Below are 57,671 nucleotides of genomic sequence, written 5' to 3'. Positions count from 1 at the left end.
AGCAATACCGGGATAAAAAGTGCCCATGCCATCTACTAAGTCGGAGGCTGGGATTCCCGAGTACAAATCACTACTATTGCCTGTGCGTTGGTGATTGTCGTGTGATGCAGGAAAACACGGAGCTCACTGCATACCGATGCGACTCTATAGACCAAAGGCGGTTTGGCAAGAAATATGCACGAAAACGGCATCTTAACGGTAGACCAAAATGAAGATGGGAGCCGCCTGGATCGCGTGCTGATCCGCCATCTTGGGACTTCACGGCGCTCGCTAATTCTGCGTCTTATTCGCAAAGGCAATGTGCGGGTAAACAAAAAACGCATGAAGCCGCAGTCCCATGTTGCATGCGGTGATAGCATTTATTTGCCAGCCAGTTTGCGTGAACCTGAACAACAGTTGGACAAAACATCAGTACCGACATCACTGCTCAGGAAAGCTGAAGCGGTTCATATTCTCTTTGAAGACGAGTGGCTATTGGCAGTCAATAAACCAGCAGGATTAGTGGTGCACGGTGGTTCCGGGCATGATGCCGGGTTGATTGAAGCCTTAAAAGAGCAGCGTGGTCTTTCTGATCTCAGGCTTGCTCACAGGCTGGACAGGGATACCTCAGGTGTATTGCTGATGGCCAAGAATCTCGAAGCATTGAGAAAACTCACTGAATCATTTCGTCAGCGCGATATGCAAAAAACCTATTTTGCTCTGATTGCAGGACATCCGTTTGCACATGCTGGGCAAATGCGTTCCAAACTAGCTAAGGGGATAGTGCGTGGCGGTGAGCGCATGGTGATTGACAGTGAGGAGGGCAAGGAGTCGGTCACTGATTACCAGATGATGATCGAGTATGAACGAAATGGCTTCGATTACGCAATGGTCGCACTGAAACCTCACAGTGGTCGTACACATCAGCTGCGCGTACAACTGCAAAATGAAGGTCATCCAATTCTTGGCGATGGAAAGTATGCGGAAAAAATCCAACTGTCCGCCTATAAATCTATCGGAGGTAAAGGTCTGATGCTGCATGCATGGCGGTTGCGTTTTCTACACCCGATTTCTGGAAAGTCGCTTGAACTCAAAGCCTCATGGCCGGATAGCTGGAACCGTCTTCTTTGCCATAATTAATGAATATTCCGGGTTAAATTTTCGATGCAATAATTATTTGCGATGGGATAGCAAAAGCACTGCTGATGTGTTGGTAATCTATTCGCCATTGTTTGTCAGAAAGATAATTCAACAGATTTATAGGCCTGCACCCTCCGACCAGGCTCGGCCGAAGCCTGTGAATGTAGCCCCAAGTCCGTGTTAGCATTTTTGAGAATATAGTTTGGCCATGTGTCAGGCTCAAAAGACATAAGTGTCCGTCCTGTTTAAGTAGTCGATGGGCCTCGTTCAAGAGTGTTTTAATATCCTCAGGCGAGAGTAAATCCAGCACATAGTTTGAAACAAAGTGATCGATCGATTGTGTTTCGAGATCGAAATGAAATGAACCAGTCGTTTGTTCGATGTTGGCCCGGTTTTTAAAAGGTGAAAGCTTCTGTCGGGCAAGGTTTACCATGGTGGAGCTGATATCAATGCCCAGATACGAGGCCGTCTCAGGCAGGTATTGTATTAGTAGCTCTTCAGCAAAAGATCCCGTACCACAGCCAAATTCAAGTATGGCATCTGATGTGTCGAATGCACCTTCTCCAAGTAATGTTCTTATTGCAGGGCCTTCATAAAACTTCTGCCAATCCTGTTTGCTGCCGAATTGATCGTAGAATGCCTTGATTTCTTCTCCGGACAGGAAATGTCGGTTCATCTTATTCTTGCTGTCCTTTCAGCCACAATGCATATTAACATATAACCGCCTGTTCAGTGAAACTGATTGCAATGCTTAAAATGAACACTTAACTATTGTAGACCAGCCGTAGCTGATTTTCATGTAGCATCTATCAAACGCATGTGGTCACTCGAAGCAGTGAAAGTATGGATTACCAGACAGATTCAGGTGGAGCAGTAGTAGATAGAAAAGTGAGACTGAACAAATTCAGGTAAGTTCAGACTTATCAAAACGATATAATATCGGGACGACCGAGGTAAAAATTGGCAGAGTGCGCTTGTTCGGTTTGAAGGCATCAGCAGCGGGGAGGCCGCTTGCATTGATCGAACATCATGATGATTGGAGGTGCCCCATTGGCCAGAACAAACTTTAGGTTTGAGAAGCGACAGAAAGAGATTGCGAAACAGAAGAAGGCTGAAGAAAAACGTCTGCGTAAGCTGGGCTTGCTGGATGAGAAAGCGGAAGATAAACCTGAGGCTGAGAAGCCTGTGTCTGAAGCCGATAAGCTGTCGAAATGGTTGTCTGAATAAAGTTTCCGACTCTTGAATTAGAAATAAAAAAGGCTGGCAGATAATTCTGCCAGCCTTTTTTTGAGACTCGACAATCGAATCAGTGAGCTTGCTGGATGCCTGCCAGATACCAGGTCGGATCTTCCGACTTGGGTGCATGCTGAAAAATCCAGACTTCATTTACTTCAGCCGTCTGATCTTCAACCGTAGCCCCGGTATGATCCAGTGTATGTTCGCGCAGCATAGCCGTGTAGTTAACAGCGACCCATTCCAGATCGGATTCTATCCAGCTGTCTGCTATATCAGCATTGAGCGTAGCCACTTCAGTGCGATTCTCACTGTTTGGATTCATGTCGCGGGCAATACGATCAGCAATTTCAGGTGTGCAGAATTGACGGATATCTTCGATATCACCTGAATCCCATGCTTTCTGCATGCGCACATAAATATCTTTGGCAGCAGAAATAAAATGTTTCTCATCGATTTCCGGACGCAGGGCGGTACCGACAGGTTCACGGGGCGCTTCGTCAAACACTTCTTCCTCTGTCGAATCAAAATTCTGCGCATAGTCCTGCATTGAGGATGATGGTTGGCCACCGGCATAAGAGGTTTGCTGAGCCGGTGCTCGTCTGCGCAGAAACATAAACAGCAGTGCAAGCGCGCCACCGATCAGGACGATGTCGAACAGGTTGATACCTTCAAATGCGCCACCGAAGAACATGGCGCCTAACAGGCCACCAAGTGCAAGACCACCAAGCATTCCCATCATACCGCCGCGTGCACTGCCACGTTGTCCAGCTGCTGCTGGCTTCTGTGGAGTCGCTTTTTGTTGAGAAAGGCTGTTTGATTTTGGCTGGCTCATGCGCTGTTTACCGAAACTTGAACCCATGCCGAAGCGTTTGGCTTCTGCCAGATCCACACCTGAAATCATGATGCCGAACATGGCAATCATTGCCACTGTAATCAGTTTTTTCATTTGTTCTCCTCTTCATTATATGCGATCTGCGCCAAATGAGCTTTAAAGATTGCCTTGCGCAGGCCACGATCCTTGATATTCATGACATCCTTGGCAAGTGCCCGTTTTTGCCTGAATGAAACGCGTTTAGGTTTTGCTTTCGGGGCTTTAGCTTTAATGCCTGCTCCGGGTTGAACTCGCGAGCGGATTTTGTGCAGATTTCTGATACCTGCATGTTTAAAGCAGGCTTCACGAATCTGATCGCGCAGAAAACGGATCTGTTGCGACATGATTGAATGATCGACAGCAACCCACAGGCAGATTCCATTGCCATCCAGATGTTCGAGTTGAACGGGCTCAGTGCGTGTTGCCATCATGGGTCCGACAATATCTGGCCAGGCACGACGCAGACGTGAAATGCCGATCAGCTCACCGAGCGCTTCTTCCCCGAGAATTTCTGATAGATTGTTGTGTACGCTCGACAGTTGGGAACGGGATCGTTTGTTTTTAAAATTCAAAATGGAAGTTTTTTGCCACCGAGGATATGCGTGTGAATGTGGAATACTTCCTGTCCACCACCTTCGCGCACATTGATGACGACGCGGTAGCCTGCATCCAGATGCAGTTCTTTATCGGCGATATGGCGGACACGGTCCATCATCAGACCGAGCAGGGCAACGTCTTGTTCAGTCGCATCTGCAAGGGTCGGCAGGTGGAACTTGGGGATCACCAGCACATGGGTGGGTGCTTTGGGGTGGATGTCGTGAAAGGCGAGGAAGTCTTCGTCTTCGTAGACCTTGTTGCAGGGGGTATCCCCGTTGGCAATTTTACAAAACAGGCAGTCACTCATGATTCTATCCTTGGTTTGAGAGTATTCACTGAAATGCTAACAATGGTCGCCTGATAATCAATCTGTCGGCTTCTTTCACGAATTTGGCCAGACTAACCATCATCTGAGCGCACACACCGCTCAATCTGCTCCGCATTGTTCGGTACAAGGCGGATGCTATCTGTGTTGTATTAATGACTTGCTATCCTGATTCAAAATAATTTATCGGCAGGTTTATTGACCGCACTTAATACATGTCTCTGCTCTTTTTTGCCTAATTCGATGGCCTCAAGCAGTGCCTCTTTCAGACCGGAAAGCGTAGTCATATCTTCAATTCCCATGCATCTGGAAGCGATTTCCTGAATAGCGCAATGCAGGCTTTCAGTGCGCCAGCGGCTTTCAAACCCATCACAGTCGAATTGACCATCATGCAGGAATTCTGTTGCCAGGCCTTCAGCCGATTCGAATTCGATGTCACTCATCATCAAAACATCGTGTTCATACGAATAGGCATCTATATTATTGGATCTGGCAAGGTGTTCATACAAGAGGGGGATAGATATCTCTCCACGGATCATAAAATGATCCAGATCGAGAACGCATTGTGGTTTGTGAACAATCCCCTTGAATGAGAAAGAGATAGAGTATGTCAGCGTATTCTTCATGAGGCAGAAGATTGCCGTGTACTTGTGAAAAAGAACACAGTTTTACAACTAACGCCGGTAACGTAATACCTGACCACGGGGCATCGGTTTGTCCAGATATTCGATGTTTTCCGGTCTGCTCTGATGATGCGAGAAGCCACGCTTCAACATCAACTTACTAAAATGTGCATGTTTGCCTCGGCCGGGGTCGACAATGATGACTTCACAATGCTGTTTGGCATGCTGGTTAATAAACTCGGACAGCTGTTCGGCATGCTCCTGCTCATATAAGATATCCGATCCAATGATCAGGTCGAATTGCCCCAAGTCTGTAACTTCATCTGCCCACCCTGTGCGTACGAATGGAATATCGGAAGCTTTGTTAAGCTCTGAATTCTCTTGCAGGAAAGCCCCTGCTTCCGGGTGGTAATCCGTGGCTGTGATGTCGGCATCACGTTGGTTCAGCACATGGCTGGAAAGGGCAATGCCGCAGCCCACTTCAAGAACACGTTTACCTTTGATATCAAAGTCAGCCATTAAATGCGCAAGCACTTCACCCGAAGGCCAGACAATGCCGAATAGCGGCCATGTTGCAGATGAAATGCCAAGCGCTTCAGCTTTGCCTTCATCATCAGAAAATTCCTGGTTGTCGCGCAGGGTGCGCAGGTGGATATCCACATCACCGAATTCAATGGTTTGATAGCGTACGCGTAGAGAAGACATGATACCTGCCTGGTCGATAGTTTCGACGATTGTTTCAACCATGCGCAGCATGCGTGACTCAACTGATTCACTACGTGGGACGGCCATTGTACAGATAAACACTGTTTTAGACTAATGCGTTGCGAGTTTATCCATCAGTTTGCTATTTAAAGAGCATTCAATTGAAGTGTTGAAGATTTATGATTCCCAGCAACATGAGGCCGTCAAAAAAAAGAGCGAATGCTAGTGCAGTCAGTATCAGAGCAAGCAGGCGCATGATGTAGATATAAATGGTCCCGTTCAAAAATGATTTGGACTTGCCAACCAGCATCGCCAATACGACTTTGGATCCAACCAGCAGAGTGTAAAAGCTGGCTATAAATGCTACCGCTGAGTCTATATTTTGCTCCATCGCCTTGCTCATGATTGAAGCTCCCACTGTAAACCAGAACAGATAGGGATAAGGGCTTAGTGCATTGACCAGTATGCCTTTAAGCAATGATTTCGGTGGTGTTTTTTGAATCGTTTGAGGCACATCTTTTGCGCGAACACTCTCGTAGCTCATTAATAAAACAAAGATACCACCTGAGATGGAAATTAGACCTAACAGATTTTTAAAGTCGGATAACTGTGCTGAAATAAACAGAGTCAGAATGATGATTGGCAGGTCTGATATGACAGGTGCCAGCGCAACTCTAATACCTGACTTAACATCATGTTGGAGGGTTTCAGAGATCACCAGGGTCAGCAGTGGTCCGGGAGCAAAGCCAGCAGTTAAACCCAATGTGCAACCGATGATCAGAAAATCAATCATTTACTGTGTTTGTTTATCGCCAGAGAGGGAAGTATTCTCTATTGGCATGTAATGCTGTTGTTTCTAAACCTTTTCTCGAGAAAGAAAAAACCAAAGGGGAGTACAGATGTAATAAAGGCAAAGTTCCAGATGGATTTAGACCACTCTTGCTGACGGCTAACAATCTCCAACATTGGCAGATAGGCCATCCAGAGAACACCATGAAATGGCCCTGCAATGGCCACGAGATCGTTGTCGAAGAAATATTTTGCCGGCATGGCGATAAAGAGCAGGCCGATGAATGATAGCCCTTCGATGAAACTCAGAATTCTGAATGTTTGTAACATGGCACAGAACTGTAATGCCCGCACTGGAATTGTCTAACGACCTCTGCCGCGCAGGAGGAAAAACTGATCAGCGGCACATGCAGCGACATCAGCACTCAGTGATACTGACAGCGAGTCCGCCTAACGATGTTTCCTTGTATTTATGGGACATCTCCAGTCCGGTTTGACGCATGGCCTCGATGCAACTGTCCAGAGGCATAAAATGTTCACCGCTGCCCCGAAGCGCCAGAGAAGCGGCGGTAAATGCTTTAATGGCACCAAAACCATTGCGTTCAATACAAGGCACCTGTACCAGTCCATGTACCGGGTCACAGGTCATGCCCAGATGGTGTTCAAGCGCGATTTCTGCGGCATGTTCCACCTGTTCGGGAGTGCCTCCGCGAACAGCACATAAACCTGCTGCGGCCATAGCTGCTGCAGAACCCACTTCACCCTGACAACCCACTTCGGCACCGGAAATTGAGCTTCTGTGCTTGATTAATCCGCCAATTGCACTGGCAGTGAGCAGAAACTCCTGAACCTGATCGAGCCTGCCATGTTCATGTTTAACAACATAATAGAGCACAGCAGGGATCACACCGGCAGCGCCATTGGTTGGTGCGGTCACGACCATATGACCGGCTGCATTTTCTTCGTTCACGGCCATGGCATAGGCACACAGCCAATCATGAATATTTGCATGTTCCGGTTGCCGTGTTAAATCTTCATAAAGCGCTTTCGCCCGTCGCATTATGCCCAGCTTGCCGGGCAGGCTGCCCTCGGCCCGCAGTCCTTTCTCAATACAGCTTTTCATGGCATGCCAGATCTGTTCCATACCCTCCAGAAGAGCTTTTTCATGCCTGTGTTCCAGTTCGTTCATGCGCTTCATTTGTGAGATGGAAAGGCCACTTTCGTTTGCCATCTGCAGCATGGATTCAGCTGAATCAAACGGGTAATGGCACGATGTGTAGGCCTCCATTTTGAGTGGCGCCTGCAGTTGATTGATGTCTGCCCGCGTGGATATAAAACCACCACCGATTGAAAAATAGGTTTCAGCATAAATCTGTCTGTGATGCTGACCGATCAGCTCAAAGATCAGCCCATTAGGATGCTCGGGCAGGGGTTCGCCTTTATCAAAAATAATATGCTTATCCGGATCAAAAGAGACAGTGGAAAGCTTGTCTATTGGAACGCAATGCATGTTCCAAATCCGTTGAATCAGATTCGCAACGTCTACTCCAGCGAGATCGGGGGGCAGATAGCCATGCAATCCCAGAGTCACTGCATGATCTGTGGCGTGGCCCTTGCCGGTATAAGCCAGGGAACCTTTCAGCGTGCAGCGGATTGATGCCGCGTTTAAATCCGCTTGCGATATATTCAGGCCTTTTATCCGTGTTATGAAGTCCCGGGCTGCAACCATCGGGCCGAGCGTATGTGAACTCGATGGACCTATGCCGACCTTGAACAGGTCCAGTACGCTGATAAACATCAGGCGCTTTTACCGGTTCCGTGAACATGCCGTATCATCTGATGATCTACCGGGGGCGGCTGATTGCTGTGCATCCGGTGAGGCATGAGCAGAGATTTATGCAGTTGTCAGGGTTTCGCATGTTTCATCCTCTGAATCCGTTTTCTTATCTTTTGTATCTGCAGGCTAACCTGTCAAAGCGACAGATTAAACGTAGTGGTTCTGTTGGTATGGTATCGGAATTGTTCCGGATAAGTGCAGCCTTGAACCGCAACCGGGTAAGATTCGATTGATCTTGCTCACGACGGATGCTGCGTGAATTTTGTTTATTTACCCACGAAAGTCTGTAGCTCCTTTGCGAATCCCAGACCGGCTTCTGTATAGATATTAAAGGTATGGTCGACACCCACAGCCTTCAAGGCATCTTCTTCATCCCTGAATGTTGTCGTGGCAGCGATACTACCCTGATATCCCATCTCTTTAAGTCGCAATGCAGCATCCATATTGGCTTTATGGGACGGTAAAGTAAGCAATACCCACTCCAGATCATCGAGCAATCCGGGTGCGCGGGCCCAGAAATCGGGATTGGTCGCATCACCCCTGACGACATTTCTCCCCTCTGTGGCCTGTTTAAGTGCCTTATCCTGCTCAATCTCTACGCCGATCAGACTGGCGGCGTAATTAGGAGTTAATACATTGTAGGCAGCAGTACCCATCCGCCCCATGCCGAACACCACCACCTTGATATGCGTCAGGTTCAGGTTCTCTTCACCGGCAAGGCGCTCAGAGCGTTCGAAGCGTTTAAGGGAGGGACGCCACACCTGATACAGCTTATCCCGGACATTCACCAACGGTGCTGAAACAATGAATGAGATTGACATCATGACAGCAAAAACAGCCAGCCACTCTTTAGGTAGCCATCCCGATGAGACAGCAATCGCGCCGACAATCAGGCCGAACTCACTATAGTTTGCGAGATTGAGTGAAATGCGCAATGAGGTGCTGGATCTGAGGCGGAACAGATTGAACAGTCCGAAATAGGTCGCTGTTTTCAGTGGCAGGATCAGAATGAACAACAACGCAATGAGCACTTCGTTCCAGCCCGGCAGGCTGGTCATGCCTACACTGAGGAAGAAGCCGACCAGAAACAGCTCCTTGAGGCCCAGCAGGGCCTCCGACAGCTCACCAGCCTTGGCGTGATTGGCAAGCAGCATGCCGAATACCAGTGCTCCGACATCGGCCTTGATGCCGACCAGTTCAAAGATATCCGCGCCGACCAGCGCCAGTGCAATTCCGAACAGAATAAGCAGCTCACCATGTCCGACTCTGTCGAGTATCCTGTAGATCAGGAATCGCAGTGGGATCAGCCCAACCAGTGCCAGTGCCCATGGCGTAGGTAACTTGCCCATTGAGGCAGCAATAAACACCACTGCTGCAATGTCCTGTACCACCAACAGGCCAATCGCAATCTGCCCGTGCCTGGCGTTTGCTGCCCCCATTTCATCGAGTATTTTAACCGCAAATACGGTACTGGAGAAAGTGACGGCAAAACCGATGAGCAGGGCTGTTGCCAAATCGACACCGGAAATAAGCGGCAAGGCGGTATAGGAGAGCAGCACGATAATCGTGGCGACCAGAAGCGTGGTGATGCCCATATGCAGGCTTGCAACACCCCATACCTCGGGCTTGATTAATGACTTTATCTTGAGTTTGAGGCCAATAGAGAAGAGAAGCAGGGTGATGCCGAGATCAGCCATGATATTGAGGAAATCACCACCCTCCACCCCCAGAGCATTGAGCAGAAATCCTGCTGCCAGGAAGCCAACCATCGGCGGCAGACCTACACGGCTGATCACCAGTCCGCACAGGAAAGCGGTAGCTATCCAGAGCGGGTCACTGTAATGAATGGAGAGAAGTTGCGGTTCCATAATCTACCTTGGGCTCTTTGGTTTCAGCTGCAAGCTTTAGGCTGGAACAAACTTACCATAAGTGTCCCGATCCATATCGATGATTTCGACCGTCACGACTGAGACCTGAAGGTTCAGCGGGGCAAGTCCTGCGAGAACCACCTCGGAAAGCTGCTTTTTGTTGTCATCATCCCGGCCCGATTTGATGCGCGCCTGAATATGGATATAGGGATCGCTTCCGCCTGCATTGGTGAAGTGTTTGAAAGGGTAGGCGCGTGCTTTAATCTGATTGGCCTTGAACAGGCCACTGTCTGCAATGGACCTATGAATCGTCTGCAAAACAGCGTCCACTGACTGGTCATCAACGTTCGCTTCCGGGTATTCAACAATAATATGTGGCATTTATTCTTCCCCAATTCAGGTTCTTATAAAGTATACGATTTCCTTATTTCTCTTTTCTTGCATTAAATGTTTCTAAAAGGAATAAGGCCATAGTGCCAGATAAATTTACTGCTAATTCAGCGTGTCTTGGCGCAGGTTTAATGTTTCCTTTACCTTTTCCATGTGCATCACCAAGCTTATTTCTTAAAGAGCCCAGACCATTAACAATGCCGGAGCAACCTCCCAATATTTGTTTGAAAATATCCTCAGTATGTTGGGAAGGCGATAGATTTAGTTCACGTGCTGTTTTCTTGTACAGATCGGGCAGTTCTATTTTATTTGAATCGTACTCAATACCTGTTTCATCAAGTATGTGCTTGCATACACTCTCAAGGATTGTTCTTGATATAGTAATAGCTCCCTCTGGGTCAGAGGGCTTTCGTTCCAGCGCTTTTTGCCAAGCATGATGAATTCCTGCCTGATCAAACTTCCCAAGAACTTCACTAATAGTTTTTTCAGCAGGGAAAATCTGGTTTGATTCACAGAAATCGAGCAATGGATTCATTTCATCCCAAATGAACGCTCTTCTCTCTGCATATGTTCCAAATTTATGCTTTATGAACTGCCAGAACTGTCCGGTATTTCTATTTGTTCTTATACAATTTGGTAATAAACCCTTTGTTACAGGATTATCTAAAAAGTATTTTCGTAATTGAATATAGTCTTGTTCCGTTCCACCACAGCCATCTTGAGTGGCATGGCCTATCAGGGTGTTCGTTAAGAAATCAGCTCTTTCATAGTCACTTTTCAAATACTCTAAATTATTCATTGGGTTCCGAGATTATGCCTTGCTAAACCCATTTGAAAATAGCCGTAGCCTACTTGCGCGAAGCTTTTTCTTCGTGGCCGGAAACACCGAAACGGCGAGCCAGCTCATTGAGAACATCGTCAGGCGAGAGGTCTTTCTGGGCTAACATCACCATGGAGTGGAACCAGAGATCAGCGGTTTCGTAGATGATCTGGTCGCGGTCGCCATTCTTGGCGGCGATGATGGTTTCCACCGCTTCCTCACCGATTTTTTCGAGCATCTTGTCCGGTTTGGCATACAGGGAAGCCACATAGGATGAATCGGCCGACTCGGATTTTCTCGCTTCCAGCACCGCCGCCAGTTCTTTAAGTACATCACTCATGTCATTGGCTCCTCAATGGTGGTCCATTCTCCATCCATGTGCTGTTTATAAAAGCAGGACTCACGGTTGGTGTGGCAAGCTGGTCCGGTCTGCTCGATTTTCAGCAGTAGCGTATCGCCGTCACAGTCCAGGTACATCTCTATCACTTTCTGCACATGGCCGGATGATTCGCCTTTTTTCCACTGCTTCTGGCGTGAGCGGGAATAGTAGTGGGCGAAGCCTGTAGACAAGGTATGCTCAAAAGCTTCCTGATTCATCCATGCCATCATCAGTACACGACCAGTGGCTGCATCCTGTGCGATAGCAGGAACCAGTCCGGCATCGTTGAAGGTGATGGCGTCTAATAGACTCATGCAGTCAGTTTCGCGAGCGCACGCCCGGCAGCAGCGATGGTGTTTTCCACATCTTCATCTGTATGGGCGGCAGACATAAATGCTGCTTCGTACTGGGAAGGGGCCAGATACACACCTTCATCCAGCATAGCATTGAAAAACTTACCGAAAAAAGCCAGATCACAATGATTGCTCACATCAGAGCAGCAGGTGACTGCATCCAGTTCTGTGAAGAAGACCGTAAACATGGCACCTACCTGATTGGCGACAGCAGGCACACCGGCAGCTTTGCAGCCCTCAAGCAGTCCTTCGACCAGACGTGTAGTTTTGCGCTCCAGTTCTTCATAGAAACCGTCTGCACGCAGGCGGCTCAATGTCTCAAGGCCAGCACGCATGGCCAGCGGATTGCCGGACAGGGTGCCAGCCTGATAGACAGGACCATCGGGTGAAATCTTGCGCATAATCTCTTCACGACCGCCGTAGGCACCGACAGGCAGACCACCACCGATGATTTTACCCAGACAGGTCAGATCAGGTTTGATTCCAAAACGCTCCTGCGCGCCACCGGCCCCAACACGGAAGCCACACATCACTTCATCAAACACGAGCAGAGCACCTTCGGCATCACAAATGTCACGCAGTGCCTGAAGGAAACCACCCGACATCAGATCCATCACACCTGTATTGCCGGGTACAGGTTCAACGATGATGCAGGCGATTTCACCTTTATTTTCAGCAAACAGGGTTTTGATTGCTTCGATGTCGTTAAACGGGGCAGTAAGCGTCAATTTTGCGTAATCAGCTGGCACGCCGGCGGAATCGGGTTCACCGAATGTAGCGGCACCGGATCCGGCTTTGACGAGGAAACCATCTGCATGACCATGATAGCCGCCATCAAATTTGATGAACTTGTCTCGACCGGTAAAACCGCGTGCCAGACGCAGCGCACTCATGGTGGCTTCCGAACCGGAATTTACAAAGCGGACTACATCAATGGATGGCACCATATCGATCACGAGCTGAGCCAGATCAATTTCCAGTTCGCATGGTGCGCCGAAGCTCATGCCGAGAGCAGCAGTTTCCTGAACGCCTTTCACCACATCAGGGTGGGTGTGGCCTAGAATCATCGGACCCCATGAACCGACATAATCAATATACTGGTTGTTGTCGACATCCCAAACATAGGCACCGGAGGCTTTTGCAAAAAAACGTGGTGTGCCGCCTACCGATTTAAATGCCCGAACAGGTGAATTTACACCACCGGGGATCAGTTTTTTGGCTTTTTCAAAATCATTCTGGGACTGGGTAATTTCTGACATGCTATATCCTTGCATAAAAAAGTGTCGCGACGTTAGGAATCAGGCGCCTTAATGTCAACGGAACAACTATTGACGGATTCTCTTACGGGTGGCGCTTCTGCATGAGAATAGCGCAATCATCGTACTTGCCAAGCCTCATCTGTTTTATAAGACCCATTAGCAATAGACGGCACTGTTCTTGCTGACATTATTTCTTATGACTGCAGTACATAAGAATCCCGACAGCAATGATCTGAAAAAACGTTTGGCTGCGATGGTCGAGACAATGCCTGCATTTCCGGAAAGTGTGCATCAGGTGATGACGATGTCGGCTGATATTAATTGCAGTCCCAAAGATCTGGTTCGCGTCATTGAACGTGACCCGGTCATGACGATGAAAATTCTCAAGTTGGTAAATTCAGCATTTTTCGCATTGTCACGTCATGTTGCATCTGTTCAGCACGCATTGGTTTATCTGGGCATGAATACGGTGAAGAATCTAGCTGTGAGTATCGCAACTGTGGATACCCTGCCGCGACAGAGTATCCCTGAATTGCGCATGTCAGCTTTTTTGACCCATTCTCTGGCCACTGCGTCAGTGGCTCAGTATCTGGCGAAAGAAGTGCTCAAAATCAGGGATGCCTCAGATTTCTTTGTAGGAGGCTTGCTACATGATTTTGGTAAAGCGGTACTGGTACAGTTTGAACCGGCGACCTATGCCAGAGTCATCCAGCATGCCAGAGAGAAACAACTGGCTTTACCTGAGGTGGAGATTGAATTCCTGGGGCTGACCAGTGCAGAAGCAGGGGCGATGTTGGCAGAAAGCTGGCAGTTACCCGAAGAACTTGTGGATTGTATCCGTGGCCATGTTCACTGTAGCGATGATTCATCTGACCTGACTCTGGCTGTGGCTGCAGCCAATGTCGTGGTCAAAACCATGAAGCTGGGTGATAACGGAGATCCGTTTGCCGGCGATTTCAGTCCGCCGGTAAGAAACAGATTGAACTGTGAGGTTTCAGATGTGATCAGTAACCTGGAAAGCCTGGAAGATGAAGTGAGCAGTCTGTTGAATATGGTGAGAGCATAATGAAAGTACGTTTCTGGGGTGTGCGGGGCTCAATTGCTTCACCGGGGCCGACAACTGTCAGGTATGGCGGAAACACCACCTGTATTGAGATCCGTACTGATGATGGAGAGTTGATTATACTTGATGCAGGGACAGGTATTTTCCCTCTGTCACAGACGCTGCTTGCCGATGGTCCGGTGCGCGCCCATATATTTAATACGCATTCACACTGGGATCATATTCAGGGTTTACCATTTTTTATTCCGCTATTTATTCCCGGTAATCATGTCACGATCTATGGTGCATATGATCCGATCGGGCAGAATAGTATTGAAGAGATTTTATCAGCCCAGTTACAGTATCGCTTTTTTCCCATTCGGGAGTCAGAACTCAACGCTACGATCAATTACATCACGCTTCGAGAAGGTGAGACCGTGAACATTGGCGAAACGACTGTAACCCCTGTCATGATGAACCATCCGGTAGTGAATTTCGGCTACCGGATTGATAGCAATGGGAAATCGATGTTTTTCACCGGTGATCATGAGCCATTATATAATATTTATGACCCGGAAGATGATGAATTTGAAATGTATCAGTCACTGGCAGATCAGAAGAATGATTATATTATCGAGCAGATTCGCAACATTGACCTGTTAATTACCGATTCATCTTACACCGAAGAGGAATACCCGGCCAAGAAGGGGTGGGGGCATGGAACCTTTAACTCTTGCATGGCTCTGGCAGAGCAGGCGAAAGCAGGGCATGTGTTGCTTACCCATCATGAACCTACGCGTAGCGACGATGCGCTGGAGGCAGCATTTAAAGCCTCGATGCAAAAACGAAAATACAATGTTCCTGAAATTGATCTGGCCCGTGAGGGTTTGACCATCGAGTGGTAGTCCGGCAATGAATAAGAGTTTCTTATTGTTGTTAGATGAAGGCTGATATTTTTTTATCCTTTCGTTGGGCGTACCATCTCTGACAATGCTTGTATCGGTGAAACAGCATTGATTCCAATGGCAAAGCCTTCTTTTTTCAGCTAATCATCGACGTATGAACGGCTAACTGTTTTTACGCATGGCATGAAAATTGTACTTGGCATTGCACTCTGTTCTGCGCATGTTTAGTGCGTTAATACAGGGAGATGGTATGGTGGAAGAATTTGCGAATGATGAGGAGCGCACACTGTTTTTATTGGAGACACTTCTCAATAAAAACGAGTCACTGCAGCTACGTGATTCGGCCGCCACTTATCTTGGTCATCACGATTCTGACAAAGCACTGAAATCACTAATTGAATGCGCCTGTAACGACCATGAAGATGCCCGTTTATTAACAGCTTGCGGGGATGCCATTGCCGAAATTTGGGATCGCAATAAGAACTTTGATATCGATGTCGTGTTGGCTCAGGTCGCTATCCCTGCCCAGTTGGAAATTCGCGGTTGGATCAACAGTAAATAATCCTGTTATGAAACAGACCTAGATGGCCGGTAGTAGGGGGCGCATCAGGTAAACCACGGCTGTTACAACAAAAATCATTATCAAATTCAATCTGATTCCCGCCTTGACCATGGACTGCATCGGTACGTGTCCAGAGCCGAACACAATAGCATTGGGTGGTGTTGCAACCGGTAGCATAAATGCGCACGAGGCAGATAGAGTTGCCACCAGCAGTGTCGAAGTGATATCGAGTCCACTGGCAAGGCTTGCTGCTGCTAGAATGGGCAGCATGACCTGAGTCGTTGCAGTGTTACTGGTGATTTCAGTCAGAAAAATAATCACCAGTGCGATGCCCAGCATCATGAGCGGAAGTGGAACCTCCCTGAGGAATTCGAGTTGGCTGCCAATCCATGCTGAAAGCCCTGAGCCCTGCATGCCTGATGCCAGAGCAAAACCTCCACCGAGCAGAATAACAATGTCCCAGGGTAATCTTCGAAATGATTCACTGTTGAGGATGGTGCCACTGTTTTCACTACGGAAGAGGAATAACAGACTTGCCATAAATATTGCTACTGTACCGTCATCCACACCTTTATATGGCAACAGGCTTGCCCAGCCGGGAATAGTAAAGCTATCCGTGCTTATGCCTTTACGACTCATCCATAAGATGGCCGTCAGGGTAAGTATCCAGCCCACTGCTTTTTCATCAAAGCGTACCGGGCCAAGCTCTTTTAACGACTCTTTGAGTGCAGAGCCGTCGGATACCTGCCATGGTAATCTTGCCAATCCGGGGCCCAGTACTGCAAAAAGTACAAGCAGACCAATTACGACCATGGGGATGCCAACCATCATCCATTCCAGAAATGAAGGAGCCATGTCTGGGGCTGAAACCCGCAAGTTTTCCAGAAAGACCAGATTCGGTGCTGTACCGACCGGTGTACCCATGCCACCGATATTGGCTGAATAGGCAATAATAAGCAGAAAACTGGTTGCCATCGGCGCGATATTTTCCGCTTTGTGTTCTTCCATTAAACGCTGCAGTAGCGGCAGGGCAATGGTTACCATTAACATGGTCGTGGCTGTGTTGGAGATCCACATGGAAAGAAATGCCGTAGCCACTGAGAAGCCGATGGCAAGCTGAAGCGGGCTTGCGTGCAGGCGGGCCAGCATGTTCAGGGCAATGCGTTTATGCAAACCGGTATTTTCCATGGCCTGGGCAATAAGGAAGCCACCGATAAACAGGAAGATAATGCTGTTAAAATATCGCGGTGCAATCTCTTTACCGCTGGCTATGCCCATGAGCGGGAAAAAGATCAGTGGAATCAGTGCGGTCAGGGCCAGCGGTACACATTCAGTGATCCACCAAATTGCCATCCACAAAGCAACAGCAAGCATGGCAGGCGCTGCAGGGTGCTCTGGAATATCGACCAGAAACAGACAGAGTATTGCCGTGAATGGCCCCAGCATACGGGCCATATTTTTGTTGCTGATCATATCGATAGCACTTTAATAGCCGCCAGCCCAGCTATCTTTGTACGGCGTCTTTTGTGCAATTTCAGCAGCAGTTTTATTGGCGTCACGAACGCTGGCAAAGCCGGGGATACGGATACGGTACCACGTGTTGCCGTTAATGGTGATTTCTATCAACTCAGCCGCAAAACCGGCTGCATTCAATTCGGATAAATGTTCATCTGCATATTGTTTGTTCGTTAGCGATACCACATTCAATGCCCATGGAGGGCCGTGGCTGTCGTTATCAGGTTTCTGTGTTTTACTTACCACTGTAGCTGTGGAAGGTGCTTGCTCTTTATTTGCTCTGGCTTTTGCCTCTGGTATGTCTGCAGATGATATTTTTTCAGGCACAGCGACATGCTGAGGTGCAGGCCGGTTTTTCTGCTCGACCGGTTTATCCATTGATGAACTGAGTTGATGATTGATTGTGGCAAGCCCGGTTGCAGCAGGTGGGCTGTTTGTGTGAGATGGTGCTAAAAGTGTATAGAGAACTCCGGCAGCCAGTAGAAACAGAATAATAACAGGAAGCATGAAGCCACTACTTTTCTCTTCTGTGAAGGGCGGGGCTGGCAGCTCGGGTTCACTTAACTCATTGAGCAGATCACCGAGAAGGTTGGCATCGTCATGCTTCAGTGTTTGACCATTTTCAGGGAGACCGTCTGTGCCATATTCATCATAGGCTTGAGGTATAAAACCTTCATCAGCATCCTGCTTTATGAAATTGTCGCTGGCCATGATTTGATTCCTTCAGTCTGCGTGATTCATTATAGCAGTGAGTGTTTCACGCTTCTTGATTGTTGTCCAATGGCAATGATTTGGCGGTATAGTATGATGCTGTTATCTATCCGGAATCAGCTCTCCAGAATGAATGTGACAGGGCCGTCATTGGTCAGGGTGATCTGCATATCTGCAGCAAAGATGCCACTCATTGTACGAAGCGGAGCTTCAGAAACAGTATCAATAAACATGGAGAACAGCCGCTTGCTTTCATCAGGGGCTGCAGCAGTTGAAAAACCAGCACGGCTTCCTTTTTTTGTGTCGGCGGCAACAGTGAAATTGGGTACCAGTAACAGTTCACCGTTGATATCGGAAATACTCAGATTCATGCGCCCATCGCTATCGGGGAAGATGCGATAACCAAGCAATCTTTCAGACATACGTTTGATCGAAGTCTCGTTGTCGCCTTTTTCAATGCCGATCAGAGCCACAATGCCCTTGCCGATTTTTTTCGGATTCGTGGCGGGGGTCACAAGCATAGCGCTGCTGACTCGTTGTATAATGGCACGCATGAAATCTCCTTGTCAGCACCCACTGCAACTATCAACACATTGCCGCAGCGCAGGGTGCTATAATGAGGTTCAGGAGATGATATGAGATTTAAGCTGCTAATTCCCGTTTTATTCCTGATCTGTCTGTTCTGGCTGAAGCCGCTTCAGGCTGCTGAACATGCTGTAGTCCTGCTTTACCACCATGTGGGTGAAGATACGCCTGCTATTACCAGTGTGACGCCGGACCGATTTGCCGAGCATCTGAATTATCTGCATAAGCATGGTTTTCATATTCTGCCTCTGGATGAGCTAACCAGGAAGCTGGCAAACAGGCAGCCTCTGCCTGAGAAGAGTATTGCTATTACATTTGATGATGGTTATCGCTCCGTTTTGGAACATGCCGTGCCATTATTGAAAAAACGGAACTGGCCGTTTGCTGTATTTGTGAATCCGCAGGCAATAGATCACAGGTTTGGCGCATATATGAACTGGGATGAATTGCGCCAGGTTAAACGTGCAGGCGGGGCTATTGTTAATCATACAATGAGGCACGATCATCTGGTTCGGCATTTATTCGGAGAGAGCGATTCTGCCTGGCGAGAGAGAGTGAAAGCGGATATCAGTAAAGCACAGCAACGCATCGAGACTGAAACTGGAGCGGCTCCCAGATTGTTTGCCTACCCCTATGGTGAGTTCGACCCGGCACTGAAAAAACTACTGCAAGACATGGGTTATACAGCTTTTGCCCAGCAGTCCGGTGCTGTAGGTTATTTATCAGACCCGCAGGCCTTACCGCGTTTTCCTGTGATGGGAACTTATGCCGTCAAAGAGCTGTTTCAACAACGTGTGAACAGCAGGCCGCTACCGCTAACAGTCCTGACTGGTGATGAAAATGTTCTGCCTGCAGATCAAAGGAGGCCTGTCCTGGCTCTGCAACTCGGTAATGGTGATTTTGATAAACATGCCCTGAATTGCTATCTGGCTGGAAAACCGATGCATATAAACTGGCTGGACCGGGAAAAAGACATATTTGAAATTCAAGCTGACCAGCCACTTGCTGCCGGTCGCAGCAAATATACCTGTACCGTGCAGGCAAAGGATAATCATCATTCTTATTACTGGTACAGTCATCTATGGATGCTGCCCTATAGCGATGGAAGTTGGCCAAAGGAGTGAAGTGCTCATCGAATTGACTCGCTAAATTTCCGCACAGCATTTAAATTACACTGATGGCTGACACTAACCGTAAAACGATCTATGCGTGGGCGCTCTATGATTGGGCAAATTCGGCCTATACCACGACTGTGATGGCTGGCTTTTTTCCTGTGTTTTTTAAACAGTACTGGGCAAATGATCTGACTGCCAATGAGTCCACTTTCTGGCTTGGCGTGGCCAACGCTGTTGCAGGTCTGGTGATTGCGCTGGTAGCCCCTGTTTTAGGCGCAATGGCCGACCAGGGTGGCTTGAAGAAGCAGATGATGCTCTCTTTCACATCACTTGCCGTGGTGATGACTGCAGCCCTGTTTCTGGTTAATGAGGGGCAGTGGCTTATGGCAGTGCTGGTCTATCTCTTCGGTGCCATCGCATTTTCCGGTGCCAATGTCTTTTACGATGCTCTGATTGTTGATGTCGCAGAGCAACATGAACTGGATCGGGTATCTGCACTGGGTTATGCGCTTGGTTATATCGGTGGCGGAATCCTGTTTGCCGTTAATGTCGTGATGACCCTGCATCCAGACTGGTTCTTGCTTGCCGACAAGGTAGAAGCGGTACGCTGGTCATTCCTGACTGTGGCCATCTGGTGGGCTCTGTTTACGATTCCGGTAGCGTTATTTGTTCAGGAGGCTGGAGAAACAGGACGCAAGGGTTTGCTGGCATCAGCAAAAGCAGGTTTTCACCAGCTTGGTGATACCCTTCATCATCTTCGATCGCTCAGGCAGGTTTGGTTATTTCTGATTGCCTACTTCCTCTATATCGATGGTGTAAACACAGTGGCGCATATGGCTGTTGATTATGGGCTGTCACTTGAATTTAACTCCGATGTACTGATTGCCGCGCTTCTGATGACTCAATTTATTGCGTTTCCAGCTGCGCTTGCTGCAGGTTGGTTGGGCGGCAAGTTTGGCGCCAAGCGGGTAATTATTGTCAGTATCTGTATTTATGCGCTGGCCTGCATCTGGAGTTCGACCATGCAGAATGAGAATGACTTTTACTGGCTGGCCGCGGCTATCGGGCTGGTGATGGGTGGTATACAGGCACTGTCTCGTTCGATGTATGCTCGCTTGATTCCCAAAGGTCAGGCTGCGGAATTTTTTGGCTTTTTCAATATGCTGGGCAAGTTTGCTACGGTGTTCGGGCCGCTGTTGATGGGGGTGGCAAGTGTCTTGTCGGGCAGTGCCCGTTTCTCGATTCTGGTGATTGTTGTCCTGTTTGCAGCCGGTGCTATCGTACTCTACTATGTAGATGAAAAGGGTCAGAAACCGGAGGTGTAATCATGACGACAGTGGTGCTGGTAATTTTTGGAGTCATTTTCTTTCTGATTTTTTATATCGTGATGGTCTACAACCGGCTGGTGAAATTGAAAAATCGCTTCAAAAATGCCTTTGCCCAGATTGATGTGCAGCTCAAGCGCCGCTATGACCTGATTCCAAATCTGGTGGAAACAGCCAAAGCCTATCTCAAACATGAACATGAGACTTTGCAGGAGGTGATCGAAGCTCGCAATCAGGCGCTTGCAGCCATGCAAGGGGCTGAGCGCAACCCCGGTGATGCATCTGCCATGAAATCACTGGCCGGTGCAGAGGCAGCACTCGGAGGCGCACTGCTGAATCTTAATGCGGTGATGGAAAATTATCCTGACCTGAAAGCCGACCAAACCATGATGCAGCTCTCCGAGGAGCTGACTTCGACGGAAAACAAGGTCTCTTTCGCGCGTCAGGCTTATAATGATGAAGTGATGCTTTATAATACACAGCGCGAAACCTTCCCTGATGTGATGCTGGCCCCGATGTTCGGTTTCATGGATGCAGGCCTGTGGCATATCGAATCAAAGGAAGAGAAACAGGCTCCGAAAGTCAGTTTCCAATAGTTCACCGCAGAGGACGCAGAGTTTCGCAGAGGAAAACCGGAAACAGAAATAGCCGGAGGTTGAATCAGGCTGACTGTTTTCGTTGTTCTCCGGATGTGACCAATCAAGGCAGGAGGAGCGTAATTTGGTACAACCAAATGAGCGACGACAAGGTGAATTGTGCTTGCACAAGAGAGGGTACCCTGGGGCACTAACGCAGAGTGGATGCTTCCGGTGGGCAACCGATCCGGGAAGCTAAAGACGTGAAAGATTTTTTCGGGCAGCAGGCACAGGCGCGACGAAATACCACTTTATTGGTGCTGCTGTTCAGCTGTGCCGTGGTCGTGATCATTCTGTCGGTCTATCTGGCTATTACTGCCGGTCTGTTTCTTACCCAGATGTTTGTTTCTCAGGGCGATTGGTTTATCCGCGATTTCTGGGATGATGAACGCTTTCTCTGGGTTGTCGGTTTAACCATGCTCATCGTAACTTCCGGCAGCCTCTACCGGACATACCAGTTGAAGCAGGGCGGTGGGGCAGCTGTCGCTGAAATGCTTGGCGCGCAACGTGTGCCGGCTGCAACGGAAGATCCTCTGCTCAGACGTTTGCAGAATGTCGTGGAAGAGATGGCTATTGCTGCAGGCCTGCCTGTGCCTCCGGTCTACCTGCTTCCTCAAGCCGGAATCAATGCTTTTGCTGCAGGTTTCGGCCGCTCTGATGCGGTTGTCGCCGTCACCTCGGGAGCTATTGAACTGCTGAACCGTGATGAGTTGCAGGGTGTGATTGCGCATGAGTTCAGTCATATTCTTAATGGTGATACAAGGTTGAAAATGCGTCTGATGGGCTTGCTGTTTGGTATTACACTGATCTCCGATGCAGGCATTGTGATGATGACGGCAAGGAATACATCGGCATATCGCACTAGCGGTGAACGAGGTACGCATCCGGGAATCGCTCTGATCGGTTTTCTGATATTTCTGGTGGGTACCATCGGTGCGGTATTTGCCGACATGATCAAACGTGCGGTATCCCGGCAACGGGAGTTCCTCGCCGATGCAGCTGCTGTGCAGTTTACTCGTAATCCCGCAGGTATTGCCAGTGCCTTGAAGGTGATTGGGGGGTATAAGGGCGGTAGTCGTGTGAATCACACTGCGACCCAGCAAACCAGTCACTTCTTTTTCGGTAATGCAGTCAAATCCTGGGAGAACAAGGATTGGTGGGCGACGCATCCGCCATTGGCAGAGCGCATCAAACGGCTTGATGCATCATTTGCCGGTTCTTTTGACACGATTGATCCAGGCAGCCGCAGTGCATCGGTCATGCATGAGGCGGTTTCTTCACTTTCAGGGCAGCCCTCTATAGAAGTATTACAGGTGGATGTGGAGACTGTGATGCAGTCCATAGGTCAGCCGGATGCTGATGCCCTGCAACAGGCTGTTTCTCTGCTCGAACGGATTCCAGATCGGCTGCGCCAATTTGCACATGATCCGTTTACTGCGCGCGCCATAGTATACGGCTTACTGCTGGATGAGCAGAAAGTGATTCGCTCGGCCCAGTTAGATGCGTTGGAGAGCCAGGCTGATGCGAATGTATTGCGGGAATTGCTGGATATCCAACCCGTCGTTTCAGGGCTTGAGGCTGAACTGCACATTCCTTTGCTGGAGCTTTTGATGCCGGCACTGAAGTCGCTGTCACAGCCTCAATACAAACAGTTTCGTCAGTGTATTGCTGCACTGATTAAGGCGGATAACGAGCTGAGTATCTTTGAATATATGTTACATCGCATGTTGATACGACACCTGCATCCGGGTTTTACCAGGGTGAAACCTGCGGTCGTCTATTATGATGTGGCGTCAGAAATTGCTGATGAAGCAGGCCTGATCGTTTCCATGCTGATCCGTGAAGGCAGGCATGAGCATCCCGAAAAAGTGTTTGATCATGCCATGTCGCAAGTCTTGGCATGGCAGACGGGTATTCAGCCCTCTCTGCAGCAGTCTGATCTCTCCAAGCTGGATCAGGCACTGAATAAAGCGGATAAAGCAACGCCTGAAATAAAACGACGTTTAGTCAAAGCCTGTGTTGAGGTAGTACTGGCTGATGGCCAGGTCAGGGTGAATGAGTTTGAATTATTGCGAGCTGTATGCGATGCCCTGGGTTGTCCGATGCCCCAGATCTGATGAGTTAGTGATTGTTCTGCTGTTAGTTATTCAATCCTGCATGGATGAGTAACATGCTGAGGTAAGCATTTTCCATTTTAACCGTATGTAATGATGTGAAAATACGATAGGCGCTCTATACGCATTTATAATTTATGGTATCGCTCTTGCTTCCGATAAATTGATATCTGGAGCAATTATGCGAATTGATTCGAACTCTTCGAACAGACCCTTTGACAAGCAGTTACCACACAGCGGTTTTCGCCACATACTCAATACCATGCTTTTTGAGGTACACAGTGGCATAGGCAAGGTTGTCAATCTGACGATTACTCTGTTGATCGTTGTCAGCGTGTTGATCTCCATGACAGGGACACTGAAGGCACTTGAACCATCATGGGTCATAGCGATTGAGCAGCTGGAGTATTGGGTAACGGTTGTGTTTGCTGTTGAATTTGTGGCCCGTTGTTATTCAGCAAGGAATATGCGCGCCTATCTATTCAGTTTTTATGGCATGGTCGATATGCTGGCAATATTACCCATGTTATTGATTGGCGATCCCAATATCGCTATTCGCCTGCTAAGAATTGTTCGCCTGCTTAAACTGGTGCGTTATCTACGCGCCATGCGTTTGTTTATTTCCAGTATGCGTGACACGTTGGAAATGTTGTCGGTGGTGGTGGGATCAATTGCTCTAGGGGCCATACTTTCCGGAAATGTGATTTATGCTCTGGAGCCGGAGACTTTTTCCAGTGCTTTTGACGGTGCCTGGTGGGGCATAGTCACCATGACAACGGTGGGTTACGGCGATGTAGTGCCGCACACGCTGGCTGGCCGGGCAGTTGCTGTCTGTCTGATGGTGATTGGTATCTGCATGTTCGCGGCCGTGACAGCCATTGTATCCGTCAAAATTGCACGTGCTCTGCACCACGGTGTGCGGTGCCATGATTGCAATAAGGCCATAGCTCCGGAATTTCCATATTGCCCATACTGTGCAAGCAAACAGCAACAAGAGGGAGAGCAGGATGAAACTGAAAGCCAAGGTTAATCGACTGACGATCTTTGCTACAGTTGTACTGGCTGTGCTGGTTAGCAGTGTGGTGAGCGTTTTAATTCGCGATTATGCCGAAGAGCAGGCCAGAAATGAGGGCTTGATTGTTGTAGAAATGGCAAAGATTGGACTCCTTCACTCCATGCAGGAAGGGGTGGCATTTGCTAATGATAAGGAACATGTACGAAATGAAATCAATCTGATGTTTCAGGAGTTCGCATCCTTACCTGAGTTGATCGAGATGCGGGCCTTGCGTGGAGAGTCAGTGACCCGCCAATATGGTCAGGTTGCAGGGCGCGGTGAAATTGAAGAGGTAGAGCGGCAAATGCTGGCATCGGGTGAGGCATCGGAAACGATTGAAATCAATGAGCGTGGAATCAAGGTATTTCACTATAACGGGCCGTTGATTGCTTCATCCCGCAATCGTCTCAACTGTATGACATGCCATGATGCAGCTGAAGGAGAAGTGCTGGGAGGACTATCTGTACAGGTAGACCTTACAAAAGCTGAAAATGCAATTTCATCAGCAATTTACCAGTTGGTCGCTTTACTACTTCTGGTTGGTGTTCTGTTTGCATTTGCATTGCGCAAGTTGTTCATGCCAATGGTGATGGTCATTAACCAGATCACGGGCGCATTTCATCGCGCACATAATGGCGATTTTACGCATCGCATCAATTATCGCAGCGACGACGAAATTGGATCGATTGCTGATGCTACAAATGAGCTGATGGAGTCACTGAGTGAGAATGTTGGCGCCATCGCACGTGACGTAGAGGCACTGACAGGCAGGGGGAATCAGGGGACAAATGTTAAACCTATGCAGCATATGGCTAACGTCGTACATAATCTGACCACGGCAGTTCGTTTCAAGGAGGAAATAGAAGCAGACAGGGATCTCGATGAAGTTTATGCACATATTCAGCGAGTATTAGTCAATGATTTTGATATCGATAAATTCACGATGTATGAAGTATCATCCCAGCGAAACAGTAGTATTCCTGTCTTGAGTGCAGGCTTGCCGGAAGGTTTTGATAGTTGGTGCTCAAAAGAGGTTCAGGGTGATGCTGATGCCTGCAGGGCTAAACGCAGTGTACGCACTGTAGATTCGCGCAGTGATTCGGAAATATGTCTGCCATTTTGCGCCGATTGTAAAGAATCATGTGCGACTTTGCGGCATATCTGTTTGCCTGTACTCAACTCAGAGGGTGATGGCGTCACACTGCAATTGGTATTTGATCTGGATCAGCAGGGTGAGATCGAAAAGAAGGTCAGTCTACTGCAATATTATCTGCGAGTGGCCGCTCCCGAAATTGAAGCTAAACGACTCATGCGTAGCCTCAAGGAAACAGCATTAAGAGATGCTTTGACCAATATGTATAACCGCCGTTTTCTCGAAGATTATGCCAACAGTATGGAATCTTCGGTTACACGTCGCGGCTCCACAGTCGGTGTACTGATGTGCGATATCGACCTGTTTAAACAGGTGAATGATAAGCGGGGCCATGCTAGCGGTGATATGGTTCTGGTTGAAACTGCCAGTATTCTGGTCGAGACGTTACGTGCCAGTGATCTTGTTGTTCGATATGGTGGTGAAGAGATCGTGGTCCTGTTGATGGATACGGATGATCAACGGTCTATGGAAGTGGCTGAGCGTATTCGTAGCAATATTGAATCGTACGTCATGCGTGATGAGCAGGGCAGCTTCGGCATCACCATGTCGATTGGTCTTTCCATGTACCCGGAAAATGGCTCTACGCTGAATGAGTGCATCAAAAATGCTGATTCAGCATTGTACAAAGCTAAAGAGACAGGGCGAAACCGGGTGATTTGCCATAAATAGTCCAAGCCTCTGTTAAGGCAGTACTCGCGTTCTATAAAGGATAAATGAATTTGAGTGACTGAGAGCTTTGAACGATGCTCAGGGCTGCCCGATTATTCCGCATGTTGGTTTTCCAAAAACGTAACTATTCATTAATGGAGTCACCTGAGTTTATTTGTTTTTTCGCCTAACAGCATTCTGACAATAAAACATTTCAAGAGCTTCACCGTCGAGGGTAGGCAAAAACAGGCTTTCAAACGTATCAATATTTGAGCATATTATTTATGCATGTGAGAAAATCCGCGATAATAGTTATATAGGTGCGCCCATTCAGGTGGGCTAGAAGGTGGTGTTCATGCAATGGAACGGTCACACACGCGATTCCCGGCTGGCTAAAGGTCTATTTCTCGCTCTGCTATTTTTATCACTGTATATGATGACATTGATTTATTCTCACTGGCAAACGCACTTTGATGTTGAAATGCCCGTTATGCATAATATCAATCAAATTGAAGTGAATATTTCTCAGGCTCACCTCTGGTTTGAGGAGGCCTTAACTGGTGATAAAAATGACCTCGATCAAGCGTGGAAGTTAATGGATGAATCCAATGCACTGATGGCAGATACATTGGATAAAGCTTCAAAAATAACAGGAGGAAATCATAAAGATTTAAATGCGGCATTGATTGAAATTCAGGACCGTGAAGGCCATTTCCATCAATTGGCAATGGAGCGAATTTCAAATCCGCGGAATCAGGGTGTTGGAACGGATGCAGATAAGGTTTTTGATGCGCAGTTCAAAGGCATTCTGAGTAAAGTGTCTCAAGCCAGACTTGAGACAAGTCGCTTGATGATGGACACACAGAAGGTTTTGATGAATCGCTTTATTATTTTAGTGGTTCTTTGGCTAATACTGTTGATCTCAGCGCTGGTGTTTTACTTCAAGGCAAGGGCAGAAAGTAAACGAAGTTGGCAAGAACTAATAGATAGTGAACAAAAGAAAGCACTTATCCTCGATCATGCTCAAGAGAGCATTATCTCCATTGATAGAGACGGCTGTATTATTGAATTTAACAAGGAAGCTGAGCAGATGTTCGGATATCGTATTGAGGACGTCATTGGGAAGCCGATGGCTGAAATTATTATACCTGAGCAATTCAGGGACATGCATACAAAAGCATTTGGAAAATTTCTGAAAAACAAACGCGATGGAGTGACTGAGCGTTTTGCCGAGCTCACTGCAATGACGTCTGATGGAAGGGAAATCCCGGTCGAGGTGAGGATTTCTGCGCTCAACAACATTAATCATATGATTTGTACTGCGTGCATTCGTGATCTTTCCGAAAGGAAAGAACTTGAGAAGGAAAATGTGCGATCCAAAATGGAGATGGCTAATTTACTAGCTGGCGGCGTTGCCCATCAAATCAACAATGCTTTGATTACAGTGCAAACTGCTGCACAAATGGCTGCTCGTAAAAACAGAGAAGATGATATCTTACAAGGCAAACTCACAAGCATCATCAATGGTAGTGAACATATTGGCCGATTAGCTGAAGAGTTGTTAGCTTATTCTCGTGGTGGCGCCATTAATCTTGATGTATTTAACCCGAATAAGTTGATAGGCCCATTAGTGGAAAACCATAAAAACCAATGTCATAAAGACATTAGGTTTGAGGTGTGTCTGGAAGAATCCCAATGGGGTATAAAGGCAGATTCGCGGCAGATGAAGATGATCATAAACAATATATTAGAAAATGCAGTTGATGCTACAGATGAGCAGGGAATCATCCAGGTTTCAACATCAGTAGTCCAAATCAAAAGCTCTGAATCCAATAGGCCTGGAATAGATACGGGTAAATACTTTAATATCTGCGTAAAGGATGACGGTTGTGGAGTCGATAGTGAAAATGTCACCCATATCTTCGAACCTTTTTTCACCACCAAAGCTAACGGTACGGGAACTGGGCTTGCAGCAACCTTTGGAGCTGTCAAAAACCATAATGGTTTTATCTACCTGGATAGTGAAGAAGGGAAGGGGTGCTCAGTTTGCATATATTTTCCAACGGTGCTGCTTGGATAGTTAGTATCGAATGACCGTTTGGCTGCTTTATGGAGGCCGTTTTTAGTGTATCTTCTAGGCTAGTCCGATCAGGAGTTTTGAGAGTTTTCCCAAAAAAAAGCCCTGCCATTACTGGCAGGGCTGATTTGATTTTGAGATGAGTTACTCTACGTAGTTACCGAGTACGCAATGTTTGGTAAATGTTGCCGCATCATTGCTGGACCAGTCAGCTTTTGGTTTATCCTTCATGCTTTCACACCAGCCTTTGCTGCCGGGCTCTGAACAACCTGAAAGCGATAACGCAATCAGCGCGACAAACATTAAACTAAATACTTTTTTCATGATAATCCTCCGGGCTGTCGCCACTTACTGCTTATTTATAGTCGTACCTGTGAAATCAGGCAAGGCACATACTGTGCAAAACCTTGATTCAAGCGATGAGCTGGATCACTTCAACAGTTGTGCGATTGCCTCTTCAGTCAATGCACCGGGAAGCCTTGCACCAAGCTGGGACACGACAAGGCCTGCAGCATGCGAGCCGAGGTGTCCTGATTTCTGCCAGGTCAGGCCATTGGTGATGCCGTAAAGGACACCGGCAGCATACATGTCACCTGCACCTGTCGTATCAATGGCATCAGCTTCGACACCTTCTACTGGCAGGGTTTCACCCTGATGCATAATGATTGAGCCTTTTTTGCCCAGTGTCAGTGCAACATTATCGCAATGTTTGTGAATTTCATGGGCGCAATCGATAGGGTCATCCAGCCCTGTCAGGGCTTTGGCTTCCTCCTCATTACAGAACAGCAGATTTACAGGCCCCTCAACCAGTCTCTTGAAATCATCGCGGCAGATATCGATCAGGAAGGGGTCGGATACGGTCAGTGCAATCTTAACATTATTCTTTTCGGCCAGTTCAATGGCCTTCAGCGCTGCGGCTTTGGTTGAATCACCGGCAAACAGATAACCTTCGATATATACATATTCAGCTTTGGCGATTTCAGACTCAATGATGTCATCCTCGCTCAGGGATGAGGAGATGCCGAGGTTGGTTAACATGGTGCGTTGAGCGTCAGGCGTGATCAGCACCACGCAACTGCCTGTCTGTCCCTGCGTCTGCGGAACTTCGATAGCGATGCCCAAGTCCTGCATCTCTTCCAGATACTGATTTCCAAATCCATCAGCACCGGTTTTACATGCATAGGCAACTTTACCACCCATATCAGCCACACCTACAATCGTGTTGGCAGCAGAACCACCAGAACAGTAATTCACATTGTGTTCGGCCAATGCATCAAGGATTTCCTGTTGGCGTGTTTCATCCACCAGCGTCATGATGCCTTTTTCAATACCCATGGACTCCAGAAATGCATCATCACACTGCACCTGCATATCCATAATGGCATTGCCTACACCGAAAACATCATAACTCATTGAGAATCTCCTGACTGATTTGATAATGCACGCATCCTGCCATTCGTGAACGTGAATGTCATAGCTTTGGAGCATGGTTGCCTTCCTGAAAATTCTCACCAAAATGCCCATCGTTTTTTAGTTTTCTCTAGGAGTACCTCATATGCAATTGATAGCTCAGAAGATGATACAGCATCGCTACTTCGAATATTTTATTGTCTCAGTGATTCTGATCAGTGCTGCGCTGATAGGTATGGAAACATCACCGGCGCTGATGGCAGCCTATGGAGACTGGATCGATTGGGGTAATCGTCTGGTGCTGCTGATTTTTATTCTTGAAGCTGCCATCAAGATTTATGCTGTTGCACCAAAAGTGGGAGATTACTTCCGTCAGGGCTGGAATGTGTTTGATTTCACCATTATTTTGCTGGCACTGATTCCAAGTACAGGTGACCTAGCCATGCTGGCCCGTGTGGCAAGACTGTTGCGAGTATTACGCCTGATCTCCGCTATTCCTGAGTTGCGCTTGATTGTTGCCACACTGATGAAGTCGATTCCCAGCATGGGCAACATCATGCTGCTTATGGGGGTTATCTTTTATATCTATGCCGTGGCAGGGCAACAGCTGTTTCATAAGCATGACCCGCAGCATTGGGATAATCTGGGTATTGCACTGCTGACGCTGTTTCGCATTGTCACGCTCGAGGATTGGACCGATGTGATGTACACGGCGATGGAGATGCATCCACTTGCCTGGATCTACTTTGTCAGCTTTGTGATCATGGGGACCTTTGTGATCATCAATCTGTTTATTGCCGTGGTCTTGAATAACCTTGACGAAGCCAAGGCGGAGCGCTTGAAGGAGATGCGTCAGCCGCCAACACGGGATTGTCTGATGAAGGAATTGGAGCAGACGCAGCAGGCGCTTGAACAACTGCGCACGCAACTGACTGAAGTCAGTCCTGAAACATTGAATAAAAAGCCGGATTAATCGGCTTTTTCAGCTGCCGTTGTTGTCTTGCTGAAACAGTGAGTTCATGCGGCGTATGATCTGCGGTAGTACATTCATGCGTGAACGGTTCAGATGCAGACGCAGACGAGGTAGATGATCAAAGCTGTGATCGTCCGATTTTGGCCAACGGAATACCTGGTCGATCTTTCCTTCACACAAGACATCGGAGAATTCCGCATTCAGACGTGTTAATGCGTCTTCGGAGAGGGGGCTGAGAATACGCAGAAGTACCGCTTTTCCAACGTAACGGAAACTATGATAATTGATATAATAATCGCGAATATGTGCGGTTGCTGCTTCAATGCTGTCGGTACGAAAGATGAGGTGATTGTCATCAGCATCGATCAGACCATCTGCCACGAGTCTGCGCATCCATGATTGCATGAAAGGGCCCCAGAAATCATCACCCGGCGCTTCCAGCATGATGACAGGGATGGGTGGATTACGACCGGTTTGCAGTAAGGTCAGTGTCTCAAACGCTTCGTCGAGTGTGCCGAAACCACCGGGGGTGAGGATCACCGCATCACTCTCCTTGAGGAAAAAAACTTTACGGGTAAAGAAATACTGACACTGGAAGTGACGGGGTGAATCCCTCATCACCGGATTGGGAAGCTGCTCCATTGGCAGATTGATATTAATGGCAAAGGAGTCTTTTTCACCTGCACCCTCATTGGCTGCCTGCATCATGCCGCCGCCACCACCGGTAATAATCATAAATCCTTCATCCCTGAGTGATGCGGCGCAGGCCATGGTATGAGCATAACGGGGGTGGTCCGGATTTGTGCGGGCAGAGCCGAAGATGCTGACCTTGCGCAGAGCCTGATATGGTCGGAATACATCAAGGCCTTTGCGCAGTTCGCCCAGCATTTTGGCCAGCATTTTCACGTCACCAGTGCTGTATCCATCAGAAACAAGTCTTAGCGCTTCCACGATAATAGCCCGTTTATATGGCGATTCGTGAGCATAGTCAGCGATCAGCTTGCGGGCATGTTCGTGGACCTCGTCAGGAAGGCCTTCCAGCCCTGAAGGATCAGTCAGTTCTGAATTCACAGTGTGATTCCCCGCTGTTTATTTTGGAGCGCCAATAACAATATCAATGCGACGGTTCATGGCTCGCCCCTGTGGGAATGCATTGCTGGCAATAGGTCGAACCTCACCATAACCCAGTGCTTTCAGGCGAGCTCCATCAACACCGGCCGCGATCAGAAATTCACGCACAGATTCCGCCCGTTTGAGTGAAAGGATCTGATTGGGTTTTATGCCACCGGAATCGTCAGTATGGCCTTCAATGCGCACATTGCGATCGGAATAGATTTGCAGCGCATTTTTCAGCCTGCTCAGCATGTCATAATATTTTGTCTCGAGTTTACTTTTTGCTGAGGCAAACTGCAGACTGGTCAAACGTACCAGCAGGGAACCATCCAGATTGATCAGGATATCAGCCTCATCTTTTTTGAATAAGGAACGTAATTTATCCTGACGTTTTTTCTCATATGTTTCCCGCTCCAGTTTGGCGCGGAATGCATCTTTCATGTCTGACAACTGATTTTTCTGAGACTGTTTGAGTTCATCAGTCTGTGCCAGTAGACGGGCTTGCAGATCTTCTTCGAACTGTATTTTCAGGGCCTCGATTTCCAGTTGGTGAGCTTTGCGTTCGGCAGCAACATCCTGTTTCAGTTTTGCTGCCGCAGTGAGTAAGTCGCGGTTGGACATATCAAAGAGAAGAGGGTGATCGGTTGTTTTCAGGCCCAATACGCCAGCCATTCTCAGGCTGAAATCTCTTGATTTTAGTAGCATTTCCTCATGGCTGCCGGAATTCTTGCGCAGCAATTTCACCTGACCCGTCAACCATTTCGCTTCACGCCCCAGTTTCAGTGCTTCTCCGGGGCGGCTCGGCGGCGAATCATTTATACCATCAATGTAAGCACGCAATTCAGCAAGTTTATCTTTGGCTGTCTGGTAGATGACCGGCGCATATCTCTTGGCACCACTGGATGCTGCAGAACCTATGGCTGATGCTGCCAGTTCAGACAGGCGTGGTAGCGATGCATCCAGCGCTCTGGTGTATAACTGCTGTGCCTGTCCGATCTGTTGCTGAGACTTGCTCAGATCACCGCGTTCCCGGCTCAGGATGGCAAGATTAAATGATTGGTTGGCTTCATTGAGCAGTTGTTGAGAAGAAAACTCACCTGCACTCTGCTCGGCTGCCGAAACCATCTGTACACTTTCAACTGCATCGTCACGCAGGCTTAGAAGATCCTGATTCTGTTTGCGAAAGTCGCTGGCCGTTAATCTGGCTTCAGCCATTTTTTCACTGGCGATTTTCAGGGCAGCCAGCTTGTCTTCATTTTTTTGCTGTTCAGCAGCAAGTCTTGCTGCGCCGAGATATTGCTCAGCCCTGAGCAGGGTTTGTGGTGCAAGATCATGGTCACCACTGGCTTTGAACGCATCCATTTCCTGTTGAACAGAGTCAATGCTTTGCGCTCCCGATAGTGCTGGCAATGCCAACAGTAGTGATATCAATGCAAACAGTGGGAGCAGAACAGATTGATTACGCAATATTTAACATCCTTTCCAAAGCCAGTTTTGCCCAGCGTTTTTGCTCGTGCGGAACTTTGATCTGGTTCGATATCTGTCCATCACGAATCGATGTCAAAGCAGCACACAGATGCTGGGGGTCAGTACGGAACATGGTAGAGCACATGCAAACCATTGGCGAGAGGAACCAGATAGGTTTGTCAGGAAACTCGATACGCAGACGGTTCACCAGATTCAGTTCTGTGGCAATGGCAAACGACTGGCCGCTTTCTGCTTCGGACACATGTTTGATGATCATTTCGGTCGAGCCGATAAAATCTGCTGTTTCACAGACTTCGCGTGAGCATTCCGGATGCGCCAGTATTTCAATGCCTTTGTGATTACGGCGCATGGTCTCTGCATGTTCAGGTTTGAACAGCTGATGCACCGAACAAAAACCTTTCCACAAAATCAGTTTTGCTTTCTCTATGGCTTCCGGGCTATTGCCACCCATAGGCTGGAACGGGTCCCAGACGATCATGTCGGAATCAGGTACACCCATGGCTACTGCTGTATTTTCACCCAGATGCTGGTCGGGGAAGAAGAGAATTTTTTCACGATTACTCCAGGACCACTCCAGCGTCTTTTGGGCATTGCCCGAGGTGCAGACGATGCCGCCATGTTCGCCACAGAAAGATTTCAATGCTGCAGTCGAGTTGATATAGGTTACAGGTGTTACGCATTCATCCGGGTTGATAAGCTGAGAGAGCTCATTCCAGCAGCGTACGACCTGCTCATCATCGGCCATATCTGCCATGGAGCAGCCGGCAGCCAAATCAGGTAGCAACACAGTTTGATGATCAGCGGTAAGGATATCGGCAGTTTCGGCCATAAAATGAACGCCGCAGAAAATAATATTGGGTGCATCCGTTTCAGCCGCTTGTTGCGACAGTTTCAGTGAATCACCGGTCACATCAGCGAAAGCAAAGACCTCTTCGCGCTGGTAATGGTGGCCCAGAATCAATACCTGATCGCCAAGTTCGGCTTTCAGTGCGGTGATCTGTTCCAGAATGTCAGTTTCGGGTGTGTCGTATAGCTGCGTAAGCAGCGCCTGTGCGTTCATAAGCCAAAGTTTCCGGACGCACTGCTCCCTTGTCAAACCCCGAACCTGATTTATTCACCATGAAGCACACGAAGAGCGCGAAGATTTGATTCTGTTTTTGTGGCTGGCTTAAACTGTGAATTGCGAATCCTGTAGTCAAAATAATTCGTTTACCTGTTTTTTCTTCGTGTGCTTTGTGCTCTCTGTGGTGAAAGCTTTTGTTTGCCGTTACGCTTCGCCCAAGATCTTACCGGAGAGTTATTATGCCTGTTTATCGTTCCCGTACATCCACCCATGGCCGCAATATGGCTGGCGCCCGTTCGTTGTGGCGCGCTACCGGCATGAAAGATGACGATTTTGAAAAACCGATTATTGCAGTGGTGAACTCCTTTACCCAGTTCGTACCGGGTCATGTGCACCTGAAAGATATGGGCCAATTGGTAGCGCGTGAGATTGAGGCCGCCGGTGGCGTAGCCAAGGAATTTAATACGATTGCTATCGATGACGGTATCGCTATGGGTCATGGCGGCATGCTTTATTCATTGCCGAGCCGCGATCTGATTGCCGATTCAGTAGAATATATGGTTAACGCACATACAGCGGATGCCATGGTTTGCATTTCCAACTGCGATAAGATTACGCCGGGGATGTTGATGGCGGCACTACGTCTGAATATTCCTGCCGTATTTGTATCCGGCGGGCCGATGGAAGCCGGTAAAATCACCCTGAATAATCGTGAGGTTCATCTGGACCTGGTGGATGCCATGGTGATGGCTGCTGATCCGAATGAAACAGATGAAGACGTCGCAGCCGTTGAGCGTTCTGCCTGTCCGACCTGCGGTTCATGTTCCGGCATGTTTACTGCCAACTCCATGAACTGTCTGGCTGAAGCATTGGGTCTGGCTCTGCCCGGAAACGGTTCACTGCTGGCTACACATGCAGACAGGAAAGAACTGTTTCTCGAAGCAGGGCGAACTGCAGTTGAGTTGTGCAAACGGTATTATGAGAATGATGACGATTCGACATTGCCGCGTTCTATCGCAACTTTTGAAGCCTTCGAGAATGCCATGGCACTGGATATCGCCATGGGTGGCTCGACCAATACCGTATTACATCTGTTGGCCATCGCACAGGAGGCTGGTGTTGATTTCACCATGGCCGATATTGATCGCATGAGCCGCAAGGTACCGAACCTGTGTAAGGTTGCACCTGCTGTGCAGCACTTCCATATGGAAGATGTACATCGTGCAGGTGGTGTGATCGGTATCCTCTCCGAGCTTGATCGGGCAGGGCTGATTCATCGCGATGTGCCGACTGTGCATGCAGCCACGCTGGGCGCTGGACTGGATGCCAACGATGTCATGAATGAAAACAACAGTGGGCCGCGTGAAATGTATCGTGCTGCACCGGGCGGTATTCCGACCCAGACAGCATTTTCCCAGTCGGAACGCTGGAAGAGTCTGGATACTGATCGTGAAGCTGGTTGTATCCGCAGCATGGAGAATGCCTACTCGAAAGAGGGCGGCATTGCTGTGTTGTTTGGTAATATTGCCGAGCGTGGCTGCATCGTAAAAACTGCAGGTGTGGATGAATCAATCTGGAAGTTCACAGGTCGTGCCCGCGTATTTGAGTCTCAGGATGATTCAGTCACCGCAATTCTCAACGACAAGATTGTACCAGGAGATATTGTCATTATCCGCTACGAAGGTCCGAAAGGCGGCCCAGGCATGCAGGAAATGCTCTATCCGACCTCATATCTTAAATCCAAAGGTATGGGCAAAGAGTGTGCACTGCTCACCGATGGTCGTTTCTCCGGTGGCACATCCGGTCTATCTATTGGCCATGCTTCACCAGAAGCTGCCGAAGGTGGTGCGATTGGGCTGGTGCAAGAGGGGGATTCTATAGAGATTGATATCCCGAATCGCAGCATTCATCTGGCTATCAGCGATGATGAACTGGCGACCCGCCGCGCTGCTATGGAAGCCAAGGGCGCTGATGCATGGAAACCGGTTGATCGTGATCGCTACGTCTCCAAGGCCCTGCAGGCCTATGCGGCACTGACGACTTCTGCCGATAAAGGTGCAGTTCGCAACCTCGATCAGCTGAAGTAAACGCAGTCGTTCACGAAAGATCAAAGCCTTCTGCGAAAGCGGGGGGCTTTCTTTTTCAAAAGCTTATGCGCGCTGGCGATACACCTTGAGTACATTTGGTAACTGCATAATTTTGTCAGAGACTTTTTGCAGTTGTTCAAGGTCTTCTATTTCCAGCATGATTTGCATATCTGCCAACGCGGTATCTATATTGGATAGGGTCTGGATACCGAGTACGTTGACTTTCAGATCGGAAAGGATGCTTGTGATGTCTTTGAGCAGGCCGGTGCGATCAACTGCCTCGATTGCAAGGGTGATGGCAAAGGTTTGATTTTCATGATTGGCCCATTCAACAGAGACCAGTCGCTTCTGCTTGTCCTCTTCGAGATTAAGGATGTTGATGCAATCCTTCCGGTGAACAGCAACCCCTTTGCCTCGTGTGATGAAGCCAATAATCTCATCTCCGGGAACGGGTTTGCAGCAGTTGGCCATATAGGTTAACAGGTTGCCTACGCCGCAAACATTGATGGATTGATTATTCGAGCCTGTTTTTTTCGGCCTCGGTTTCTGAGGTAATGCCTGAACCGGATCATCGAAATAGATCTGATTCAACCCAGAGGCCAATTGACGGGCTGTTATATCGCCACGACCGACTTTGGCCTGCCACTCTTTGTCACTGTTCACTTTGAAATGAGTGATCGATTTTTGCGTATCAGGATTTGAAATGTGCATACGTTTCAGTTCGCGATCGATAGCGGTTTTGCCATCGATCACATTTTGCTCGTAATCCTGTTGCCGGAACCAGGCTTTTATTTTTGAGCGTGCCTTGCTGCTGGTGAGGTAACCCAGATTGGGATTGAGCCAGTCACGGCTGGGGCTCGCATGACTCGTCGTTAAAATTTCGACCTGCACACCATTTTGAAGTCTGGTTGTCAGCGGTACGATTTGCCCGTTCACTTTTGCGCCTCGGCAGCGATGACCGACTTCTGTGTGAATTGCGTAGGCAAAATCCAGAGGGGTAGCACCCTGCGGCAGGTCAATGACCTTACCATCCGGGCTTAACACAAAGACCCGGTCGGAGAACAGTTCCGTTTTAAAGCTGGCTAAAAATTCCTCATCATCGTTTTCAGGCGTTTCCAGTAACCGTCTGATTGAATGAATGGTTTTTTCCAGAACTTCATCCTGTTTGGTGCGCTCTTTATAACGCCAGTGTGCTGCCACACCAAATTCTGCAAATTCGTGCATGGCTTTGGTTCTGATCTGGATCTCGACCGGTTTGCCTTCCGGCCCGTAAACGGCTGTATGCAGACTTTGATATCCATTCTCTTTTGTATTGGCGATATAATCATCAAATTCGTTGGCGATATAATGCCAGCGGCCATGGATCAGCCCCAGTGCGGTATAACATTCTGTGATGGTAGAGACCGTGATTCTTATGGCTAGCATATCAAACAATTCTGAAAACTGTTTATTCTTATGCGTCATTTTTGACCAGATACTGTAGATATGTTTTGGCCTGCCATAAATCCTGGCATCAATGTCAGAACTTTTTAGCAGCGTATCAATTTTTGTGACAACCAGACGAATATAGGACTCACGTCCGCTTCTTTTTTCCTCGAGCATTTTTGCAATGCGCTTATAGGTTTCAGGTTGCAGATAGCGAAACGACAGATCTTCGAGTTCCCATTTCAGTTGTCCGACTCCCAGACGGTTGGCTATGGGTGCAAAGATTTCAAGGGATTCTGATGCAACCGCTTTTTGTATCTCTGCATCTGCTTTGGCCAGTTCCCTGAGCCGCTGCACCCGGTAGGCCAGTTTGATGAGCACGACACGCACATCATCAACCATGGCTAATAACATTCTTCTTAAGCGCTCAGACTGCTCATGACCATCCGATTTTCCGGCTTTAAACCCGTGTAGTTTTTCAAGGCCTTTGACCATTTGCAGCACTTCGTCACTGAATTCACTGGCAATGACCTTATGAAACTCAGCCCCGCGTAGCCGGCTGTCGCTGAGCAGGCATACAATAATCGTTGTCTCATCTGCGCTTAACTGGCCGAGCAATAGCGCGACATCCAGACTGCCGGGCAATTCAGATTCTACATCCTGTGCGTTCCAGACATACTGACATGCTTTTTCCAGCAAGGGGGAACTTCGATAAAGGTGAGCTGAATGAGTGACGAGAAGGTTGATATACTCCGGGATAGAGTATTGCGATGTGAGATTATGATGTTCTCTGATCTTCTTCATATGTGTATCAATCGCCTCTAGTATTTTATATACCCTTGAGCTCTTCGAAATGCTGCCGTTCGAACACTATTGGCGAGACGTTGCCATGACAGCCATGTTTCCACACCGGATCGAATAAGCGGGACAGCAGTGACACTACCCCGAAGTTCTCACGGGCAAAGGATTCTCTGCAATGGGTCAAGGGTTTGAAATTCAAATGTTTAACCGTTACGACCTCTGAAAGCCTGGCAGTTAGAAGTTCCGGGAACCAAAAGAGTGCCGGTGCCATGTATCGAATGTTGGAAAATCTTTGCGGAATAAAATAGTTCGCACAGTTGTATATGAAAGCTGAATCCAGCTACCATCGAGCGATTGAAAAAGTATTGAAAGCAGGAGTGCGCATGCAAAACGAAGAGTTCGTGAATGGGTTGTTGGATTTTATCAAACGGTCACCAACACCGTTTCATGCTGTGCAAACTATGGTCGAAAAACTTGAGAATGCTGGTTATAAGCGTTTAACGGAAAAAGAGTCGTGGGATGTGAATCAGCAGGGACGCTATTTTGTCACGCGCAATGACTCTTCAATTATTGCATTCCGGTTAAACCGCCCATTGCTTGAACATGGCATACAGATGGTTGGTGCACATACCGATAGCCCGTGTTTGAAAGTGAAACCGAATCCTGAAATGGTTGATAATCAATACCTGCAGCTGGGTGTTGAGGTTTATGGTGGTGCTCTGCTTAACCCCTGGTTTGATCGGGATTTATCCCTTGCAGGGAGAGTCAGTTATCTGAATGAAGATGGTCAGATCGGTCACGAGTTGATTGACTGGCAAAAAGCCATTGCAGTGGTTCCATCTCTGGCGATTCATCTGGATCGTGAAGCCAATGAGAATCGGAAAATCAATAAACAAACTGATCTGCCGCCTGTGTTGATGCGGCTGCCGGAAAATAGTCCGGAGGATGTGAGTTTTAATGATCTGTTACTTGATCTTGTGAATGCTCAGTTAGATGCGACCGAAAACGGGCGTCATACCGCGACCAGAGTTCTCGATTATGAACTGAGCTTTTATGATGTTCAGGAGCCTGCAGTGGTTGGTCTGAACGATGACTTTATCGCCAGTGCCCGACTGGATAATCTGCTTAGCTGTTATACCGGATTAATGGCTCTGCTGGATAACGATGGCGAACAGAATGCGCTGCTGGTTTGTAATGACCATGAAGAAGTCGGCAGTGTCTCGGCTTCCGGAGCACAGGGTAATTTTCTGAAATCGGTGCTGAATCGTTTATGCGGCAGTGATGAGGGCATGTCGCGCACGATGTGCTCCAGCCTGATGGTTTCTGCGGATAATGCTCATGCCATACACCCCAACTACACAGATAAACATGATGCAAATCATGGCCCGATCATCAATGACGGGCCGGTGATCAAGGTCAATGCCAGTCAGCGCTATGCAACCAACAGTGAATCAGGTGCGATGTTCAAATATTGCTGCGAGTTGGCAGATGTGCCGGTGCAATCATTTGTTGTTCGGTCTGACATGGGGTGCGGTAGTACAATTGGCCCGATCACAGCCAATGAACTGGGGGTGCGCACAGTGGATGTGGGCGTGCCTACATTTGCCATGCATTCGATCCGTGAACTGGCAGGGCGGATGGATGCCTACTATCTGTACCGTGTATTGAGGCACTGTTTTAGTTAAATGGGAGGGCCGATGTTGAGTTTTGAAGACGTTTACCATCGCGCAGTTGAGCACAAAGGCAGCGTGCAGGAGTTGAACCTGCTCTTGCCTGAAGATGCTGATCCACAGGCTGTTGTTGCTGTAGATGAGAGCAGGTTTCTGGCTGAAATGACCCGCTGTATCTTTCAGGCTGGCTTTTCCTGGAAAGTGATTCAACAGAAGTGGGATGGTTTTGAAGATGTGTTTCAAGGCTTTGAAATTAATGCACTTTTGGGGCTGCTGCCGGAAGATTGGGATGAGATCAAACAGGATGCCCGCATCGTACGGAACGCTCAGAAAATCAGTTCTGTTAGAGTAAATGCTCAGTTCATTGAAGATGTTGCTATTGAACAGGGCAGTTTTGCCCGTTTTATCGCTGACTGGCCGGTATCCGACCTTGTTGGTCTGTTTGATCTCTTGAAGAAGCGAGGCTCCCGATTAGGTGGTAATTCCGGCCAGCGCTTCCTGCGTAATGTGGGTAAGGACACTTTTGTGCTGACCCGTGATGTGATCAGATGTCTGCAAAATAGCGGTTTGGATATCAAGCAAAACCCCAGCTCCAAACGCGATCACGAAGCCATCCAGAACACATTCAATCAATGGCATAAAGAGTCAGGCTTGTCATATACGCATATGAGTAAAATCGCTGCTTATTCGATTAGTAGCTGAATTCAGGAAAAGAGTGACTATCTCTCACTAAAATGGGGCAGGAACTTCAAACTCAAGATGCTCACGGCTAACAGGGTGAATAAAGCATAAACGCTGGGCATGCAGCATGAGCCTTTCATCCGCCTGGCCATAGAGTGCATCTCCGACAATCGCTGCATTCAGCCCATCCTTGTGTGAGGCATGTACACGCAGTTGGTGCGTGCGCCCTGTATGCGGGTAAAACCAGATGCGGGTTGCATCACCCTCAAAACTAATAACCTGCCAATGTGTTTGTGCGGGTTTTCCATGTTCATAACAGACCATCTGTCGAGGCCTGTCATCAAGATCAACGCGTAAGGGCAGGTCAATGTCACCCTCTAACAGCTCAGACGATAATCTTTTGCTCAACAGAGCCTCATAACGCTTTTCCACCTTATGTTGAATGAACTGTTTTTGCAGAAACTTGTTGGCTCGCATGTTTTTCGCTAGCAGCAGCAGGCCCGATGTTGCCATATCCAGCCGGTGTACCAGTTTCAGTTCGGGAGAATCTGGGTAGCGCAGCCGCAGCCGGGTAAATACAGAGTCCTTAATATGTTTGCCGGGTGCGGACATCAAGCCTGCCGGTTTATTGACTACCAGCAGATCATCATCATCATAAACTACTGTCGGTTCATCAGCATCGATCTCCTGAGCGTAGTCAGGCTCGGGCTCAACGTTCAGACCGCGCAACATAAACGGTAAAATCGGCCGACATTTACCCCTGCAGGCTGGATAGTAGTGTCCGTGATGCCTGACGCCGGTAGAAGGGGATGCACCCCACCAGAACTCGGCCAGTGCCAGAGGTTGCAACTGATGTTGATGCGCAAAGTGGATCAGCTTGGGGCCAGCACAATCACCAGTTCCTGCAGGTGGCAGGGCATCTTCAAAGAAATCGGTGATGGGTCGTTGTTCATGCAAACGGTTATCCAGCAGATAGGTTGCAAACACCTGTTTGTGGAGTTGACGTGATCTCTCTGTGCATGCCTGTCTTATCTGCCGGATCTGTTGTTCAAACCCATCCAGTTGATGCTGCAATAGTTGCAGTTTTTCATCCCAGTGCAGTGAAGCATTTGTAAATTCACGTTTCTGGCGCTGGCTGGCCAGCGCCAGGGCTTGCAAATGCGTCTGGCGTTCAGAATCAGGCAGTGTTTGTAGCTTAAGGCGTTGAAACTTGCGCATGGCTTTTGCATCTTTGTGCTGCTGTTTCAGTTCGGCCAGAGCCAGGCTGCGCTGCTGCTGCATAACAGCGATATCTCTCTGCAATTCGCAGCGCCGAGAAGATTCTTCCAATATCTGCAGTTGCTCAACTTGAATGTTTAATTCATCTCTGGCGGCAGGTAAAAAACTATCATGTTCTGCCTGATCAAAGATGGGTGGTACAAAGCCCGGAATCTGCCATTTTCCCCCCATCATACCCGAAAAGGCAGAGAGAAAACCGATAGCGCCATCCAAATTTTGCACCACCAGTACGCCAAACATTTTTCCAATATCTTGCGGCAGAGCCGACAAGCGTTGTTGAAGCATCAGGCTGGCCTGCTCAGCCAGAGGATGCGGAGTATTGGAAAATGGGCTGGGCATCTCTGCGGGTATCTCATCTTCTGTCGGAGCGGTGGGGAAGCAGGTGAATAGTTCATTCTCTTTTGTGACCATCATGATTTAAACATCCACCTTTTTACTGCATTACTTGCCTGAAGCAGCGAAGCTACTGAATCTGTCCAGGAAATCACAAGGGCTTTGAGAGGGAAGGGCTTGCAGTGCAAAGGTTAAAGCTTTCAAAGGAGCAGAGACTGCTTCAGTCTCGCATTTGCGCAGCGAATCGTGCAGAAGGGAATCAGGTTGTACATTAAAGAAGGTGACAGTGGTGAGAGAAGTTACAATTTCAAAGGAGCCGATTGAGCTCAATAAACTATTGAAGTTTGAAAGTCTGGTCTCCAGTGGTGGCGAAGCCAATCAGGTGATCGTTGAAGGACTGGTAACAGTCAATGGCGAGGTAGAAACTCGTAAAAGAAAAAAGATTGTTGCCGGTGATGTCATAATTTTTGCAGATCAGGAGATGATAATTCGTCGGGAATGAGTCTGGATACAGCCGGGATATATTGCGAGTCAGTGATTCTATTTTCGGGTCGTAAGAAGTATCGAACAATTCGGACCAAGGGTTGATATATGCCGGAGGTTAGCAGATGAAACTTTATGCTGGCGATTCAGTTGTACCGATTTCGCTTACTTCGATTGAAGGGGAGATGTTTAGTCTGGACGCATTGAAAGGACAGCGTTTTATGCTCTCCTTCTTTCGTTTTGCCTCCTGTCCGTTCTGTAATTTAAGGATGCACGAACTTGTTTCCCGTATCGATGAGTTTGGAGATAGCTTTACGATTGTCGCTGTATTTGATTCTCCGCTGGATAATCTGCAGGAGCATGCGACAGGCCATGCAGCACCATTTCCCATTCTGGCAGATCCGGAGAATATCTATTACTACAAGTATGGCATCGAGCATTCACTGGCAGGGGTGTTCAAAGGCATGATATTCAGAATGCCGACGCTGTTGAAAGGTATGCTGAAAGGGTATGTACCACTGAAAATAAAAGGCAGCATGACTACGATGCCAGCCGACTTTCTGGTTGATGAAACCGGCCTGATCCGGACTGCCTATTACGGCAGTGATGAGGGAGATCACCTGCCGATCGAGGCGGTGAAGGCCTTTGCTACTTCATCTGACTAGAGTTTGCTCACTATTACCCTTTCATTTGTATGCTTGAAGGTTTTTCCTGTTTCAATACTGTAAAGTTCTAATCCAGACAGGGTCCGGGAGTTGTAGAAATAATGAAATGGTTATTGATTATCGTTGCAGTGTTGCTGGTTCTTGGCCTGGTTGCATATATTGCGATGGCGATTCAGTCGCAAAAAACACCTGATGGACTGGGATTGCAGCAGGGGCAGTTACGACCATGCCCTGACTCTCCCAATTGCGTGTGCAGTGAAGAGCATAGCCAGAGTAGTGAAATTCATGCGATAGCTCCTGTCAAAGTTGCAGACAGGGGCTGGAAGAAGATGAAGGACATCATCACCGAACAGGGTGGGGTGATCGAGCGTGATGATGGATTGTATCTGCATGCCACGTTTACCACGCCTGTATTTCGTTATGTTGATGATGTCGAACTGCGCCTGGACGAAGAGAACGGTCTGATTCATATCCGTTCAGCTTCTCGGATAGGTCGCTCTGACTTTGGTGTGAACCGCAGCCGTGTTGAACGGCTCGTGCAATAAACCATCCGGCTAGATTCCTCTCTGTAAAACGATACAGTATGTTCGCATCACTTCTCACTATTAACTTCAGAGGTTTAATGACATGACACAGGTTCAGATTGGTACTCCGCTTTCCGCATCAGCAACTAAGGTGATGCTGCTCGGTTCAGGCGAACTTGGTAAAGAAGTCGCTATAGAATTGCAGCGCCTTGGTGTCGAAGTCATTGCCGTAGACAGTTATGCCAATGCACCGGCCATGCAGGTGGCCCATCGTTCCCACGTGCTCAACATGCTCGATGGGGATGCCTTGCGCGAGCTGATCGAAGCTGAGAAACCGAACCTGATCGTGCCGGAAGTAGAAGCGATTGCTACTGATACACTGGCTGAGTTGGAGGTAGAAGGATTTCACGTGATTCCGACTGCCCGTGCAACGCAGTTGACCATGAACCGGGAAGGAATTCGCCGTCTTGCAGCAGAAACCCTGAGCCTGGCCACGTCACCGTACCAGTTTGCAGCAACACAGGAAGAGTTTGAGGCGGCCGTTGAAAGCATCGGAGCGCCTTGTGTTGTGAAACCGATTATGAGCTCATCCGGTAAAGGACAATCAGTAATTCGCTCCGAGGCCGATATTCTGCCTGCCTGGGGATATGCTCAGGAAGGGGGAAGAGCTGGAAAAGGTAAAGTCATTGTTGAAGGTTTTGTTGATTTTGATTATGAAATTACACTGCTTACCATTCGCCACCGCGATGGCACTTCATTCTGCCTTCCCATTGGTCATTTACAGGTCGATGGTGATTACCGTGAATCCTGGCAGCCGCAGGCGATGTCCAGGGTCGCATTGGAGGCTGCTCAACATATTGCTGCCCAGGTAACAGATGCATTGGGTGGCTATGGTTTGTTTGGCGTAGAGCTGTTCATCAAGGGTGATGAAGCGATTTTCAGTGAGGTGTCACCACGTCCGCACGATACAGGACTGGTGACGCTGATCTCTCAGGACCTGTCTGAATTCGCCCTGCATGCACGTGCTATTCTTGGATTACCGATTCCCAATATCGAACAGCATGGGCCTGCAGCATCCTGTCCACTTGTAATTGAAGGTGATTCCACCCAGATCAGCTTTGGAGGCCTTGAGAATGCACTGGCAGCATCAGATACACAGATTCGACTGTTTGGTAAACCCGAAGTGCACGGTAAACGCCGTATGGCTGTGACACTGGCTCGCGGTGCCACTGTAGAGGAAGCGCGTCAGAAAGCGGTATCCGCAGCGGGCAATGTCACAGTTCAATATAATCTTCAGCGGACGAACTGAATATCCAGGGTACGCATATAGGTATGCAGACCTGCATCCTGAACAGGGAACACATAGGCATCCTGATCTGATTCATTGTGGTGGGAATGCCACCAGCCCGGTGGGGTAACAAATACACTGTTGGTTGCCCACATGGCTTTGACAGGATTGATGATATCACCATTCTCATCAACTTTTTTACCGATCAAAGTGTATGTGTCCGGCCCTGAGAAAGCAGCCAGATCGAGTGCAACAGATTGATGGCGGTGCGGTTTTTGTACTTCACCTTTAGGCAGCAGGTTGAACAGCGACCACATGGTATGGGTCATGGTTTTGGTTTTAGCACTGTCGGTATTACCCAGGATAATGCCGACACGATTACGTTTTTCCTGCATGGCAGTTTCACGTAGTTTTCCTACTTCATCGCGCATATAGGCTTTGCTGTAATACGCCGGTTTAAACATCGCTTTATTCGGTTGAACACCCATGTATTGCAGCAATGGTCCATCGTGACTCCAGTACAGCGCACTATCTTCATCGGCAAAGTGAGTCACACCCTGATTGCATGGTAATGTGAACGCATCCCCCTGCTGCCATACAACAGTTCCATCAGCAGTTTCAGTGCGCCCTGAACCACGCAAGACAAAAAAGACTTCCGAAGTGGCGGCTACGGTTGTGCTGATTTTTTCATTGGCACAGATACGAACGTAATTTGCCAGCAGATTCGGTGAAGTTGCCAGATAGGGGGTTTCAAGGTCTTTGGAGAGATCAAGTGCAATAACTCGTGTATCTCCCTGTTCATGCAGTGAGGCAGGAAAGGGTTGAATCGGCACCTCATTCAGATCAGGTGTTGCAGCCGAAGTATATTCCCAGCTGATGACCTGCTGTTGCCACAGCGTATTGACGGTACTCATTTCATTAGATCCTTTTTGCATAAAACCTGCCGCTTAAAAAAACATATTCCGGTATATCACCTTGTTTAAGTGCGGCGCATGTTGGGGTTGTTTTATTCTTCTTGCAAATCTGGAGCACGTGTTAAGTAAATTTTTGATAGAAATAGGCCAGCAGCCAGAGTAACCAGGCTGCCGGTTCATTCTGCCACGAGAGACTTACTGTTTATTGTTGGGATAATGCCATGAGTCGATAGCGTGAATTTCATTCAGGAATTTTTTGTAGGATACAGCTTCTCTTTCGCTCTCAAAACCTGAAATACGAACCCTGTACCAGTTTTTACCTTTTGCTCTCACACGTACAAATTCGGCCTTGATATCCTTGGCCCGCAAACGACGAACCTCGGCTTCAGCTGCGGGTACCGAGCGCATCGATACAATATTAACGCTCCAGCCTTTCACGCTTCCGGCAGCAACCTCGAAAGGGGAGCTCAGCTTGGCTTTAGCAGGAGCTGCTTTCCTGACAGGCACATTTTTTTGCTGTGGGCTTACAGCTTTGGCAGATGGGGACGTACTGATATCCGCTGAAACCTTGCCGGGTGCATGGGCTGCTCCAGCATTTTCAAGTGGGATCGGCCTGGCAGATTGAACCGGATTTCTTGGTGCAGGCTTAGCAGCAAGCGGCGCAGCTTCAACAGTGTCAGATTTTTGCCAGTTTTCAGTGGTTTTGTTGGCGACAACTTTGATGAGTCCATCGATTTGCTGTTGCATCACGTCCATCTGCTCCTGCATCTGTGAGATCTGCTTTTGTAACTTGAGTGGACCGGCTTTAAGCTGCTCTGTCTGTTGTGATGCATCCAGGCCAAACCATACTGCCAGTGCAGCAACCAGCACTGCAATCAGCCCCAGGCTCATGGTGATGCTATTGGCCAGATTGAGATCGAGGCCAAACTTGTTTGCTGTTCCACCCTTGGCTTCAGCTGGCTGGGGTTTATTCGGTATGTTGGGTTCCTTTTGTTGTACGTTGTTGGCTGGATTATCTGTTTTATCATCCACATCACGGCTAGAATTGAGAAGATCCTCTATATCCTGTTCCAATTCATTGGCATCAGTTGCGCTATTTTGTGCAGGCTCCGAGGTCGGATTATCTCTCACAGCGCTTGCTTCAGGCCGGGGAGCCTGAGACTCCGGCTCTTCAATGATTATGTGGGAGGTTTCTTCTTTCGGCCTGTCACCAAAGAGTGCACTCAATGCATTTTCATCATCTTCTTCATGTTGCAATTCGTGGTCTGATGAGCTTTCTGTTTGCTGCTCCGGAGTGTTGTCGTTGTTTTCAATGTTCTCACTTGAATCAGAAGTATCATCTTCTGATGCCAGAGCATCATCCGGTTGCTCAGTGCTAGTATCAGAAATATTTTCAGCTATTTCGTCAGCGGGTTGATGCGGGACTCTGTTTTCCGGATCGCCTTGTTCACTAATTTCTGCAGTCTCTTCGGCTGCCGTGGCTTCATCTGTCTGCTCAGTGCTATGATCAGACTCACTTGTTGTGTCGGCTTCTAATCCAGTACTCTGGCTGGCAGAGGCTGAATCATCTTCTATGCCTACGGCTTGTGCGGGTTCCCCTGAAGTCTGCTCGGATTCAGATACATTTTCAGAGGCTGTCTGTTCAATTTCTTCATTGGCAGTATCAGCTTCAACTGCGGATTCCTGTTCGTCTGAATCGGTTTCAGTTACATCGAGAGGCGTTTCGGTGTCAATTTCCGGGTCATCTGACTCATCAATGAAATCATCCAGTGTCAGTTCATCGAGTGTATCAAAGTCATCTGCTTCATCTTCGACAGGCGTATTATCAAGCGGATCAGGAAGTTCTGAATCTGAATTCCGGACATCAGATTCATCCAGGTCATCCAGTGGCATCTCGAGATCATCCAGATTATCCATTGATAAAATCTCATCCAGCTCATCGTTCTGATGATCAGCAGCGTTGATTTCCTTATCATTATTCTGACCGCTCATTTTGCCTCCAGCTCAACAGTCCCATTTTGAAATGCTGATTCAGGCAGAGCGCCATGCGTCAAAATTTCTCTAGGGTTTATGTACCCAAGCATCTTTGATGCCATGCTGGCTCGCGAGACGATCTTTTTGCTGTAATGCTTCTTCACGGCTGGCAAAACCGGCTGTTCGAATACGGAATAGTTGCCTGCCCTTGACCATAGACTCTGATATTTCTGCATCAATACCGATACCACGCAATCGTGCCAATTCCTTTTTTGCGGCACTTTCAGAATATACTGATGCAATATTAACTACCCAGCCACCAGCACTGCTTTTTTTACCTGCAGGCAGCGACTCCAGTGGAGCAGGTAATTCATATTGCGTACCAGCTCTTGCCGCAGCTTTTTTCACGGGAGCGCTAGCTGCCTGGCTCACAGGTTTTACGGCGACGGGTTTGCTAACCCTTTTGACAGCTGTTTTCTGTGCCTGTTTGCTTAGTTTACTACTTAAAGTCGCCACTTCGGCTTTTAAACTTTCAATTTCGTTTGCAGATGTCCGATTGTACTTCTGCATTTTCAATAATACTTGATTTTGTTGGCTGACTCGCTGATTGAGTTCATCTTTTTCCAGTTCAACAACTGCGACTCGTTCACGTAATTTGATCAGTTCATCATTGATGATGGTGTTATAACCGGGGGCGAGTTGATCTTTTTTCACAGCTTGATCGGTTTCTTCAGGTTGATTGAAATTCAACCAGACAGCACCGCCGGCAATAAGCATAGCTACAACTGCAAATGCTGTTGCCATGGTGCTTCCGGAGCCGCTGTTCTGTGGCTGAGATGATGGGAAATCGGCTTCCATTTGCGGAATGAGAGGCGCTGATATGTTATCCTGATTGCCTTCCGATTCGACTGCATCCGTTTCAGTTCGAGCAATGATGACCGGTTCCTCAATCTCGCCTGCATCGGCAGAAAGCAAAGGTTCCTGCCTGTCTTCAGCACTGCCTTCATGTTCAGCTGAACTGTTCTCTTGAAGATCTGCCTTTTGCTGTTCCGGCTCATCAGGACTGAAATCAAAATGATTCAGGTTATAGTCCTTATCGTCTGAACGATGATCGGTCATAGAATGATCTCCTGAGTGAGGCAGGTATATTGCGTAGCTGGTTCAAAAGCATATATGTTTGATACGCGAATATGCAATAGTTCTGCTTATCAGGCTATGGCTTAGCTGCCGGTGTTGATGGATATGCCCAGCTCTGTCAGACCGGTCTCTTCCACCCAGCCACTACTGGCATCAGGAAATGCATCAGCATAGGGAAGATAGGGTTTGATATCGAGAACAGGTGTACCATCTAGCATGTCGTGACCTTTGATGTGCAGGATGCGACCTTCGATACCTGTCAGGCGGACAGCAGAGAGACCTATACTGTTGGGGCGGTGGGGGGCGCGGGTAGCAAGCAGGCCGCGTTTAACTTTCGGACCGCGTGGTGGTGTGACAGTCGGATTCCAACCCTGATTCAGATGCATCCAGTAGATCACCCAGATGTGTGAAAAACCATCCAGATCTTGCACAGCCTGCTCCAGATTCAAACCGGCATTCAGCTCTATACTTGCTGCTTGTGCATCATCGAGCGACGGTTGGCGTGGCACTGCAAATCGTTCCCGGTAACTGCTATGTACCACACCAATCGGAGTCATGCTGATTTCAATGGCAGCATTCTTTTCATGTGCAAAGTCGGCAGTATAGTTTTTCGGGGCGATATTTTTTGAAGGCTTGCGTCCCCAGCGCTGTTTGGCCGGGAACGCTGTTTTGTCTTTACTCATGCAGCCTCAGTTTCCGGTTGATGAATCACCAGCTTGTCATTCTCACATTCAATGCGGGCAATACCACCTTTTTGCAGATCGCCGAACAGGATAGCATCAGCAAGAGGTTTCTTGATATGATCCTGAATCAGACGAGCCATTGGACGCGCCCCCATCTGTGGATCATAACCATTTTTTGCCAGCCAGCGTTTGGCATTATCGCTGACATCGAGTTCAACTTTTTTATCCTGCAACTGCATTTCCAGCTCGATCAGTAATTTATCCACGACATGCAGTGTGACCTCCTCGGAAAGAGGAGCAAAACCAATAGTGGCATCCAGACGGTTGCGGAATTCAGGTGTAAAGATGCGTTTGATCGCCTCACTATCATCGCCCATGCGAGGTTGCGGGTTAAAGCCGACACTGTTTTTCTGCATCTCAAAGGCACCGGCATTGCTGGTCATAATCAGCACGACATGTCGGAAGTCTGCCTTGCGGCCATTATTATCGGTCAGCGTACCGTGATCCATCACCTGAAGCAGCAGATTGAACAGGTCAGGGTGCGCTTTTTCGATCTCATCGAGAAGTAGGATGGCATGCGGATTTTTGTTGATTGCTTCGGTCAGCAGACCTCCCTGATCAAAACCGACATATCCCGGAGGTGCACCGATCAGGCGTGAAACAGTGTGCGACTCCATGTATTCGGACATATCGAAGCGGATCAACTCTACCCCCATGATACGTGCCAATTGACGCGCCACCTCGGTTTTACCTACACCGGTAGGTCCGGTAAACAGGAATGAACCGATCGGTTTCTCAGGATGCGAAAGACCTGCACGCGAAAGTTTGATGCTGGAGGCCAGTTGATCGATAGCTTTGTTCTGGCCGAATACGGAGAGTTTCAGATCACGATCAAGATGTGACAAACGTTTCCTGTCAGATGCATTAACCTGCTGATGCGGGATGCGGGCCATGGATGCGATCATGGATTCGATATCATGCACGTTGAGTTGTTTGCGTCGCCTGGCTTCGGGGCGCACACGCATGCTTGCTCCGGTCTCATCGAGCACATCGATGGCGGAGTCGGGCAGATGGCGCTCACTTAAGAAACGTTTGGCAAGTTTGGCAGCCTGCTCAAGGCAGGCCTGGCTGTAACGAACACCATGGTGTTCTTCCAGTTTAGGTTTCAGGCCTTTCAGGATATCGATGGTCTCTTCTACACTTGGCTCCGGGATATCCACTTTCTGAAAGCGACGGGCAAGCGCACGATCCTTTTCAAACAGATTACGGAATTCCTGATAGGTTGTTGCGCCGATGCAGCGCAATTCACCGTTGGCCAGAGCCGGTTTGAGCAGATTGGATGCGTCCATGGTTCCACCACTGGCAGCACCCGCGCCGATAATGGTGTGAATTTCATCGATGAATAGAACGGCCTGATCTTCCTGCTCCAGCGCATGCAGAACCGCTTTCAGACGTTCTTCAAAATCACCACGGTATTTAGTACCCGCCAATAGTGCCCCCATATCCAGAGCGTAAATCGTGGCATTGCGGATTACATCGGATATTTCACCAGATTCAATTCTAAGAGCCAGACCTTCGGCAATGGCAGTTTTGCCAACACCTGCCTCACCCACAAGCAATGGGTTGTTTTTACGGCGTCGGCATAGAATTTGAACACATCGGCTTAACTCTTCGCTTCGGCCGACCAGAGGATCGATTTTCCCATCACGGGCACGCTGACTCAAATCAATACAGTAACGCTTCAGTGGAGAAGCATTTCCCTCTACTTTGTCAGATTCAATGGCAGGTGTGTCCTCTCCGGATTCCTGATGGCTGGATTCATCACTAAGTGCGCCATGTGCCATAAAACTGACTATATCCAGACGGGTAAGTCCCATACGGTTGAGGAAGTGCACGGCGTGCGAATCTTTTTCGGAGAAAATGGCTACAAGCACATGTGCACCGTTCACTTCGCTTTTACCCGAAGCTTGTACGTGCATGACCGCACGTTGAATCACTCTTTGCAGGCCGATGCTGGCGGTGGTTTCACCCAATTCCTCCGGCAAGATGGCAATGTTTTCCTGGATGAATGATGAGAGCTCGTGGCGTAACTTTTCAATGTCAGCCCGACAACCAAGCAGCACCCCGAGCGCATTCGGATTGTCCAGAAGTCCAAGTAGCAGGTGCTCTACAGTTACAAACTCATTCCTGCGAATATGTGCATTGCGGAATGTATCGTTCAGTGTCTCTTCAAGCTCTTCACTCAATATTCCCATGGCTGACTTCCTTTGATCGGTTTATTAGCTCATAGCTTCTATTAGGCAATATCGGTGCCAAATCAGTTTAATTCAAGTGAAAACATTGCACCTTGTTGCCAGTTCTCATGTCTGACCTATTGGTCGTTGTTCTCGCGTTCCATTACACAGCGTAGTGGGTGCCCGCTTGTGCGACTTGCTGTTTCGACCTGATGAATTTTGGTTTCAGCTACATCACGAGGGAAAAGGCCACACATGGCACTGCCCTGATGATGGATTTGCAGCATCAGCTTGTTGGCAGTTTCTTCCGACTTGTGGAAAAAACGTACCAGCACATCAATCACAAAATCCATCGGGGTATAGTCATCATTGAGCATAACCACATGATACATAGGGGGACGTTGCAGTTGAGGTTTCTCTGCTTCCACATCAGTCTTGTGCACAATTTCCGGCATTTGTATGTCGCTCATGGCAGCGATATTAGCGGGCTGGAGAATTCTTCCAAGCGATATGCTGTGAATGGCATATTTTTGAACAAGGAGAGACAACAAATGGCAGAGTTAAAATGTATCCTGTGGGATGTGGATGGCACACTGGCTGATACCGAAAAAGATGGCCACCGTGTGGCATTTAATATGGCATTTGATGAAGCCGGTCATGCTCGTGAATGGGATGTGCCGACTTATGGTGAGCTGCTTGAGGTAACCGGTGGCAAGGAGCGTATCAAGTTTGATATTGAACGCGGTGATATGCACGAGATGCCGTATGAAGAGATTGCCGGTCTGCATGCACGCAAAACCGAGCACTACCAGAACTTGATTGCCGAAGGTCGTATCCCGTTGCGTCCGGGTGTGCGAAGACTGCTTGAAGAGGCGTATGCAGCCGGTATTACACTGGGCGTGGCAACGACAACTACACCGTCAGCACTCGATGCCCTGATTGAGCATTCACTGGGCAAGGAGTGGTTTGACCGTTTTGCAGTGCTGGCCGCCGGTGACATTGTTGAAGCCAAGAAACCGGCTCCGGATATCTACACCTATGCAATGCAGCAACTCGGCGTAAACCCTGAGAATACCATTGCTCTTGAAGACTCTGAAAATGGCTGGAGATCGGCACATGCAGCAGGCCTGAAATGCGTGGTGACAGTGAATGATTATACACGTGAGCACGACTTTAGCGGTGCTGATCTGGTTGTCTCTGAACTGGGTGAACCCGATAGTGATGCGGTTGATGTAATTCAGGATCTGCACACCATTGATGTGCATCATGTAAAATTGAGTCACCTGAAAGCAATTATGCATGACTGATTCGATCAGGCTTTTCGATAGCCACTGCCACATCGATTTTTCTCATTTTGATGATGATCGCGATGCCATGTTTGAACGCATGGCGGCAGTGGGTGTTGAAGGCTGTGTGGTGGTAGGCGTTGATTTTGGTCATATCGACAGCCTACGAGAATTGGCACAAGCGCGTGACAATGTCTGGTTCAGTGTCGGTATTCATCCGAACCATGAGGTGGAAGTCGAGCCGACGATCGAGCAGTTGTGTGAGCTGGCCGATCATCCGCGTTGTGTGGCCATCGGTGAAACGGGCATGGATTTTTTCCGCCATCATGTGGATCCTGACATTCAGGAAAATCGTTTCCGCACCCATATCAGAGCGGCCAAGATGTTGAATAAACCTGTTATTGTGCATAACCGTGATGCTGATGAGGCCTCCATCCAAATTCTACGCGATGAACAGATCAGCAAGTGTGGCGGTATTATGCACTGTTTCTCGGCTGATATGGCTACGGCTGATGCTGCCATTGAGCTGGGTATGCATATCTCTTTTTCCGGTAATGTTACGTTTAAACGCAATGAGGAATTGCGCGAGGTCGCAGCCAATGTGCCAGCTGAATTGCTACTTGTAGAGACCGATTCACCGTATCTGGCTCCGATGCCATTTCGAGGGAAACGCAATGAACCTGCCTTCGTTAAACAGGTGGCAGAGTGCATAGCAGAAGTGCGTGGCAGGCCACTGTCCGAGTTGGCTGCGCAGACGACAGCCAATACCCGTAGGATATTCAATATCTCAAATTAATTGCACTGTCATGATCGATATGATGGTCTGATATGACAGGGAGAGCATCACCGGTTATTGTCCTGTACTAGAAACATATTGCAGCGGAGGGGATGGGAATGATTTCCGGAACCAGTCTATATATTATGTTGAAAAACAGCTTCAATACTGCAGCCATATTAATATTGGCATCTGTGCTGGCTTTACCCGCCTGTTCAAGTCAGAGCACTATGCCGGAAGTGCATAATGATGACATTCAGCTGATTAAAGAGCTGCCTGCAAAGACCCTTACGTATAACGATATCAAACCTACGCTGGAACGACGCTGTATTGTTTGTCACGGTTGTTACGATGCACCATGCCAGCTTAAACTGTCGGCATTCGAAGGCGTTCGGCGCGGTGCAAACAAGCTCCGGGTTTATGACAAGAAACGGTTCACTTGGCAGCAACCATCGAGGCTGTTTATAGATGCCAACACAACCAATCAGTGGCGAGAGATGAACTTTTTCAGCGTTCTGGCTGAAGAGGAATCACTATCGGCTGAAGAGAATTTACAAAACTCCCTGCTTTATCAGATGCTTAGTCTGAAAAAACGAAATCCATTGCCTGAATCGGGTATGTTGCCTGATGATCTGGATGTAAGTCTGGACCGCAAACAGGTCTGCTCAGGGCCTGGCGAATTCAACAAGTTTGCCGCTGACCATCCTCTATGGGGTATGCCTTATGCTGTGCCCGCGCTCTCTGATGAAGAATACAAGCTGCTGGTGCAGTGGCTGGCTCAGGGAGCGAAAGCTTCTAAACAGGTTCAACCTTCTGAAGAAATAGTGATGCAGATCAATCGTTGGGAAGCCTTCTTTAACGGCAGTAGTAATAAACAGCAATTGGTCAGCCGTTATATTTATGAACATCTGGTGCTCGGCCATCTGCATTTCAAAGGTAGCTCCGATCGTGAGTTTTTCCGTCTGGTTCGATCACGCACTCCTGCCGGACAGGCCATAGATGAGATTCCTACTACCCGTCCCTATGATGACCCGCAAGGTCGGTTTTATTATCGCTTGCGCCCCTATGAAGCAAGTATCGTTGAGAAAAATCACATTGTGTATGAACTGTCTGATGCTCGCATGCAGCGTTATGAGCAGTTGTTCATGCAGCCAGATTATGAAGTGAAAACGTTGCCGGATTATAATCCCGGCGAGTCATCAAGCTATTTTGAGCGAAAACTTGTCATGGTGAAGAAGTGGTTTGGTTATTACAAAGATACGCCGTTTAAAACTTTTGCCACTATTCCTGCCAAAATCCGATACCAGTTTCTGCTTGATGATGCTCGCTTCTTTATCAACGGTTTTATTAAGGGACCGGTATGTCGAGGGCAGAGTGCCCTGAGTTCGATTGAAGATCACTTCTGGGTCTTTTTCCTTAAACCTGAAAATCCTCCGGCACCATATAGTCAGCATGGGTTGGATGGGAAATTTCTAACTGATATGGACGAATACCTGCACCTGCCGACTGAGCTTGGTGACACCAAACGTCTGTTCACCGGCTGGATTAAGTACTGGCCGGATGAACAGCGTTATATGCAGGCCAAGATGGATTATTATAACGGCGGAAAGCAGAAGCTGCCTCAACTGCCTATCGACAAGGCACTGGAATATTTCATCTGGGATGGGGTGAAGGCTGACGGTGCGGCAGACAGCAATGCTGCGCTGACAATTTTCCGTCATTTCGACAGTGCATCTGTCCACTTTGGTTTACATGGCAAAGCACCTGAAACGGCCTGGGTAATCGATTACCCGGTGTTTGAACGGCTGCACTATCTGTTAGTGGCCGGGTTTAACCCTTTCGGTACGCTGGGACATCAGTTGGGCGCACGTCTGTATATGGATTTCCTGCGTATTGAAGGAGAAGATAATTTTCTTTATTTCTTGCCCACTGATGCACGAAAGCAGTTATACAAGTCGTGGCATGAAATTGATCGAAAGACAGTGCCAGATGAAAGAAAGGCAACCAGAGCCTGGCTGGAAATTGAATCTGTCAGCGGTTACAAAACAGTTCAGCCTCAGCAGGAGTTGTTGGGTTTACTCAGTCAGCATGTAGCAAGTGTGCGTACTGAACAGGATGATCTGAACCGTTGCGATTCAGATGCGTGTGTTCAATCGGCTAGCGACAGATCAGTGCAGCGTCTGGTTAAAACATTGCGCGGAAAAATTCTGGAAATCTTTCCTGAGGTTTCCTATCTCAGAGTAGGTGGTGAACATGGTAAGGCGTATACATTGATACATAACAAATCCTACCGGTCGGATACTTTTGCCAAAGAGGTATTTGATCGCTCAGATGCGGATATGGAGCAAGATACCCTGACTGTGATGCGCGGTTTGGCCGGGTCCTATCCTAATTTCTTTTTCGATGTGAAAGATTCGGAAGTGGATGCTTTTGTTGAAACCTGTGCTGCGATACAGGATCGTGATGACTATGACCGTATGGTGGCCCTGTATGGCGTACGCCGCACCAACCCTGCATTCTGGACGATATCTGACTGGTTTCAGGACTTTCATGCTCGTACATTCCCTGTTGAATCGGGCTTGTTAGATCTGAGCCGTTACAAAGATCGGTGATTTGTCATTTGTGCTTAGCAGTATCAGGCAGAGGGGGGTTCTACCCCGTTTCTACGGACACATCTAAAAAGAGGCATAATATGCCCATAAGGAGTGTTCCGAATGACCCAACGAAGAAAGTACAGTGCCGAATTCAAGCGCGAAGCTGTTGCGCTTACCTAC

The 57,671-nt window shown here is 48.2% G+C and carries 54 protein-coding genes; 23 read left to right on the top strand and 31 right to left on the bottom strand.

Translation table 11 applies throughout. From position 1 onward, the window contains the following. Window positions 1-174: 174 nt before the first annotated feature. Window positions 175-1,119, top strand: coding sequence for an RluA family pseudouridine synthase (locus tag MMIC_RS01510; RefSeq protein WP_072658559.1), 945 nt, complete (start codon window positions 175-177; stop codon window positions 1,117-1,119). A 13-nt stretch (window positions 1,120-1,132) separates the two neighbouring features. Here the strand turns inward: MMIC_RS01510 and MMIC_RS01505 are convergent, their stop codons facing one another. Continuing rightward, on the bottom strand, window positions 1,133-1,795 hold the full coding sequence (locus MMIC_RS01505) for a class I SAM-dependent methyltransferase (RefSeq protein WP_072658558.1): 663 nt from the start codon (window positions 1,793-1,795) through the stop codon (window positions 1,133-1,135). Between the two features lie 374 nt (window positions 1,796-2,169). Between MMIC_RS01505 and MMIC_RS12660 the strand changes: the two genes are divergently transcribed. Next, window positions 2,170-2,346: a hypothetical protein gene (locus MMIC_RS12660; protein WP_171966429.1), complete on the top strand. Its 177-nt coding sequence runs from the start codon at window positions 2,170-2,172 to the stop codon at window positions 2,344-2,346. 79 nt (window positions 2,347-2,425) lie between these two features. Here the strand turns inward: MMIC_RS12660 and MMIC_RS01495 are convergent, their stop codons facing one another. The 14 genes from MMIC_RS01495 to hemL form a co-directional block, all read right to left on the bottom strand. After that, window positions 2,426-3,301 (bottom strand): Tim44 domain-containing protein, encoded by an 876-nt coding sequence (locus MMIC_RS01495; protein WP_072658556.1) that lies wholly within the window; start codon window positions 3,299-3,301, stop codon window positions 2,426-2,428. Further along, complete coding sequence (locus tag MMIC_RS01490) at window positions 3,298-3,798, bottom strand: DciA family protein (protein ID WP_072658555.1); 501 nt, start codon at window positions 3,796-3,798, stop codon at window positions 3,298-3,300. Before MMIC_RS01490 ends, MMIC_RS01495 begins: the two co-directional genes overlap by 4 nt. Then, a complete protein-coding gene (locus tag MMIC_RS01485) occupies window positions 3,795-4,130 on the bottom strand; it encodes a histidine triad nucleotide-binding protein (RefSeq protein ID WP_072658554.1) in 336 nt (111 codons plus the stop codon). The genes MMIC_RS01490 and MMIC_RS01485 overlap by 4 nt, the downstream gene beginning before the upstream one ends. Window positions 4,131-4,321: 191 nt before the next feature. Next, entirely contained in the window at window positions 4,322-4,774 is a 453-nt protein-coding gene (locus MMIC_RS01480; RefSeq protein ID WP_143144837.1) for a hypothetical protein, read from the bottom strand. Between the two features lie 48 nt (window positions 4,775-4,822). Further along, window positions 4,823-5,476 (bottom strand): class I SAM-dependent methyltransferase, encoded by a 654-nt coding sequence (locus tag MMIC_RS01475; RefSeq protein WP_072658704.1) that lies wholly within the window; start codon window positions 5,474-5,476, stop codon window positions 4,823-4,825. Window positions 5,477-5,633: 157 nt separating this feature from the next. Then, on the bottom strand, window positions 5,634-6,269 hold the full coding sequence (locus tag MMIC_RS01470) for a LysE family translocator (protein ID WP_072658552.1): 636 nt from the start codon (window positions 6,267-6,269) through the stop codon (window positions 5,634-5,636). A gap of 38 nt (window positions 6,270-6,307) precedes the next feature. Beyond that, window positions 6,308-6,595: a DUF3817 domain-containing protein gene (locus tag MMIC_RS01465; RefSeq protein WP_072658551.1), complete on the bottom strand. Its 288-nt coding sequence runs from the start codon at window positions 6,593-6,595 to the stop codon at window positions 6,308-6,310. Between the two features lie 88 nt (window positions 6,596-6,683). Then, window positions 6,684-8,063, bottom strand: a complete 1,380-nt coding sequence (locus MMIC_RS01460; RefSeq protein ID WP_072658550.1) for an L-serine ammonia-lyase — start codon at window positions 8,061-8,063, stop codon at window positions 6,684-6,686. Window positions 8,064-8,368: 305 nt separating this feature from the next. Further along, window positions 8,369-9,970, bottom strand: a complete 1,602-nt coding sequence (locus MMIC_RS01450; protein ID WP_072658548.1) for a cation:proton antiporter domain-containing protein — start codon at window positions 9,968-9,970, stop codon at window positions 8,369-8,371. Between the two features lie 36 nt (window positions 9,971-10,006). Continuing rightward, window positions 10,007-10,351 carry a 5-carboxymethyl-2-hydroxymuconate Delta-isomerase gene (locus MMIC_RS01445; RefSeq protein WP_072658547.1) on the bottom strand — a complete coding sequence of 115 codons (345 nt, stop codon included), beginning with the start codon at window positions 10,349-10,351 and terminating at the stop codon, window positions 10,007-10,009. Between the two features lie 43 nt (window positions 10,352-10,394). Further along, entirely contained in the window at window positions 10,395-11,159 is a 765-nt protein-coding gene (locus MMIC_RS01440; RefSeq protein WP_072658546.1) for an abortive infection family protein, read from the bottom strand. Window positions 11,160-11,208: 49 nt separating this feature from the next. After that, window positions 11,209-11,520 carry a phosphoribosyl-ATP diphosphatase gene (locus tag MMIC_RS01435; protein WP_072658545.1) on the bottom strand — a complete coding sequence of 104 codons (312 nt, stop codon included), beginning with the start codon at window positions 11,518-11,520 and terminating at the stop codon, window positions 11,209-11,211. Next, the gene (gene hisI, locus MMIC_RS01430) at window positions 11,517-11,873 is read right to left on the bottom strand and encodes a phosphoribosyl-AMP cyclohydrolase (RefSeq protein WP_072658544.1); all 357 of its coding nucleotides are present in this window, start codon (window positions 11,871-11,873) and stop codon (window positions 11,517-11,519) included. Before hisI ends, MMIC_RS01435 begins: the two co-directional genes overlap by 4 nt. Then, a complete protein-coding gene (gene hemL / locus MMIC_RS01425) occupies window positions 11,870-13,162 on the bottom strand; it encodes a glutamate-1-semialdehyde 2,1-aminomutase (RefSeq protein WP_072658703.1) in 1,293 nt (430 codons plus the stop codon). The genes hisI and hemL overlap by 4 nt, the downstream gene beginning before the upstream one ends. Before the next feature lie 205 nt (window positions 13,163-13,367). On the opposite strand from hemL, the gene MMIC_RS01420 reads away from it, so the two are divergent. From MMIC_RS01420 to MMIC_RS01410, 3 genes are all read left to right on the top strand, one after another. Beyond that, the gene (locus MMIC_RS01420; RefSeq protein ID WP_072658543.1) at window positions 13,368-14,237 is read left to right on the top strand and encodes an HDOD domain-containing protein; all 870 of its coding nucleotides are present in this window, start codon (window positions 13,368-13,370) and stop codon (window positions 14,235-14,237) included. Then, on the top strand, window positions 14,237-15,118 hold the full coding sequence (locus MMIC_RS01415) for an MBL fold metallo-hydrolase (RefSeq protein WP_072658542.1): 882 nt from the start codon (window positions 14,237-14,239) through the stop codon (window positions 15,116-15,118). Before MMIC_RS01420 ends, MMIC_RS01415 begins: the two co-directional genes overlap by 1 nt. 250 nt (window positions 15,119-15,368) lie before the next feature. Beyond that, window positions 15,369-15,680 carry a hypothetical protein gene (locus tag MMIC_RS01410; RefSeq protein ID WP_072658541.1) on the top strand — a complete coding sequence of 104 codons (312 nt, stop codon included), beginning with the start codon at window positions 15,369-15,371 and terminating at the stop codon, window positions 15,678-15,680. An 18-nt stretch (window positions 15,681-15,698) separates the two neighbouring features. On the opposite strand, the gene MMIC_RS01405 is transcribed toward MMIC_RS01410, so the two are convergent. The 3 genes from MMIC_RS01405 to dtd form a co-directional block, all read right to left on the bottom strand. Next, complete coding sequence (locus tag MMIC_RS01405; protein ID WP_072658540.1) at window positions 15,699-17,153, bottom strand: SLC13 family permease; 1,455 nt, start codon at window positions 17,151-17,153, stop codon at window positions 15,699-15,701. Window positions 17,154-17,165: 12 nt separating this feature from the next. Then, window positions 17,166-17,906, bottom strand: a complete 741-nt coding sequence (locus tag MMIC_RS01400; protein ID WP_072658539.1) for an SPOR domain-containing protein — start codon at window positions 17,904-17,906, stop codon at window positions 17,166-17,168. A 116-nt stretch (window positions 17,907-18,022) separates the two neighbouring features. Next, window positions 18,023-18,460 carry a D-aminoacyl-tRNA deacylase gene (gene dtd, locus MMIC_RS01395; protein ID WP_072658538.1) on the bottom strand — a complete coding sequence of 146 codons (438 nt, stop codon included), beginning with the start codon at window positions 18,458-18,460 and terminating at the stop codon, window positions 18,023-18,025. Between the two features lie 81 nt (window positions 18,461-18,541). Here dtd and MMIC_RS01390 point away from each other — a divergent pair, with 81 nt between their 5' ends. The 7 genes from MMIC_RS01390 (at window position 18,542) to MMIC_RS01360 (ending at window position 28,615) form a co-directional block, all read left to right on the top strand. Continuing rightward, complete coding sequence (locus tag MMIC_RS01390; RefSeq protein ID WP_083530380.1) at window positions 18,542-19,615, top strand: polysaccharide deacetylase family protein; 1,074 nt, start codon at window positions 18,542-18,544, stop codon at window positions 19,613-19,615. Between the two features lie 53 nt (window positions 19,616-19,668). Continuing rightward, a complete protein-coding gene (locus MMIC_RS01385) occupies window positions 19,669-20,931 on the top strand; it encodes an MFS transporter (RefSeq protein WP_072658537.1) in 1,263 nt (420 codons plus the stop codon). 2 nt (window positions 20,932-20,933) lie between these two features. Further along, window positions 20,934-21,527: a LemA family protein gene (locus MMIC_RS01380; protein ID WP_072658536.1), complete on the top strand. Its 594-nt coding sequence runs from the start codon at window positions 20,934-20,936 to the stop codon at window positions 21,525-21,527. A 242-nt stretch (window positions 21,528-21,769) separates the two neighbouring features. Beyond that, entirely contained in the window at window positions 21,770-23,683 is a 1,914-nt protein-coding gene (locus tag MMIC_RS01375; protein WP_072658701.1) for a M48 family metallopeptidase, read from the top strand. A gap of 259 nt (window positions 23,684-23,942) precedes the next feature. Next, on the top strand, window positions 23,943-24,710 hold the full coding sequence (locus MMIC_RS01370) for an ion transporter (protein WP_171966428.1): 768 nt from the start codon (window positions 23,943-23,945) through the stop codon (window positions 24,708-24,710). After that, complete coding sequence (locus MMIC_RS01365; RefSeq protein ID WP_072658534.1) at window positions 24,688-26,556, top strand: diguanylate cyclase; 1,869 nt, start codon at window positions 24,688-24,690, stop codon at window positions 26,554-26,556. Before MMIC_RS01370 ends, MMIC_RS01365 begins: the two co-directional genes overlap by 23 nt. A gap of 334 nt (window positions 26,557-26,890) precedes the next feature. Continuing rightward, the gene (locus tag MMIC_RS01360; RefSeq protein WP_072658533.1) at window positions 26,891-28,615 is read left to right on the top strand and encodes a two-component system sensor histidine kinase NtrB; all 1,725 of its coding nucleotides are present in this window, start codon (window positions 26,891-26,893) and stop codon (window positions 28,613-28,615) included. Between the two features lie 141 nt (window positions 28,616-28,756). Here the strand turns inward: MMIC_RS01360 and MMIC_RS01355 are convergent, their stop codons facing one another. Together MMIC_RS01355 and MMIC_RS01350 are read right to left on the bottom strand one after the other, a co-directional pair. Further along, a complete protein-coding gene (locus tag MMIC_RS01355; RefSeq protein ID WP_072658532.1) occupies window positions 28,757-28,936 on the bottom strand; it encodes a DUF3012 domain-containing protein in 180 nt (59 codons plus the stop codon). Window positions 28,937-29,041: 105 nt separating this feature from the next. Continuing rightward, on the bottom strand, window positions 29,042-30,025 hold the full coding sequence (locus MMIC_RS01350; RefSeq protein ID WP_072658531.1) for an adenosine kinase: 984 nt from the start codon (window positions 30,023-30,025) through the stop codon (window positions 29,042-29,044). A 142-nt stretch (window positions 30,026-30,167) separates the two neighbouring features. Here MMIC_RS01350 and MMIC_RS01345 point away from each other — a divergent pair, with 142 nt between their 5' ends. Then, window positions 30,168-30,995, top strand: coding sequence for an ion transporter (locus tag MMIC_RS01345; RefSeq protein WP_072658530.1), 828 nt, complete (start codon window positions 30,168-30,170; stop codon window positions 30,993-30,995). Window positions 30,996-31,004: 9 nt separating this feature from the next. Here MMIC_RS01345 and MMIC_RS01340 read toward each other — a convergent pair whose 3' ends face one another. The 3 genes from MMIC_RS01340 to nadA are packed head-to-tail and all read right to left on the bottom strand — an operon-like array spanning window position 31,005 to window position 34,656. Then, the gene (locus tag MMIC_RS01340; protein WP_227819294.1) at window positions 31,005-32,066 is read right to left on the bottom strand and encodes an LOG family protein; all 1,062 of its coding nucleotides are present in this window, start codon (window positions 32,064-32,066) and stop codon (window positions 31,005-31,007) included. Window positions 32,067-32,084: 18 nt separating this feature from the next. After that, window positions 32,085-33,575, bottom strand: coding sequence for an OmpA family protein (locus MMIC_RS01335; protein WP_143144836.1), 1,491 nt, complete (start codon window positions 33,573-33,575; stop codon window positions 32,085-32,087). Beyond that, complete coding sequence (gene nadA / locus MMIC_RS01330; RefSeq protein WP_072658529.1) at window positions 33,568-34,656, bottom strand: quinolinate synthase NadA; 1,089 nt, start codon at window positions 34,654-34,656, stop codon at window positions 33,568-33,570. Before nadA ends, MMIC_RS01335 begins: the two co-directional genes overlap by 8 nt. Window positions 34,657-34,898: 242 nt before the next feature. Here nadA and ilvD point away from each other — a divergent pair, with 242 nt between their 5' ends. Beyond that, the gene (gene ilvD, locus MMIC_RS01325) at window positions 34,899-36,746 is read left to right on the top strand and encodes a dihydroxy-acid dehydratase (RefSeq protein WP_072658528.1); all 1,848 of its coding nucleotides are present in this window, start codon (window positions 34,899-34,901) and stop codon (window positions 36,744-36,746) included. Window positions 36,747-36,809: 63 nt separating this feature from the next. Here ilvD and MMIC_RS01320 read toward each other — a convergent pair whose 3' ends face one another. Next, a complete protein-coding gene (locus tag MMIC_RS01320) occupies window positions 36,810-38,975 on the bottom strand; it encodes a RelA/SpoT family protein (protein ID WP_072658527.1) in 2,166 nt (721 codons plus the stop codon). A gap of 380 nt (window positions 38,976-39,355) precedes the next feature. Between MMIC_RS01320 and MMIC_RS01315 the strand changes: the two genes are divergently transcribed. Together MMIC_RS01315 and MMIC_RS01310 are read left to right on the top strand one after the other, a co-directional pair. Continuing rightward, window positions 39,356-40,657, top strand: a complete 1,302-nt coding sequence (locus MMIC_RS01315) for a M18 family aminopeptidase (protein ID WP_072658698.1) — start codon at window positions 39,356-39,358, stop codon at window positions 40,655-40,657. Window positions 40,658-40,669: 12 nt separating this feature from the next. Then, entirely contained in the window at window positions 40,670-41,344 is a 675-nt protein-coding gene (locus tag MMIC_RS01310; RefSeq protein ID WP_072658526.1) for a DNA-3-methyladenine glycosylase I, read from the top strand. A 27-nt stretch (window positions 41,345-41,371) separates the two neighbouring features. On the opposite strand, the gene MMIC_RS01305 is transcribed toward MMIC_RS01310, so the two are convergent. Then, window positions 41,372-43,015, bottom strand: coding sequence for an RluA family pseudouridine synthase (locus tag MMIC_RS01305; RefSeq protein WP_083530378.1), 1,644 nt, complete (start codon window positions 43,013-43,015; stop codon window positions 41,372-41,374). Between the two features lie 208 nt (window positions 43,016-43,223). On the opposite strand from MMIC_RS01305, the gene MMIC_RS01300 reads away from it, so the two are divergent. From MMIC_RS01300 to purT, 4 genes are all read left to right on the top strand, one after another. Beyond that, the gene (locus MMIC_RS01300) at window positions 43,224-43,436 is read left to right on the top strand and encodes an RNA-binding S4 domain-containing protein (RefSeq protein WP_072658696.1); all 213 of its coding nucleotides are present in this window, start codon (window positions 43,224-43,226) and stop codon (window positions 43,434-43,436) included. 106 nt (window positions 43,437-43,542) lie between these two features. Continuing rightward, entirely contained in the window at window positions 43,543-44,082 is a 540-nt protein-coding gene (locus MMIC_RS01295; protein ID WP_072658525.1) for a peroxiredoxin-like family protein, read from the top strand. 101 nt (window positions 44,083-44,183) lie between these two features. After that, window positions 44,184-44,627: a DUF1499 domain-containing protein gene (locus tag MMIC_RS01290; RefSeq protein WP_072658524.1), complete on the top strand. Its 444-nt coding sequence runs from the start codon at window positions 44,184-44,186 to the stop codon at window positions 44,625-44,627. A gap of 82 nt (window positions 44,628-44,709) precedes the next feature. Then, complete coding sequence (gene purT / locus MMIC_RS01285; RefSeq protein WP_072658523.1) at window positions 44,710-45,915, top strand: formate-dependent phosphoribosylglycinamide formyltransferase; 1,206 nt, start codon at window positions 44,710-44,712, stop codon at window positions 45,913-45,915. Here the strand turns inward: purT and MMIC_RS01280 are convergent. The 6 genes from MMIC_RS01280 to clpS all read right to left on the bottom strand — a co-directional run bounded on the left by MMIC_RS01280 (window position 45,900) and on the right by clpS (window position 53,306). Next, on the bottom strand, window positions 45,900-46,829 hold the full coding sequence (locus MMIC_RS01280) for a cupin domain-containing protein (protein WP_227819293.1): 930 nt from the start codon (window positions 46,827-46,829) through the stop codon (window positions 45,900-45,902). The genes purT and MMIC_RS01280 overlap by 16 nt on opposite strands. 174 nt (window positions 46,830-47,003) lie before the next feature. After that, window positions 47,004-48,800, bottom strand: a complete 1,797-nt coding sequence (locus MMIC_RS01275) for an SPOR domain-containing protein (protein WP_072658522.1) — start codon at window positions 48,798-48,800, stop codon at window positions 47,004-47,006. A gap of 69 nt (window positions 48,801-48,869) precedes the next feature. After that, window positions 48,870-49,901, bottom strand: coding sequence for an SPOR domain-containing protein (locus MMIC_RS01270; protein WP_072658521.1), 1,032 nt, complete (start codon window positions 49,899-49,901; stop codon window positions 48,870-48,872). A gap of 101 nt (window positions 49,902-50,002) precedes the next feature. Continuing rightward, on the bottom strand, window positions 50,003-50,602 hold the full coding sequence (gene tsaA / locus MMIC_RS01265) for a tRNA (N6-threonylcarbamoyladenosine(37)-N6)-methyltransferase TrmO (protein ID WP_072658520.1): 600 nt from the start codon (window positions 50,600-50,602) through the stop codon (window positions 50,003-50,005). Beyond that, the gene (clpA, locus tag MMIC_RS01260) at window positions 50,599-52,857 is read right to left on the bottom strand and encodes an ATP-dependent Clp protease ATP-binding subunit ClpA (RefSeq protein ID WP_072658519.1); all 2,259 of its coding nucleotides are present in this window, start codon (window positions 52,855-52,857) and stop codon (window positions 50,599-50,601) included. Before clpA ends, tsaA begins: the two co-directional genes overlap by 4 nt. A 116-nt stretch (window positions 52,858-52,973) precedes the next feature. Further along, on the bottom strand, window positions 52,974-53,306 hold the full coding sequence (gene clpS / locus MMIC_RS01255) for an ATP-dependent Clp protease adapter ClpS (protein ID WP_072658518.1): 333 nt from the start codon (window positions 53,304-53,306) through the stop codon (window positions 52,974-52,976). A gap of 81 nt (window positions 53,307-53,387) precedes the next feature. Between clpS and MMIC_RS01250 the strand changes: the two genes are divergently transcribed. The 3 genes from MMIC_RS01250 (at window position 53,388) to MMIC_RS01240 (ending at window position 57,509) form a co-directional block, all read left to right on the top strand. Continuing rightward, window positions 53,388-54,143 carry an HAD-IA family hydrolase gene (locus MMIC_RS01250; protein WP_072658517.1) on the top strand — a complete coding sequence of 252 codons (756 nt, stop codon included), beginning with the start codon at window positions 53,388-53,390 and terminating at the stop codon, window positions 54,141-54,143. Further along, window positions 54,136-54,918 carry a TatD family hydrolase gene (locus tag MMIC_RS01245; RefSeq protein ID WP_072658516.1) on the top strand — a complete coding sequence of 261 codons (783 nt, stop codon included), beginning with the start codon at window positions 54,136-54,138 and terminating at the stop codon, window positions 54,916-54,918. Before MMIC_RS01250 ends, MMIC_RS01245 begins: the two co-directional genes overlap by 8 nt. Window positions 54,919-55,016: 98 nt before the next feature. After that, window positions 55,017-57,509, top strand: coding sequence for a fatty acid cis/trans isomerase (locus MMIC_RS01240; protein WP_171966427.1), 2,493 nt, complete (start codon window positions 55,017-55,019; stop codon window positions 57,507-57,509). Window positions 57,510-57,671 lie beyond the last annotated feature (162 nt).

It is taken from the genome of Mariprofundus micogutta (assembly GCF_001895085.1).
Lineage (GTDB): Bacteria > Pseudomonadota > Zetaproteobacteria > Mariprofundales > Mariprofundaceae > Mariprofundus > Mariprofundus micogutta.
This window is presented reverse-complemented; position numbering and strand designations above follow the sequence as displayed.

Excerpts from the sequence above, each read along its gene's own strand:
- purT (WP_072658523.1), top strand. The coding sequence starts at position 44,710 with ATGACACAGGTTCAGATTGGTACTCCGCTTTCCGCATCAGCAACTAAG.
- MMIC_RS01240 (WP_171966427.1), top strand. The coding sequence starts at position 55,017 with ATGATTTCCGGAACCAGTCTATATATTATGTTGAAAAACAGCTTCAAT.
- MMIC_RS01445 (WP_072658547.1), bottom strand. The coding sequence starts at position 10,351 with ATGCCACATATTATTGTTGAATACCCGGAAGCGAACGTTGATGACCAG.
- ilvD (WP_072658528.1), top strand. The coding sequence starts at position 34,899 with ATGCCTGTTTATCGTTCCCGTACATCCACCCATGGCCGCAATATGGCT.
- MMIC_RS01460 (WP_072658550.1), bottom strand. The coding sequence starts at position 8,063 with ATGTTTATCAGCGTACTGGACCTGTTCAAGGTCGGCATAGGTCCATCG.
- MMIC_RS01465 (WP_072658551.1), bottom strand. The coding sequence starts at position 6,595 with ATGTTACAAACATTCAGAATTCTGAGTTTCATCGAAGGGCTATCATTC.
- MMIC_RS01380 (WP_072658536.1), top strand. The coding sequence starts at position 20,934 with ATGACGACAGTGGTGCTGGTAATTTTTGGAGTCATTTTCTTTCTGATT.
- MMIC_RS01315 (WP_072658698.1), top strand. The coding sequence starts at position 39,356 with ATGCAAAACGAAGAGTTCGTGAATGGGTTGTTGGATTTTATCAAACGG.
- MMIC_RS01270 (WP_072658521.1), bottom strand. The coding sequence starts at position 49,901 with ATGACCGATCATCGTTCAGACGATAAGGACTATAACCTGAATCATTTT.
- MMIC_RS01345 (WP_072658530.1), top strand. The coding sequence starts at position 30,168 with ATGCAATTGATAGCTCAGAAGATGATACAGCATCGCTACTTCGAATAT.
- MMIC_RS01360 (WP_072658533.1), top strand. The coding sequence starts at position 26,891 with ATGCAATGGAACGGTCACACACGCGATTCCCGGCTGGCTAAAGGTCTA.
- MMIC_RS01245 (WP_072658516.1), top strand. The coding sequence starts at position 54,136 with ATGACTGATTCGATCAGGCTTTTCGATAGCCACTGCCACATCGATTTT.
- clpS (WP_072658518.1), bottom strand. The coding sequence starts at position 53,306 with ATGAGCGACATACAAATGCCGGAAATTGTGCACAAGACTGATGTGGAA.
- MMIC_RS01365 (WP_072658534.1), top strand. The coding sequence starts at position 24,688 with ATGAAACTGAAAGCCAAGGTTAATCGACTGACGATCTTTGCTACAGTT.
- MMIC_RS01370 (WP_171966428.1), top strand. The coding sequence starts at position 23,943 with ATGCTTTTTGAGGTACACAGTGGCATAGGCAAGGTTGTCAATCTGACG.
- MMIC_RS01410 (WP_072658541.1), top strand. The coding sequence starts at position 15,369 with ATGGTGGAAGAATTTGCGAATGATGAGGAGCGCACACTGTTTTTATTG.
- MMIC_RS01405 (WP_072658540.1), bottom strand. The coding sequence starts at position 17,153 with ATGATCAGCAACAAAAATATGGCCCGTATGCTGGGGCCATTCACGGCA.
- MMIC_RS01485 (WP_072658554.1), bottom strand. The coding sequence starts at position 4,130 with ATGAGTGACTGCCTGTTTTGTAAAATTGCCAACGGGGATACCCCCTGC.
- MMIC_RS01440 (WP_072658546.1), bottom strand. The coding sequence starts at position 11,159 with ATGAATAATTTAGAGTATTTGAAAAGTGACTATGAAAGAGCTGATTTC.
- MMIC_RS01480 (WP_143144837.1), bottom strand. The coding sequence starts at position 4,774 with ATGAAGAATACGCTGACATACTCTATCTCTTTCTCATTCAAGGGGATT.
- nadA (WP_072658529.1), bottom strand. The coding sequence starts at position 34,656 with ATGAACGCACAGGCGCTGCTTACGCAGCTATACGACACACCCGAAACT.
- MMIC_RS01475 (WP_072658704.1), bottom strand. The coding sequence starts at position 5,476 with ATGTCTTCTCTACGCGTACGCTATCAAACCATTGAATTCGGTGATGTG.
- MMIC_RS01450 (WP_072658548.1), bottom strand. The coding sequence starts at position 9,970 with ATGGAACCGCAACTTCTCTCCATTCATTACAGTGACCCGCTCTGGATA.
- MMIC_RS01420 (WP_072658543.1), top strand. The coding sequence starts at position 13,368 with ATGACTGCAGTACATAAGAATCCCGACAGCAATGATCTGAAAAAACGT.
- MMIC_RS01250 (WP_072658517.1), top strand. The coding sequence starts at position 53,388 with ATGGCAGAGTTAAAATGTATCCTGTGGGATGTGGATGGCACACTGGCT.
- MMIC_RS01355 (WP_072658532.1), bottom strand. The coding sequence starts at position 28,936 with ATGAAAAAAGTATTTAGTTTAATGTTTGTCGCGCTGATTGCGTTATCG.
- dtd (WP_072658538.1), bottom strand. The coding sequence starts at position 18,460 with ATGCGTGCCATTATACAACGAGTCAGCAGCGCTATGCTTGTGACCCCC.
- MMIC_RS01305 (WP_083530378.1), bottom strand. The coding sequence starts at position 43,015 with ATGATGGTCACAAAAGAGAATGAACTATTCACCTGCTTCCCCACCGCT.
- MMIC_RS01310 (WP_072658526.1), top strand. The coding sequence starts at position 40,670 with ATGTTGAGTTTTGAAGACGTTTACCATCGCGCAGTTGAGCACAAAGGC.
- MMIC_RS01510 (WP_072658559.1), top strand. The coding sequence starts at position 175 with ATGCACGAAAACGGCATCTTAACGGTAGACCAAAATGAAGATGGGAGC.
- MMIC_RS01505 (WP_072658558.1), bottom strand. The coding sequence starts at position 1,795 with ATGAACCGACATTTCCTGTCCGGAGAAGAAATCAAGGCATTCTACGAT.
- MMIC_RS01320 (WP_072658527.1), bottom strand. The coding sequence starts at position 38,975 with ATGAAGAAGATCAGAGAACATCATAATCTCACATCGCAATACTCTATC.
- MMIC_RS01295 (WP_072658525.1), top strand. The coding sequence starts at position 43,543 with ATGAAACTTTATGCTGGCGATTCAGTTGTACCGATTTCGCTTACTTCG.
- MMIC_RS01495 (WP_072658556.1), bottom strand. The coding sequence starts at position 3,301 with ATGAAAAAACTGATTACAGTGGCAATGATTGCCATGTTCGGCATCATG.
- hisI (WP_072658544.1), bottom strand. The coding sequence starts at position 11,873 with ATGAGTCTATTAGACGCCATCACCTTCAACGATGCCGGACTGGTTCCT.
- tsaA (WP_072658520.1), bottom strand. The coding sequence starts at position 50,602 with ATGAGTAAAGACAAAACAGCGTTCCCGGCCAAACAGCGCTGGGGACGC.
- MMIC_RS01390 (WP_083530380.1), top strand. The coding sequence starts at position 18,542 with ATGAGATTTAAGCTGCTAATTCCCGTTTTATTCCTGATCTGTCTGTTC.
- MMIC_RS01275 (WP_072658522.1), bottom strand. The coding sequence starts at position 48,800 with ATGAGCGGTCAGAATAATGATAAGGAAATCAACGCTGCTGATCATCAG.
- MMIC_RS01280 (WP_227819293.1), bottom strand. The coding sequence starts at position 46,829 with ATGCAAAAAGGATCTAATGAAATGAGTACCGTCAATACGCTGTGGCAA.
- MMIC_RS01290 (WP_072658524.1), top strand. The coding sequence starts at position 44,184 with ATGAAATGGTTATTGATTATCGTTGCAGTGTTGCTGGTTCTTGGCCTG.
- MMIC_RS01435 (WP_072658545.1), bottom strand. The coding sequence starts at position 11,520 with ATGAGTGATGTACTTAAAGAACTGGCGGCGGTGCTGGAAGCGAGAAAA.
- MMIC_RS01415 (WP_072658542.1), top strand. The coding sequence starts at position 14,237 with ATGAAAGTACGTTTCTGGGGTGTGCGGGGCTCAATTGCTTCACCGGGG.
- MMIC_RS01385 (WP_072658537.1), top strand. The coding sequence starts at position 19,669 with ATGGCTGACACTAACCGTAAAACGATCTATGCGTGGGCGCTCTATGAT.
- MMIC_RS01470 (WP_072658552.1), bottom strand. The coding sequence starts at position 6,269 with ATGATTGATTTTCTGATCATCGGTTGCACATTGGGTTTAACTGCTGGC.
- MMIC_RS01400 (WP_072658539.1), bottom strand. The coding sequence starts at position 17,906 with ATGGCCAGCGACAATTTCATAAAGCAGGATGCTGATGAAGGTTTTATA.
- MMIC_RS01350 (WP_072658531.1), bottom strand. The coding sequence starts at position 30,025 with ATGAGTTATGATGTTTTCGGTGTAGGCAATGCCATTATGGATATGCAG.
- clpA (WP_072658519.1), bottom strand. The coding sequence starts at position 52,857 with ATGGGAATATTGAGTGAAGAGCTTGAAGAGACACTGAACGATACATTC.